This is a genomic window from Massilia sp. AB1 (assembly GCF_018119385.1).
Lineage (GTDB): Bacteria > Pseudomonadota > Gammaproteobacteria > Burkholderiales > Burkholderiaceae_D > Telluria.
Genome location: NZ_JAGKSG010000016.1, coordinates 56,236 through 108,146 on the forward strand (window position 1 = coordinate 56,236; position 51,911 = coordinate 108,146).

At 67.6% G+C, this 51,911-nt stretch carries 34 protein-coding genes (1 of these 34 running past the window's edge); 13 read left to right on the top strand and 21 right to left on the bottom strand.

Going from position 1 to position 51,911, the window contains the following annotated elements:
* Together J8847_RS11575 and J8847_RS11580 are read left to right on the top strand one after the other, a co-directional pair.
* Positions 1-95, top strand: partial view of a class I SAM-dependent methyltransferase gene (locus J8847_RS11575; protein ID WP_211524855.1) — the final stretch only. It extends 766 nt beyond the left edge of the window; 95 of the gene's 861 nt are visible here — the last part of the coding sequence; its start codon lies off the left edge, out of view; the stop codon is at positions 93-95.
* Between the two features lie 63 nt (positions 96-158).
* Positions 159-1,148, top strand: a complete 990-nt coding sequence (locus tag J8847_RS11580; RefSeq protein ID WP_211524856.1) for a hypothetical protein — start codon at positions 159-161, stop codon at positions 1,146-1,148.
* A 12-nt stretch (positions 1,149-1,160) separates the two neighbouring features.
* On the opposite strand, the gene J8847_RS11585 is transcribed toward J8847_RS11580, so the two are convergent.
* The 11 genes from J8847_RS11585 to J8847_RS11635 all read right to left on the bottom strand — a co-directional run bounded on the left by J8847_RS11585 (position 1,161) and on the right by J8847_RS11635 (position 14,552).
* A complete protein-coding gene (locus J8847_RS11585) occupies positions 1,161-1,490 on the bottom strand; it encodes a TfoX/Sxy family protein (protein WP_211524857.1) in 330 nt (109 codons plus the stop codon).
* Between the two features lie 14 nt (positions 1,491-1,504).
* Positions 1,505-3,040, bottom strand: coding sequence for a hypothetical protein (locus tag J8847_RS11590; protein WP_211524858.1), 1,536 nt, complete (start codon positions 3,038-3,040; stop codon positions 1,505-1,507).
* The gene (locus tag J8847_RS11595; RefSeq protein WP_211524859.1) at positions 3,037-5,028 is read right to left on the bottom strand and encodes a DUF4175 family protein; all 1,992 of its coding nucleotides are present in this window, start codon (positions 5,026-5,028) and stop codon (positions 3,037-3,039) included. Before J8847_RS11595 ends, J8847_RS11590 begins: the two co-directional genes overlap by 4 nt.
* Positions 5,012-5,995 carry a BatA domain-containing protein gene (locus J8847_RS11600; RefSeq protein ID WP_211524860.1) on the bottom strand — a complete coding sequence of 328 codons (984 nt, stop codon included), beginning with the start codon at positions 5,993-5,995 and terminating at the stop codon, positions 5,012-5,014. The genes J8847_RS11595 and J8847_RS11600 overlap by 17 nt, the downstream gene beginning before the upstream one ends.
* The gene (locus tag J8847_RS11605) at positions 5,992-6,882 is read right to left on the bottom strand and encodes a DUF58 domain-containing protein (protein WP_211524861.1); all 891 of its coding nucleotides are present in this window, start codon (positions 6,880-6,882) and stop codon (positions 5,992-5,994) included. Before J8847_RS11605 ends, J8847_RS11600 begins: the two co-directional genes overlap by 4 nt.
* Before the next feature lies 1 nt (position 6,883).
* Positions 6,884-7,888, bottom strand: a complete 1,005-nt coding sequence (locus tag J8847_RS11610) for a MoxR family ATPase (protein ID WP_211524862.1) — start codon at positions 7,886-7,888, stop codon at positions 6,884-6,886.
* Positions 7,889-7,891: 3 nt separating this feature from the next.
* Positions 7,892-8,512: a DUF4159 domain-containing protein gene (locus J8847_RS11615; RefSeq protein WP_211524863.1), complete on the bottom strand. Its 621-nt coding sequence runs from the start codon at positions 8,510-8,512 to the stop codon at positions 7,892-7,894.
* Positions 8,513-8,515: 3 nt separating this feature from the next.
* Positions 8,516-9,853 (bottom strand): TldD/PmbA family protein, encoded by a 1,338-nt coding sequence (locus J8847_RS11620; RefSeq protein ID WP_211524864.1) that lies wholly within the window; start codon positions 9,851-9,853, stop codon positions 8,516-8,518.
* Positions 9,854-9,863: 10 nt separating this feature from the next.
* Positions 9,864-11,501, bottom strand: coding sequence for a TldD/PmbA family protein (locus J8847_RS11625; RefSeq protein WP_211524865.1), 1,638 nt, complete (start codon positions 11,499-11,501; stop codon positions 9,864-9,866).
* A 69-nt stretch (positions 11,502-11,570) separates the two neighbouring features.
* The gene (locus J8847_RS11630) at positions 11,571-12,905 is read right to left on the bottom strand and encodes a TldD/PmbA family protein (RefSeq protein WP_211524866.1); all 1,335 of its coding nucleotides are present in this window, start codon (positions 12,903-12,905) and stop codon (positions 11,571-11,573) included.
* A gap of 12 nt (positions 12,906-12,917) precedes the next feature.
* Positions 12,918-14,552 carry a TldD/PmbA family protein gene (locus J8847_RS11635; protein WP_211524867.1) on the bottom strand — a complete coding sequence of 545 codons (1,635 nt, stop codon included), beginning with the start codon at positions 14,550-14,552 and terminating at the stop codon, positions 12,918-12,920.
* 379 nt (positions 14,553-14,931) lie between these two features.
* Between J8847_RS11635 and J8847_RS11640 the strand changes: the two genes are divergently transcribed.
* Both J8847_RS11640 and J8847_RS11645 read left to right on the top strand, forming a co-directional pair.
* Positions 14,932-15,723, top strand: a complete 792-nt coding sequence (locus tag J8847_RS11640; RefSeq protein WP_211524868.1) for a class I SAM-dependent methyltransferase — start codon at positions 14,932-14,934, stop codon at positions 15,721-15,723.
* 115 nt (positions 15,724-15,838) lie between these two features.
* Complete coding sequence (locus J8847_RS11645) at positions 15,839-17,386, top strand: S1C family serine protease (protein WP_211524869.1); 1,548 nt, start codon at positions 15,839-15,841, stop codon at positions 17,384-17,386.
* Positions 17,387-17,498: 112 nt separating this feature from the next.
* On the opposite strand, the gene J8847_RS11650 is transcribed toward J8847_RS11645, so the two are convergent.
* Positions 17,499-19,109 (bottom strand): serine hydrolase, encoded by a 1,611-nt coding sequence (locus J8847_RS11650; RefSeq protein ID WP_211524870.1) that lies wholly within the window; start codon positions 19,107-19,109, stop codon positions 17,499-17,501.
* A 22-nt stretch (positions 19,110-19,131) separates the two neighbouring features.
* Complete coding sequence (locus J8847_RS11655) at positions 19,132-20,988, bottom strand: M1 family metallopeptidase (RefSeq protein WP_211524871.1); 1,857 nt, start codon at positions 20,986-20,988, stop codon at positions 19,132-19,134.
* A 160-nt stretch (positions 20,989-21,148) separates the two neighbouring features.
* Between J8847_RS11655 and J8847_RS11660 the strand changes: the two genes are divergently transcribed.
* A complete protein-coding gene (locus J8847_RS11660; RefSeq protein WP_211524872.1) occupies positions 21,149-21,724 on the top strand; it encodes a TMEM165/GDT1 family protein in 576 nt (191 codons plus the stop codon).
* Positions 21,725-21,727: 3 nt separating this feature from the next.
* On the opposite strand, the gene J8847_RS11665 is transcribed toward J8847_RS11660, so the two are convergent.
* Positions 21,728-23,341, bottom strand: a complete 1,614-nt coding sequence (locus J8847_RS11665) for a CehA/McbA family metallohydrolase (RefSeq protein WP_211524873.1) — start codon at positions 23,339-23,341, stop codon at positions 21,728-21,730.
* A 240-nt stretch (positions 23,342-23,581) separates the two neighbouring features.
* On the opposite strand from J8847_RS11665, the gene J8847_RS11670 reads away from it, so the two are divergent.
* Genes J8847_RS11670 through J8847_RS11680 form a run of 3 tightly spaced genes read left to right on the top strand, consistent with a single transcriptional unit; the run spans position 23,582 to position 29,475 of the window.
* Entirely contained in the window at positions 23,582-25,921 is a 2,340-nt protein-coding gene (locus J8847_RS11670) for a GH92 family glycosyl hydrolase (protein WP_211524874.1), read from the top strand.
* 6 nt (positions 25,922-25,927) lie between these two features.
* On the top strand, positions 25,928-28,231 hold the full coding sequence (locus J8847_RS11675; RefSeq protein ID WP_229512738.1) for a GH92 family glycosyl hydrolase: 2,304 nt from the start codon (positions 25,928-25,930) through the stop codon (positions 28,229-28,231).
* 23 nt (positions 28,232-28,254) lie between these two features.
* On the top strand, positions 28,255-29,475 hold the full coding sequence (locus J8847_RS11680) for an AGE family epimerase/isomerase (protein ID WP_211524875.1): 1,221 nt from the start codon (positions 28,255-28,257) through the stop codon (positions 29,473-29,475).
* A gap of 116 nt (positions 29,476-29,591) precedes the next feature.
* On the opposite strand, the gene J8847_RS11685 is transcribed toward J8847_RS11680, so the two are convergent.
* The 3 genes from J8847_RS11685 to J8847_RS11695 all read right to left on the bottom strand — a co-directional run bounded on the left by J8847_RS11685 (position 29,592) and on the right by J8847_RS11695 (position 40,910).
* The gene (locus J8847_RS11685; protein WP_211524876.1) at positions 29,592-30,452 is read right to left on the bottom strand and encodes an outer envelope protein; all 861 of its coding nucleotides are present in this window, start codon (positions 30,450-30,452) and stop codon (positions 29,592-29,594) included.
* A 1-nt stretch (position 30,453) separates the two neighbouring features.
* On the bottom strand, positions 30,454-38,838 hold the full coding sequence (locus J8847_RS11690) for a GH36-type glycosyl hydrolase domain-containing protein (protein ID WP_373999890.1): 8,385 nt from the start codon (positions 38,836-38,838) through the stop codon (positions 30,454-30,456).
* Positions 38,839-38,954: 116 nt separating this feature from the next.
* Entirely contained in the window at positions 38,955-40,910 is a 1,956-nt protein-coding gene (locus J8847_RS11695; protein WP_211524877.1) for an aminotransferase class V-fold PLP-dependent enzyme, read from the bottom strand.
* 150 nt (positions 40,911-41,060) lie between these two features.
* Between J8847_RS11695 and J8847_RS11700 the strand changes: the two genes are divergently transcribed.
* From J8847_RS11700 to J8847_RS11710, 3 genes are all read left to right on the top strand, one after another.
* Entirely contained in the window at positions 41,061-41,546 is a 486-nt protein-coding gene (locus J8847_RS11700; protein ID WP_211524878.1) for an Lrp/AsnC family transcriptional regulator, read from the top strand.
* Positions 41,547-41,711: 165 nt separating this feature from the next.
* Positions 41,712-42,839 (top strand): branched-chain amino acid ABC transporter substrate-binding protein, encoded by a 1,128-nt coding sequence (locus J8847_RS11705; protein ID WP_211524879.1) that lies wholly within the window; start codon positions 41,712-41,714, stop codon positions 42,837-42,839.
* A gap of 16 nt (positions 42,840-42,855) precedes the next feature.
* Positions 42,856-44,661, top strand: coding sequence for a DUF885 family protein (locus tag J8847_RS11710; protein ID WP_211524880.1), 1,806 nt, complete (start codon positions 42,856-42,858; stop codon positions 44,659-44,661).
* A gap of 152 nt (positions 44,662-44,813) precedes the next feature.
* On the opposite strand, the gene J8847_RS11715 is transcribed toward J8847_RS11710, so the two are convergent.
* From J8847_RS11715 to J8847_RS11730, 4 genes are read right to left on the bottom strand one after another with little or no spacing between them, the layout of a single operon-like run.
* Positions 44,814-46,505, bottom strand: a complete 1,692-nt coding sequence (locus J8847_RS11715) for a M14 family zinc carboxypeptidase (RefSeq protein WP_211524881.1) — start codon at positions 46,503-46,505, stop codon at positions 44,814-44,816.
* Positions 46,506-46,516: 11 nt separating this feature from the next.
* Complete coding sequence (locus J8847_RS11720) at positions 46,517-48,031, bottom strand: sensor histidine kinase (protein WP_211524882.1); 1,515 nt, start codon at positions 48,029-48,031, stop codon at positions 46,517-46,519.
* Positions 48,031-48,969 (bottom strand): hypothetical protein, encoded by a 939-nt coding sequence (locus J8847_RS11725; protein ID WP_211524883.1) that lies wholly within the window; start codon positions 48,967-48,969, stop codon positions 48,031-48,033. Before J8847_RS11725 ends, J8847_RS11720 begins: the two co-directional genes overlap by 1 nt.
* Before the next feature lie 7 nt (positions 48,970-48,976).
* Positions 48,977-49,630, bottom strand: coding sequence for a response regulator transcription factor (locus tag J8847_RS11730; protein ID WP_211524884.1), 654 nt, complete (start codon positions 49,628-49,630; stop codon positions 48,977-48,979).
* A gap of 299 nt (positions 49,631-49,929) precedes the next feature.
* Between J8847_RS11730 and J8847_RS11735 the strand changes: the two genes are divergently transcribed.
* Positions 49,930-50,592 (top strand): energy transducer TonB, encoded by a 663-nt coding sequence (locus tag J8847_RS11735; RefSeq protein ID WP_211524885.1) that lies wholly within the window; start codon positions 49,930-49,932, stop codon positions 50,590-50,592.
* Between the two features lie 116 nt (positions 50,593-50,708).
* Positions 50,709-51,911 (top strand): M28 family peptidase (locus J8847_RS11740; RefSeq protein WP_211524886.1); only part of this gene is annotated, 1,203 nt, incomplete at its 3' end.

The window sequence follows — 51,911 nt, forward strand, 5'->3', positions numbered from 1 at the left end:
GCCTGCTGGACACCACGTGTGCTGCGGAGCGGCCGATCGAAGGCGAGTACATCGCCCTGGCGTCCCGGGCAGCTATGCAGGAGAGATATGTTTAGTTTTTCTCGCTCGAGAATGCTAAATTCGCGCTCTTGACCGATCCATAGTGGTAGAAACTACGCATGAAGCCGTTCCTCGTGAATTTCAAACACCTCGTTGTTTCGCTGGCGATGTTCGCTCCGTTGCAATCCTGGGCCGGCGATGTCCATCAAGAGATCCCGGCCTTGGGCGTCAGGCCTGCCTATAGCGATCTCAAATGCAAGGACATCATCATCGGCGCGAGCATGGCAAGTAAAGAACCTGCTTATGTCGGCGTGGTCGAAGCGGCAGTGCGTGAAGGAGGCGATTCCGCAAACGCCCTCTTCAACACGATGCCCGAGGAATTCTTATGGTGGATCAGGATGACCGGTTCCATCGACATCTATACTGTCGGGATGGCGGTCCACGAAACCAGCCATACGCTGAACACAAGGCTGACCAACTGCAATCGGGGGCGTGCGAGCTTTTATTTCGAAGGCGTCCGCTGGAATACCGAATATCGCTCCACCGGCAGTCCTCCCTACGCCACTGCCGCGTCCTACGTTCCCGACGAGCTGAAAATGTCTCCGCTTAGCCGATACCAGAATTATTTTGTGAGGCTCGGCACGAACCCGGCAAACGATTTTCGTGCGCTACTGGACGAGTTCAATGCCTACGTTGAAGGAGCAAGGACGGAAGTGAACGCCATCGGTTCGCCCCTGTATAAGCGCTCGGTGCAGTTCGACGCATTCGACGGCAATCTGGGCGGGACAGCCGAATTCATGCTGTACACGCTCGCTTACCTCAAGAAGGTCAGGATCGAGCATTCGGACGCCTGGGAGGCCATCCGCAACAGCCCGCTCCTTCTTGCTCATATCCAGCGCATGTGGTCCGGTGCGGAGATGCTCTTCGATCGGTGGAAATCGACCGGCGATAAAAAATATATCGTCTCCAGGAGCATCCTGCACAGCGCCTATCAAGCGGCCTATATTGCGGAGCTGGATCACCTGGGCATACGACATCGGCCGCTTTCCCCCCTCGGGCAAACCTTGACGCGCGCCGGGGACCTGGCTGGCCAGCCGCCTGCCATGTAGCAGGCTCCCTGTTCAGCGCTTGACCGGTTTCTTCTCTTTCGGCGGCGGCATCAGCGCCGCCGTTTCCAGGATCAGGCGCCGCAGTGCGTCAGGATCGTCGAGCAGCTCGTCGGCGATCGGGAAGTCTTTCGCCTGCGGATAGGGCGGCCCCTTGGGCAGGTTGGGCGCCAGCGTCTCGACGGCTTGGGAAGGCTTGATGAACAGGCTGTTATCGCAGGCGAAAGCCACGACCTTCCCGTCCAGGTAGAGCGCGAACTCCCCGAACAGCTTCTTGCAGGTGAGCCGGTCGCCCAGGCCGGCCTGTTCGATGACGTAATCGACGAAATGACGTTCGGTTGCCATTGAATTTGTTCCTCTTAACGGCGCTCGCGCCACCACAGCGCCAGCATGGCCAGGACGAAGACCAGCGCGAAAGGCCAGGCCGGCAGCGCGCGTGTCGGTCCCTCTCCCGCCGCAGCCGGCGTGCGCGCCGCGTAACGCAGCGTCGCGTCGCGCCGCTGGGCCGCCTGCCACTGCGGCCAGTCGGCCGGCGCGTACACGTAGATCGCGTGGGAGCCGGCCTTCTTGTCCACGACCCGCAGCCAGCCAGTCTTCTGCGGCCACACGGCCACGCAGGACGCATCCGCACGGTCGGCACGGCGCTGCCACGCCAGCGTCTGTTTCAGGTCCGGGATGGCCACTTCGCCGCTAACGCCGCGCGCGCACACTTCCAGGCGCTGGCCAGGCAGCGGCATCTCGCCGGGAGCCAGCCACTCGGTCTGCTGCTTCAATGCGATGCCGAGGCTGTCCAGCACACCCTGCCACCACAGCGCCAGCGCGCGCGGCTCGCCGATCGCATGGCGGTGCCACTCGGTCACGCCCAGCCAGGCGATGCGGCCCTTTTGCCAGTCGCGCGTCCACACGACGCCGTCCGAGCCGGTCCATGGTCCTGCCGCGCGTGCGCCAGGCGCCAGCGGCGCCACCGGCAGCTCGAGCGGCGCCCCGATCTTGCGCCCGGCCGGCTGCGCCTGCAAGGGCAGCTGCAAGCTGCGCAACCAGACGCCCGGATCATTCGCATTCCCACCCAGGACCAGCAGCGGCATGCCCTGGCCTACTTTCGCCAGCAATGCCGCGCGTTCCCCTGCGCCGGCGCGCTCGAACCAGGCGGCGTCGATCACCATCAGGTTCGGCGCCGCCATCTCCTCGCGCGGCGTTTCGGTGCGGGTTACGGCGCGGCTGAGCATGACTTGCCAGTCCAGCAGCGCGCCGCTGCCCACCAGCAGCTCGTTCAGCGCGCGCAGGTCGAACGAGGGCGCGCCGAAGCGGCCCTGTACCTGCAGGATGGCCGGATCGTGCACGATGAAGGGAACCGGGCCCTCGGCGATGAGCTTATCCTTCGCATCGAGCAGGCGCGCCTTGAGCACCACCGGCTCGGCTACCGGCGGCAGCCATTCGGCGGACAGGTCGCCGTTGCCCTTGCCTTGCGCGAGCACCTGGCCATTTTCGGCCAGCAGTTCCAGGCGCGCCTCGCCCTTGTCCTCGCGCTGGACCCTGAGGGTGAACATGCGTCCCAGGGCGACTTCGCGCGGGAAGTCCAGGCGCAGGCTGCCGCCGCGCGGCATGTCCCAGGCGAGCGGTCGCGCCGGCAGGTCGTTCCACTGCGCGGCGCGCAGGCCGTCGCCCTTGAGGGTGAGCGCGCGGATGCCTTCCATCGAAGACGGAAGCGCCTTCGGATCGAGCGCCAGGGTGCGCCCGCCTTCGCCGGGAACGCGCAGGTCGGCGGCGAACAGGCCCAGCGCGCCGGCGGCGATGGCCACCAGCACCGCATCCAGCCACTTGCGGCGCCACAGGTAAAGACCAGCGCTCGCCACGCCGGCAAGGGCGACGGCCGCGATCAGGGGCTGGTTGTTCATGGCTTGCTCCTTTCGTGGATACCCTCGCGCCAGCCGCGCACGAAGGGCGTCTCGACGCTCGGACGGGCCTGCAGCAGCACCTGGCCCTGCCCCGCGCCGGCACGCAGCCAGGCGCGCAGCACCGGGCGGCAGCTCGTGCAGCCGTCGGCCACGTCCTGGATCGCGCGCTGGGCCGACAGGCGTTGTTCGTCCTCCATCAGGCGCGCGCGCACCCAGTCGTGCGCGGTGCGGGTCCACAAGGCCGGCAAGGGGCCGTCGTTCGACAGAGACTGCACCAGGGCGCGCACTTCGTCCGGCACCGGCTGGTCCGGACCGCCCTGCTCGCGGCGGTAGCTGGCCGTGCCATCCATGTCGCCGGTCATGCGCTTCTCTTCCTTGATCGGCGGCGGCGTGAAGGCGGTCTTGTGCAGGTAGACGCGCTCGGCCTGCTGCAGCTCCTTGATCGCCTCCAGCGCCTTGTGCTCTGGCGGCAGCGCGGTCTTGGGCGCGATGGCGCGCAGGGCCTTTTCGGCGTCCCACATGGCGGACAAGGCGCGGCGCAGGACCTTCTTGGTTTCCTCGTCGTAGAGGGTGGCGTTCTCGGATTCGTCGTGGGCGTGGCCGAACTGGTGCAGGATGTCCTGCTTCTCTTCACCGTCGTGGTCGCCGTGCTCCTCGCCGCCCTCGTCGTCGGCGAACAGCGAGGATTCCTCGCCCAGGAACTGGCCGTAGCGGCGGCGCAGCATGCCCTGGTCGCCCGCGATCTTCTGGCTGCGGTCGCGCACGGCTTCTTCGCTCATCTTCGTGCTGCGCATATCGGCCACCAGCTGCTCGGTGTCGATGATGATCTGGCGCTGGCTGCGCAGGCTCTGCGGCTTGACCAGCATCGGCATCGCCGCGCTCTCTTCCTCGGCTTCGCCCGGCGGCGCCGGCAGGCGCAGGGTGTAGGTCGGCGATTGCACGGTGTGCGGGCGCGAGGCGTTGTCCGTGGCGCGCACGAAGAAGTACAGCTCGTCGCCCGGCTCCATGCCCAGCTCCGCCAGGGACCATTGCTTGGACCAGTTGCGCTGTTTCGGATCGCTGGAGGACGGCAGCGGCATTTCACGGTCGGTGAAGCGCACGTTCTCGCCGCTGCCGCGCGCCAGGGTCATGTGCAGGGTCGCGCGCTTGATCACATAGTCGTCGCGGATCTTGACGCCCATTCCCGCCGTGGCGGCGTTCTCGGGCAGCTCGACCACCATCTGGCTGGGCGCCGTGATCGTGATCTCGGGCGGCTGGTCCGGAATCACGCGCAGCGTATAGCGCTGGCCGCGCCAGCGCCACAGCACCGATTCGGTGGCCAGCCATTGCACGCAGTCCTTGCCGGGCTTGAGTACCTGACCATTACCCAGTTCGATGCTGTCGGTGTTGGAGGCGCCATCCTTCAGGCACCAGGCTACCAGCGTCTGCTCCGGGACCTGCAAGTCGCGCGGCGCCCATGCCGAGGCGGCCACGCCCGTGTAGGCCGGCGGAGCCAGGCGCACGGTGAGCGGCGACAGCGGCGCGGCCAGCGCGGCGGACACAGGCTGCAGCGGCTGGCCGGCGGCCGGCTGCTTGCCTTGTCCGGCGAACCACAGCATCCCGGCCAGCACGGCGCTGGTCAGGAGGATGGGCATACCGGCGGAAATGCGGCCCTTGGCGATGCCGCGCAGCTGGGGCGCGGTGACGCTCGCGTCCAGGCGGTCCAGCAGGCGCTGGCGCTGCAGGCGCGCGACGGGAGTCTCGGCATGGACCAGCAATGCCGAGCTGTCCTCCATCTCCGGCACGGCGCCGTCCAGCCAGGCGTCCCATTCGTGGTTGACGCGGCGGCGCAGCTTAGCCCAGTCCCAGGCGCACCAGCCGGCCCAGGCGAGCAGCCCCGGCCCGGACGGCACGGCCAGCCATGGCAAGGCTCCGCCCACCCACAGCGGCAGGCGGCGCAGCTGGGCGGCGCGCCAGACGCGCCGGACGATCTCAGCGCCTTCTTGCATGCGTCAATAACCTTTCCAGTACAAACAGGGCCACCAGGGCGGCCAGCAGCATGTCGCGCAGGGCGCCGCTCGGTTCGGGCGCACGCGCATCCTTCGAGGCGGCGAACACGCGCGACGGCATCGTGTAGTGGCGCGGACCGATGTGCACCTGCTGCCAGTGTTCGATCAGGGCCCGCGCGGCGTCCGGATCGCGCGGCGGCCAGGACTTCGACAGCCACAGGCGGCCGCGCGCGCTGTCCGCGTGCAGCACGCCGCCGGCTTCACGCGCCTTGCTCATTTCGGGGAAGGCGGCGGGGTCGAGCACCCACCAGAGCGGCGCGCGCATCGCGGCCGGCGGCGCGCCGGTCCGGTCCCAGACGATCAGTTCGGTCCTGGCGCCCGGCGCCGCATCGACGATCACCCGTTCCGGGCCGTCGAGCGCGGCGAACAGGCGGCGCCACTCCTGCAGGCGCTCGCTGTCGATATAGACGTGGCGTTCGGTCTTTGCCGGCGGTTTGGCCAAGGTGTGCAGCTCGACGGTGCGGCCGAAGGCCGGCAGCGTGGCCGGCATCGGGATGTCGCCCAGCACCAGCAGGCGCGCGTCCGGCTTCCATTCGCGCTCGTGGGTGCGGACCCAGGCGATGGCTTGCGCCGCCGGCATGGCGACGCGCTCGGCCTGGGCCAGTCCCGCCTGCGCGGCCTGGCGCTCGGCCCAGGCCGGGTCGGTACCTTCGGCGATGACGACGGTGTCGCCGCGCCATGGGAACACCGGGTCGGCCAGCCAGGCCACCAGGGCGGCCAGCAGCAGGCAGCGCACCAGCAGCAGGAGCGGATCGCTGAAGCGCCACACGCGGGTCTGGCGCGGCTCGGCGCGCGGCAGGAAGCGTGCGGTCGCCAGCGGCTCCGCCTTGTGCTGCTCTCGCTTCTTGCGGTGCCACCAGATCGGCAAGGCGAGCGTGGCGAGGCCCAGCCACCAGAGGCCGTTCATGGACGTCCTCCCGGCCGGCGCAGCCAGCGCCGCAATACCTCGACCGGCGCCTGCTCGATGGCAGCCTGGGTCAACGGCATGTCGTTCTTGCGGCAGGCGGCCGTGACCGCGGCGAAGTGTTCCTCGCGGTTGCGGCGGTAGCCGTCCTTCAGGTCGGCGCCGAAACGGAACACGCCCGCGTCCTGTTCAGGGTCGCGGTAAGCCAGCGCCGGCGAAAAACTGACGTCGGTCTCGGCCTGGGTCTGCAGGCACAGCACGCGCACGTCGTGGCGCATCTGGCGCAGCCGGGTCAGCGCCTGCGAGAGCGGCGAGGGCCAGTCGAGCAGGTCGCTGGCGGCAAAGATGGCGCTCGGCGCGCGTGCGAAGTGCAGGCTGGCGCGCAGGGTGTCGGCATCCGGCAGCTCGCCCCTGGGTTCGACGCGCTGCAGCTGGGCCAGCACGCGCTGGAGCTGGCGCGGCCCGCGCGAGGCCGGGGTGAACTGCACCCTGCCCTCGCCCAGCACCACCAGGCCGAAGGCGTCGCCCTGGCGCTGGGCGATGGCGGCCACGCAGCCGAGCAGCATGCGCGCGTAATGCAGCTTGTCGAGTTTTTCCACGCTGCGGCTGGGCTCCGCCATCGAGGCCGACGCATCCAGCACCAGCCAGACGGCGACATGGCTGTCGCGTTCCGCTTCGCGCACGAAGTAGCGGTCGGCGCGCGCCAGCAGTTTCCAGTCGACGCGCCGCCACTCGTCCCCAGGCGCGTAGGCCCGGTATTCCGAGAACTCGACACCCGCACCGCGCTCGCGGCCGGCATGAATGCCGTGCCCGAGCCCGGCCAGCACGTGCCGGATCACGAGGTCGAGGTTCTGCGTGTGCGCGATCAGCGCGGTATTCGCCAGCGACAACTTAGTCGACCTTGATCTCGTTGCGCAGGGACTGGAGGATGTCGGCGATGGCGATGCCGTCGGCCTCGGCTTCGAAGTTGCGCAGCACGCGGTGCGCCAGCACAGGCAGCAGCATGGCCTGGATGTCGTCGCGCGTGACCGCCAGGCGGCCCTGCATCAGGGCGCGCGCCTTGGAGGCCAGCACCAGCGCCTGGCCGGCGCGCGGACCGGCGCCCCAGCCGATGTGCTGCTTGACCGCGGCGACCGTGGTCTCGCTCGGGCGCGTCGCGCGCACCAGGCGGGTGGCGTAGCGCAGCAGGTGGTCGCCGATCTCGATGTCGCGCACCAGCTGCTGCAGGCGCAGCAGCGTTTGCACGTCCATCGCCGGCTCGGCGTCGTCCAGTCCCGCGTGGGTGGTGCGCGAGACCATCAGCACTTCTTCGTCCTCGGTCGGGTAGACCACGTCGATGCGCAGCAGGAAGCGGTCCAGCTGGGCTTCCGGCAGCGGATAGGTGCCGGCCTGTTCGATCGGGTTCTGCGTGGCCAGCACGAAGAAGGGGCGCGGCAGCTTGTGGGTCTGGCCGGCGAAGGTGACGGCGCGTTCCTGCATCGCTTCCAGCAGCGCCGACTGGGTCTTGGGCGGGGCGCGGTTGATCTCGTCCGCCAGCAGCACCTGGGTGAACACCGGCCCCTGCTGGAAGCGGAACACGCGCTGGCGCGTGCTGGTGTCTTCTTCCAGGATCTCGGTGCCCACGATATCCGAGGGCATCAGGTCCGGCGTGAACTGCACGCGGCGGAATTCCATGTCGGTCGCCTGCGCGAGCGACTTCACCAGGAGGGTCTTGCCCAGGCCCGGCACGCCTTCCACCAGCGCGTGGCCGCCGGCCAGCAGGCAGGTCAGCAGCAGCTCGACCACGTCGTTCTGGCCGATGATCACGCGCGCCATGCTGGCGCGCAGCGCGCCTATCTTCGCCGTCAGGTCGGCGATTTCCCGTTCATCCCACGCTACCGCATCACGTTCAGCCACCGCTCACGCTCCCAACGCATATTGAATAATATTCACCGCAAAACGGGTATTGTCGACCGCCAGGAAACGCTTGTTGCGGAAGTCGTAATCCCATTCGCAGCCATAGTCCTTGTTCGAGTACAGCACCCGGATGCGGCCGCCGAACTCGATGGCCTTCAGGTACTCGTGCACCAGGTCGTCGCCCCAGCCATTCAGCTCGCCGCCCGTGGTCGGCGGGCCGTCGAACTTGAAGAAGCACGAATACAGCTTGTGCGTATTCGGGATCTTCTTCAGCGCGCTCGCCCCGAAGATCTTGACCATCTCGGCCTCGAAGGACTTGGCGAACAGCCCGTCGATGTCGTGGTTGCAGTCGTCGACGAAGACGAAGCCGCCGCCGCGCACGTAGCGCTCGAAATTGCGCCGCTCCGCAGGGGTGAACTGGACCAGCTTGTGGCCGGCCAGGTAGCAGAACGGCGCCTGCAGCATTTTCGGATCGGCGAGCGCCACCATGCGCTCGACCGGATCCACCCGCAAGGTGGTGTACTCGACGAGCGAGTTCAGCACGTTACTGGGCATGCGGATATCCACGTCCCAATCGCCCGACTCATACATCAGGCGCGTGAAGTAGAAATCGTAAGACGCCATTGATTAGACTGCGTCGGACAGCGAGGTGAAGTTGAAGTCGCGGACCTTCATCGGCGGCAGCACCATCTGGAACGGCACTTCGTCGCCGCCGATGATCTGCGGCTTGCCCAGTTCCTCGATGTTGTTGAGGATGGTGACCGGGCTCTCGTTGAAGCGGAAGTTCTTCACCGGGTGCTTGATCTTGCCGTTCTCGACGTAGAAGGTGCCGTCGCGGGTCAGGCCGGTGATGAGCAGCGACTGCGGGTCCACCATGCGGATGTACCAGGTGCGGGTGACCACGATGCCCTTCTTGGTGCCTTCGATCAGCTCTTCCAGCGACTTGGTGCCGCCGGCCATGATCATGTTGCCGTGACTGGCGGTCGCCTGCTTGCCGGTCTTCTTGGCCCAGTAAGGCGAATAGCCGAGCGAGGCCACGCGGCCGTCCTTGATCAGGTCCGTGCGCTGGCGCGCGATCATGGTCTGGTTGTCCCACGGGGCCACCGGCACGTCCGGGTTCCACGGGTCGGCCCAGATGTTGACCTGCTGGTCGAACAGCTTCTCGCCCAGGCGGTTGCCGCCGCCCTTCTTGGCCAGGAAGCTGCGGCCTTCGTCGGCCGCGCGGGCGCCGAAGGAGCTGAACATATTGCCCAGGATTTCGGAGGTGGCGGCCGGTTCCAGGATCACGGTGTAGCGGCCCGGCTCCAGCGCCTTGGCGTCGACCGAGCGCAGCGCCTTCTCGATCGCCACGTTGGCCGCTTCGCTTGCGTTGAAGCGGCGTGCATCCACGGCCGAGCGGGTCACCCAGCCCGAACCGCGGCCGTCTTCGGTGCGCGCGGTGCAGGTGAAGGACAGGTCGGTGAATTCCTGGAAACCGAACACGCCGTTCGAGTTGGCGATGCAGGCGAAGCGGGTGCTGTCGGTGAAGAAGCCGGCGGTGACCAGCTTCTTGGCGCGCGCCTGGCCGATGCTGGCGGCGGCGACTTCGGCGCGGTAGTCCGGGTCGATGGCGGAGGTAGCAGGCACGAAGGTCTGGGTGCCGCGGTATTCCTGCTTGCCGACGGCCGGCACGAACTCCGGATTCTCCGGCGCCAGGCGCGCCAGTTCCTCGGCGCGGCGCACGGCCTTTTCCAGCGACTTGTCGTCGAATTCATTGATGACGGCGGTGCCGGTGCGCTTGCCGAAGGCGACGCGCACGGCCAGCTCCATGTCCTCGGTGAGGCCCGCGGTCGACACGCTGTTGCGCGCGAAGCGGATGTTGCCGGTGCGGTTGCCTTCGATCGACACCGTGCATTCGTCGGCCTTCGAGAAGCCGATCACGCGGTCGGCGATGCGTTTTGCTTGTTCTTGATTCAGGGATTTCATCCTGGTCTCCTCATCCGATCTTGCGTGCGGTGTTGATCACATTGATGCCGTTGAAGCGCGTGGTGCTCGAGCCGTGCGACACGGCGCTGACCTGGCTCGGCTGGCCTTTGCCGTCGAAGAACGAGCCGCCCATGCGCCAGTCGCGTTCGTCGCAAATGGCGCTGCAGGCGTTCCAGAACTCCTGGGTGTTCGACTGGTAGGCCACGTCTTCCAGCGGGCCGGTGATCTTGCCGTTCTTGATTTCGTAGAACAGCGTGCCGCCGAACTGGAAGTTGTAGCGCTGCTGGTCGATCGAGTAGGAGCCGCGGCCGAGAATGTAGACGCCCTTCTTGACGTCCTTGATCATCTCGTCCGGGGTCAGGCGCGCCTTGCCCGGTTCCAGCGACACGTTCGGCATGCGCTGGAACTGGATGGTGCTCCAGCTGTCCGCGTAGGAGCAGCCGTGCGATTCCTTCTCGCCGATGATGTGGGCCTGGTCGCGCGTGGCCTGGTAGTTCACCAGCACGCCGTTGCGGATGATGTCCCACTTCTTGGTCTTGACGCCTTCGTCGTCGTAGGCCACGTAGCCGAGCGAGCCCGGGGTGGTCTTGTCGGCGACGAAGTTGACGCGCTCGTGGCCGTACTTGAATTTCCTGGTCTCCCACTTGTCCAGCGTGGCGAAGCTGGTGCCGGCGTAGTTGGCTTCGTAGCCGAGCACGCGGTCCAGTTCCGTCGGATGGCCGACGTTTTCGTGGATGGTCAGGAACAGGTGTTCGGGCGACAGCACCAGGTCGTACTTGCCCGGCTCGACCGACTTGGCGCCGAGCTTCTCGCGCGCCTGCTTGCCGGACAGGCGTGCGTCCTCGACGATGTCGTAGGAACCGGTGTAGAGCGTGGTCACGCCGCCGGCGGCCTGCACCTTGTGCTCGGGGCGGGCGTCGAAGTACTCGTAGCCCATCGACACCGGCGCGCCGAGGCCGGCGCGCGAGCGGAACTTGCCGCTGGCCTTGTCGACCGCGGTGGCGGTGATCGGAGCCCACAGGCGGTGGATGTCCTGGTCGATGTAGGAGCCGTCGGTGGAGGCGAAGTACTTCTGCTGGTTGATCTGGAACAGCGACGCGGTCATGAAGCTCGCGCCCGCGTCCATGCCGGCCTTGTTAGCGGCGATTAGCATCTCGGCCTTTTCCTTGACCGGGACCAGGCGCCAGTCCTTCTTGACCGGCGTGGCCCAGGCCACTTCGCCGACGCCCTTGACCGGGGCCAGGCGCACCGGCTCGGTCTGCAGCTTGGCGTTGGCCTTGGCGATGGCGACCGCCTGGCGCGCGGCCTCGGCCACGCCGTCCGGGGTCATGTTGTTGGTCGAGGCAAAACCGTAGGCGCCGTTGGCGACCACGCGCACGCCGACGCCGCTGGACTCGGTGTTGCTGATGTTCTCGACGTTCAGGTCGCGCGTGATGATGAATTGGTTCAGGTAGCGGCCGATGCGCACGTCGCAGTAGGAAGCGCCGGCCTTGGTGGCGGCGTTCAGGGCGACGTCGGCCAGGGCCTTCTTCGCCGCGGCGGCCATCGGGTTCAGGAGCTCGTCGGCGGCGATGGCGTTGCCGAAGACGGGGACGAGCATGGCGCCTGCAGTGCCGGCGCCGACTTTGAGGAAGGTACGACGTTCCATTCAATTCTTCCGTTTGCTTATGCACGTCATCCCGGCGAAGGCCGGGATGACGTTGTTTTATGTTGCGGGTTAAACGGCGTCCGATAGCGACGTGAAGTTGAAGTCCCGAATCTTCATCGCCGGAATCAGCATCGAATAATTCGCCTCATCCCCACCGATCACCACCGGCTTGCCGATCTCCTCGATGTTGTTCAGCATCGTCACCGGGCTCTCGTTGAAGCGGAAGTTCTTCACCGGGTGCTTGATCTTGCCGTTCTCCACATAGAAGGTGCCGTCGCGGGTCAGGCCGGTCAGCAGCACCGACTGCGGGTCCACCATGCGGATGTACCAGGTGCGGGTCACCAGGATGCCCTTCTTGGTGCTGGCGATCAGCTCCGCCGTCGACTTGTCGGTGCCGGCCATGATGATGTTGCCGGCCGTGCCCACGGCGCGCTGGCCCTTCTTCTTGGCCCAGAATTGCGAGTAGTTGAGCGCGTTGATGCGCCCGTCCTTCACCAGATGGATGCGCTCGCGCGGCAGCATGTCGTTGTCCCACGGCAGGACCGGGACGTCCTTGTCCCAGGGGTCGGACCAGATGTTGACCTGCTGGTCGAACAGCTTGTCGCCCAGGCGGTTGGCGCCGCCCGGCTTGGACAGGAAGCTGCGGCCCTCGTCGGCGTTGCGGGCATTGAAGCCGTTCAGCATGAAGCCGATCAGGTCGCTGGTGGCGGCCGGCTCCATGATCACGGTGTAGCGGCCCGGCTCCAGCGCCTTGGCCTCGACCGAGCGCAGCGCCTTCTCGATCGCCACTTCGGCCGCTTCGCGCGGGTCGAACTTGGCGACGTCGCGCGCCGAGCGCTTCACCCAGCCCGAACCGCGGCCGTCTTCGGTGCGCACGGTGCAGGTGAAGTCCAGCGAGGTGGCGACCTGGTGGCCGAACACGCCGTTGGAGTTGGCCACGGTTTCGAAGGACGAACGGTCGGTGAAGAAGCCGGCGGCCACCAGCCCCTTCTTGCGGCAGGCCTCCATCGCGTAGGCGGCGGCCTGGGCGCGGTATTCCGGATCGATCGCGGAGGTAGCGGGCACGAAGGTCTCGGAGCCCTTGTAGCCGGTCTTGGCGATCGCCGGCATGAACTCCGGGTTTTCCGGCGCCAGGCGCGCCAGGTCCTCGGCGCGGCGCACGGCGCGCTCCAGCGATTTGTCGTCGAACTCGTTGATGGTGGCGGTGCCCTGGCGCTTGCCGAAGGCGACCTGCACCTGCACGCGGGTGTCGTCGGCCAGGCCGGCGGTCGAGACGGCATTGCGCGCGAACCGGATGTTGCCGATGCGGTTGCCTTCGACGCTGACGATGCACTCATCGGCCTTGGACAGCGACAGCACGCGGTCCGTGATGCGCTTGGTTTGTTCCTGGGTCAAGATGCTCATGGGTCCCGTCCTTTAGCCGATCTTGCGAGCGGTGTTGATCACGTTGATGCCGTTGAAGCGCGTGGTCGAGGAACCATGCGAGACGATCGAGATCTGCGGCGGCTGGCCCTTGCCGTCGAAGAAGGAACCGCCCATGCGCCAGTCGCGCTCGTCGCAGATGGCGCTGCAGGCGCTCCAGAATTCCTGGGTGTTGGCCTGGTAGGCCACGTCTTCCAGCATCTGGCCGATCTTGCCGTCCTTGATTTCGTAGAACAGCTGGCCGCCGAACTGGAAGTTATAGCGCTGCTGGTCGATCGAGAACGAACCGTCGCCGACGATGTAGACGCCCTTCTTGATGTCCTTGACCATCTCGTCCGGAGTCAGCTTCTTCTTGCCGGCCGCCAGCGAGACGTTCGGCATGCGCTGGAACTGCACCGAGTTCCAGCTGTCGGCGTAGGAGCAGCCGTGCGATTCCTTCTCGCCGATGATGTGGGCCTGGTCGCGGGTGGCCTGATAGTTGACCAGGATGCCGTCCTTGATGATGTCCCACTGCTTGGTCTTGACGCCTTCGTCGTCGTAGCCCACGCAGCCCAGCGAACCCGGGGTGATCTTGTCGGCGTACAGGTTGACGATCGGCGCGCCGTACTTGAAGCTCTTGGTCTGCCACTTGTCCAGGGTGGCGAAGCTGGTGCCGGCGTAGTTCGCCTCGTAGCCCAGCACGCGGTCCAGTTCCGTCGGGTGGCCGACGTTTTCGTGGATGGTCAGCCACAGGTGTTCCGGCGACAGCATCAGGTCGTACTTGCCCGGCACCACCGACTTGGCGGTCAGCTTGCGCTTGGCGTCGCGGCCCGCGGCCTTGGCGTCCTCGATGATGTCATAGGATTCGGTGTACAGGGTGGCGACGCCGCCGGCGGCCTTGATCTTGTGCTCGGGACGCGCGTCCAGGTATTCGTAGCCCTTGCCGACCGGGGAGCTCAGGCCCGAGCGCGAGCGGAACTTGCCGGTGGCCTTGTCCACGGCGGTGGCCTGGAACGGGGCCCACAGGCGGTGCACATCCTGGTCGATGTAGGAGCCGTCGGTCGAGGCGAAGAACTTCTGCTGGTTCACCTGGAACAGCATCGACTGCATGAAGTTCGCGCCGTTGTCCATGCCGGCCTTGTTCGCGGCGATGAGCAGGTCGGCCTTTTCCTTGATCGGCACCGCGCGCCAGTCCTTCTTGATCGGGGTGGCCCAGGAGACGTCGCCCACGCCCTTGACCGGTGCGAGACGCACCGGTTCGGACTGCAGCTTGGCGTTGGCCTTGGCAATCGCCACCGCCTGGCGCGCCGCGTTGGCGATACCGTCGCTGGACATGTCGGAGGTCGCGGCGAAGCCGTAGGCGCCGTTGCAGATCACGCGCACGCCCACGCCGGCCGATTCGGTGTTGGCCACGTTCTCGACGTTCAGGTCGCGGGTCACGATGAACTGGTTCAGGTAGCGGCCAATGCGCACGTCGCAGTAGCTGGCGCCGGCCTTGGTGGCGGCGTTCAGGGCGACGTCGGCGAGCGCCTTCTTGGCGGCGACGGGCATGGTGCTGAGCAGTTCTTCAGCGGCGATCGCGCGGCCGAACGGGATCAGCGTCGAACCGAGCGCCAGGCTGCTTAAATTGAGAAAAGTACGACGTTCCATAGGGTCTCCTGGGTATCCTATTTCGGGCAGCGGTTCCGCCGGCACAGCACGGCGCCGCTCTTGTATGTACAGCGCTTCTGGGAACTTCGTCGTCTCCGGATGGGGTGACGGCAAACTTCTCAACCATAGACTAAAGTTTTTGGTTAGGCAATCTTTATGCCATCCATACGGGCTATCCAAAGTGGCTGATTCCACAACACCCGCAAACGCGTGTCCGAATGTCCGGACACTGTCCGCCTGTCCGCCCCGGACAGGCGCGGACACTTCGACATATGTATAAATACCAAGCTTGACTGTCCGGCCACACTGCCGGATCATCAGCCCGGCGGCAGCGGCGTCCCGCCCTGCCATCGACAATCACCATGGAGACTTCGCACCGATGAAACGACTGATCCTGGCCGCCATGCTGGCCACCGGACTGGCCGGCGCCGCGCAGGCGGACGACGCCCTGAAGGCCGCCATCGCCGGCGAACACCGCAGCGCCGCCAACAAGGCGCGCGACGTGTACCGCCATCCCTACGAGACCCTGACTTTCTTCGGCATCAGGCCGAACATGACCGTGGTGGAACTGGCGCCGTCGGGCGGCTGGTACACCGAGATCCTGGCGCCCTACCTGCGCGACAAGGGCAAGCTGATCGGCGCGGGCGAAGCGATCCAGCCGGACAAGCGCTACGGCACCACCTTCAAGAAGAAGCTGGATTCCAATCCGGCCGTCTTCGACAAGGTCGTCCCGTCCGTGTTCGAGCCGCCGGCCACCTACCAGATCGCGGCGCCCAACAGCGTCGACATGGTCCTCACCTTCCGCAACCTGCACAACTGGGTCGGCAACGGCGAAGACGCCCTGCGCACCACCTTCAAGGAAATCCACAAGGTGCTCAAGCCGGGCGGCGTGCTGGGCGTGGTCGACCACCGCCTGCCGGCTTCGATGACGCAGGACGCCAAGGCCTCGAGCGGCTACGTGCACGAAGCCTGGGTGATCAAGATGGTGGAAAGCGCGGGCTTCAAGCTGGCCGGCAAGTCCGAGGTCAACGCCAATCCGAAGGACACCGCCAACCACGAAAAAGGCGTGTGGACCCTGCCGCCGGTGCTGGCCAACAAGGACAAGGACCGCGAGAAGTACATGGCGATCGGCGAGAGCGACCGCATGACGCTCAAGTTCGTCAAGCAGTGACGTGCCGGGGAGGACGGCCTCCGTCCTCCCTCCTGTGGACTTCCGCGTATTTCCAATTGCGGCGCGGGTGTATATTCTTCCGGTTGAGCACCTACTACCGCAACCGAAGGAATTCATGAAAATCTACCGCTTTGCCGCCCTGGCGCTTGCCGCATCGAGCCTGGCCCATGCCCAGGACAGCACCCCGCAGACCACGCCCGTCCCTCCCGCCGCCACGACCCAGACCGCCGCCCCGGCGCTGCCGGCCATCGAGGCCTCGGTGGTCAAGATCTTCTCGACCGTGCGCCGTCCGGACCCGTACAAGCCCTGGACCAAGGCCTCGCCGAACGACATCACCGGCTCGGGCGTGATCATCGAGGGCAAGCGCATCCTGACCAATGCCCACGTGGTGAGCTATGCGAGCCAGGTCGAGGTGCAGGCCAGCCAGTCGGGCGACAAGGTGGCGGCCAAGGTGATCGCGATCGCGCGCGGGCTGGACCTGGCGGTGCTGGAGCTGGAAGACCCGAGCTTCTTCGACAGGCGTCCGCCGGTCACCCGCGCCGCGGTGCTGCCGGACGTGCGCGAGCAGGTGTTCGCCTACGGCTACCCGGTGGGCGGCAATTCGCTGTCGACCACCAAGGGCATCGTCTCGCGGGTGGAGTTCGTGCCCTACAGCTCCTTCAGCTCTGGCCTGCGCATCCAGATCGACGCGCCCATCAATCCGGGCAACAGCGGCGGCCCGGTGATCGCGGGCGACAAGATGATCGGCCTGGCCTTCTCGATGGCGGCGGGCGCCCAGAACATCGGCTACGTGATCCCGAACGAAGAGATCGAACTGTTCCTGCGCGACGTGGCCGACGGCAAGTACGACGGCAAGCCGCTGCTGCACGACAGCATCCAGACCCTGGAAAACCCGGCCCTGCGCGCCTTCCTCAAGCTCGACAAGTCGGTCGAAGGCGCGGTGGTGCACAAGCCCTACCGCACGGACGCGTCCTGGCCGCTGAAAGAGTGGGATGTGATCACCCACATCGGCGAGTACCCGGTCGACAACCAGGCCATGGTGAAGCTGGGTTCCAACCTGCGCGTGCGCTTCCAGTACCGCATCCAGCAGGTGGCGAAGAACGGCAAGGTGCCGATGACCATCGTCCGCAACGGCAAGACCATGAAGGTGGACGTGCCGGCGACCGGCCCGCGTCCGCTCCTGATCCCGGATCTAAATGGCGGCTATCCGTCGTATTTCGTCTACGGCCCGATGGCGTTCACCCGCGCCAGCGCGGAGTTCCTGAGCTTCATCGGCACCAATGCGGGGGCGATGCACGGGTATGCCTTCAACGCCAGCCCCCTGATCACGCGCCGCGGCGATTCGCCGGATGCGCAGCGCGAGGAGCTGGTGGTGATCAGCTCGCCCTTCTTCCCGCACAAGCTGGTCAGCGGCTATTCGAACCGCTTCGGGTCGGTGGTGGAGTCGATCAACGGCAAGCCGGTGCGCAGCCTGAGCCACCTGGTGGCGCTGCTGCGTGACCTGAAGGACGAGCAGATCGTGCTGCGCTTCGACCAGCGCTATGGCGAGACCATGATCTTGCCGCGCAAGGCGACCTTGGATGCGACCGAGGCGATCCTGTCGGATAACGGGATCAGGGCGCAGGGGTCGGAGGATATGATGAAGGTGTGGGACGGGAAGTGAGTTAACGCTGCTCAGCGAAAGTCAACTTGGGTCCCGGCCTTCGCCGGGACGACGTGCATACTGTGTTGGCCTTAAGACCGTCATCCCGGCGGAGGCCGGGATCCAAGTTTGCTCAATCCGCCGACTTCTTCTCTTTCACCGGCGTAAACAGCAAATCCTGGAAGTCATAGCTGAAGTCCGTTTCCGTGGAAATCGGCTTCATGCGCATCCGCTCGATCGACCCGTCATGATCGAGCGAGAACGTCACATACGCATCCGCATTGAAGTTCCGCTCCTTCCAGCGCACGACGAAGGTATCGTGCTGGAAGTGCTCCAGTTCCCCCATCAGGTCCGGCGTGCGCGAGAACACCATCACCTGCTTGCCGCCCACCTTCTTGATGGTCGCCTTGCCATACCAGGCGTCCTCGTACTCGCCCTCGTACGACGCCAGCGGCAGCGACGGCTTGCTCTTGGCCGCGCGGGTCGCCGACTCCTTCTTGACGCGCTCCATTTCCTTGGCGTGCATCTCCTTGTCCATGTCGGCGAAGCGGCCGATCCAGTCGGTCGGGACCACGTCCAGGTACTGGTCCATCAGGCGGTACTGCAGCGCGCTGAGCGAGGGGCCGCTCTCGGCGTTGGTGAAGATCGCGATGCCCAGCTTCGCTTCCGGCACCAGCAGCACGCGCGAATAGAAGCCCTGCAGCGCGCCGCCGTGCATCGCCACCAGCTTGCCCTGGTAGTCGCGCAGCTGGAAGCCCAGGCCGTAGGCGAAGAAGTTCGGCTTGGTCGCCGCCAGCGGAGGACGCGGCTGGCCGATCTTCATCGGGGTCTGCGCCGTCCACATCTCGCGCGCCTGCTTCTCGGACCACAGTCGTGTTTCCTTGCCGTCCGCGTCCTTGCCCACGCGGCCCTCGTCCAGCAGCACGTTCATCCAGCGCGCGATGTCCTCGGCGTTGGTGTTGATGCCCACCGCGCCGATCGCGTTCGCCACCGGCATCGGCTTGACCACCGAGATCTTGCCGTTGATCTTGCTGTGCGGCGCCGACACGTTGGCGATGTTCGCATGCTCGTCCAGGCTGGTGGTGGTCGTGTTCATGCCTGCTGGCTTGAGAATCCACTCGCGCATGGTCTCACCCCAGGACTTCCCGGATTTCATGGCGATGATCTTGCCGGCCACGATGTACAGCAGGTTATCGTAGGCGTAGCTGTTGCGGAAGCTGGTCGCCGGCTTGATGTAGCGGAGATTGTGGATGATCTCGTCGGTGCTGAAGGTGGTGGTCGGCCACCACATCAGGTCGCCCGCGCCCAGGCCCAGGCCGCTGCGGTGGGTCAGCAGGTCGCGCACGGTCATCTCGGCCGTGACGTAGGGGTCGTACATGCGGAAGTCCGGCAGGTGCTTGATGACCGGATCGTCCCAGGACAGCTTACCCTGGTCGACCAGCATCGCCAGGCCGGCGGCGGTGAAGGCCTTGGAGTTCGAGGCGATCTCGAACAGGGTCTTGCCGTCCACCGGGGTCGGATCGCCCAGCTTGCGCACGCCGAAGCCCTGCGCGGCCAGCACCTTGCCGTCCTTGACGACGGCGATGGCGATGCCCGGCACGTCGAATTCCTTCATCACGCGCTTGACGTCGGCTTCCAGGTTGTACGCCGGCGCCTCGGCTGCGGCAACGGCGGCCGGAGCCTGCGCGAACGCCGCGCCGGTGGTGGAGAATGCGATCAGGATCGCGGCTGCGAGTCGGTTCATTGCTTGCACTATCGTCTTCCTTTTATTTCTTGTTCATCTGCTTGTCGACGCTCGATTGCGTCTCCGGGTGGTAACGCTCGCGCGCGGCCTTGTAGACACGCTCGGCCCAGGCGCGGTCGTCCGCCTTGGCGCGCAGCGCGCCGTACAGCGGCACCACGAACTTCTGGCGGCCCACGCTCATCAGGAAGGCTTCCAGGTTCGGGCGGATGCCGTGGTAGCCGGCATGCACCGAGGCGCGGTAGAAGCGGAAGGCCACTTCGTTGTTGCCGGTCTTGGCCAGGCCGAAGGCCTTATCCAGTTCCTCCAGCTGCTTCGCATCCGCCTTGTTGTCGATGTCGTTCAGGAACTTCATCCACTCGGCGGCGTTCCAGTTCTTCGTGTCCAGCTGGGCGGTCTTGACCTCGCCCTTGAGCCAGCCCTCGGTGGTGGCGTTCAGCTTGGCCAGGCGGGCCGACACCGCGCGCTGGGCGCTGGCCGGGATGCCCGGGCCATACAGCCACTCGTCCAGCTCCGCATCGCTCATGACCTTCGGGTTCTTCGACAGCAGGTTGGCGCGCAGGTAGGCCACGAACTGCTCGGTGGTCACGCTCTGGAAGGCGTGCTGGTCGAACCAGCCGCGCAGGAAGGGATCGAAGGCGGCGCGGCCGGCGCGCTGCTCCAGGGTGCGCAGGAACCAGGCGCCCTTCGGATAGGCCAGCTCTTCGTCGGTGTAGTGCTCGGACGAGGTGTCCGGATCGCGGGTGACCAACGCCTGCTTCGCCAATGGCAGGGTCTTCAGGTGCTCGAGGGCCTCTTCCTGCTCCAGCTGCAGGTTCATGGTGGCCACGTCTTCGCCGTAAATCTTTTCCAGGATGCGGGTGGTCACGTAGGTGGTGAAGCCTTCGTTGAGCCACCAGTGCTTCCACGAGGCGTTGGTCACCAGGTTGCCCGACCAGCTGTGCGCCAGCTCGTGGGCGATCAGGTCGACCAGGCTGCGGTCGCCCGCGATCATGGTCGGGGTCAGGAAGGTCAGGCGCGGGTTTTCCATGCCGCCGATCGGGAAGGACGGCGGCAGCACCAGCATGTCGTAACGTCCCCAGCGATAGGGGCCGTACAGCGATTCAGCCGCGGCCACCATCTTCTCGGTGTCGGCCAGCTCGTACTCGGCGGCCTTGATGCGCTTCGGTTCGGCGTACACGCCGGTGCGCGGCCCCAGGCTGCGCACATCGAGTTCGCCGATGCCGATCGCCAGCAGGTAGGAAGGAATCGGCTGCGGCATCCTGAATTTCCAGCCGCCCTTGCCATTCGCTTTTGGGTCATTCTCCGCGCTCATCACCACGCGCAGGCCGCTAGGGGCCTGGATGCGGGCGGTGTAGGTGAAGCGCACCGCCGGCGTATCCTGGATCGGCACCCAGGAACGCGCGTTGATCGACTGCGACTGGCTGAACATGAAGGGACGCTTGCCCGACATGGTCTGGGCCGGCGTCAGCCACTGCAGGGCGGTGGCGGTCGGCGCGGTGCGGTAGTAAATGCGCACCTTCTTCGGCTGGCCCGGCAGGGCGATATGCAGCGCCTGGCCCTTCTCCTGGTCCAGCTTGTCGAGCGTATAAGGCACGCTGCGCCAGGCGCCGCCCGCGTCCTGCGCCTCGATCTTCGAGATCGCCAGCTCGCGCGTGTCGAGATCGAGGGTGGTGGCCGACTTGTCCAGCCAGTCGAGGGTCAGCTCGGCGTGACCGTCCAGGGTCTTGCGGGTGAAATCGGCCTTCAGGTCCATGTGCAGGGCACTGGTCTTGACCTGGTCGTATTTGGCGTAGCTCAGGGGGTCGAGCGCGAATGCGCAGGCGGTCCAGGCACCCAGGATCAGGGTGGCGGCGGCGCGCGGCAGGAAGCGTGTCTTCATGGTCTCTCGCAGGGATGGCAGCCGAGGCAGGGCTGCGGGCGCGAGCAGAATAGCACGCGCTATCCTGCAGCGAAAGCGCGGCAAATCGCCCGTATGTACGCCGTGCGGAGGTCCGACTCTGCTATGATCGCGCCTTTCGCCTCACCCGCTTTTCCGCTTCATGGACGCCTTCCTCGTTTCGACCGGCATCGTGGCGCTCGCCGAGATCGGCGACAAGACCCAGCTGCTGGCTTTCCTCCTCGCCGCCCGTTTCCGCCGTCCCCTGCCGATCGTGTTCGGCATCTTCGTGGCCACCATCTTCAACCACGCCTTCGCCGCCGCCGTGGGCGCGCTGGTCAGCGAGCTGCTCGGCCCGAACACGATGCGCTGGGTGCTGGGCCTGTCCTTCCTGGGCATGGCGGCCTGGATCCTGGTGCCGGACGAGATCGACGACGAGGAAACCAGCCTGGCGCGCCACGGCGTCTTCCTCACCACCCTGATCGCCTTCTTCGTGGCCGAGATGGGCGACAAGACCCAGGTCGCCACCGTGGCGCTGGCGGCGCGCTACGAATCGATGGCCGCCGTCGTCGCCGGCACCACCTTCGGCATGATGCTGGCGAACGTGCCGGCCGTGTACTTCGGCGAACGCATCGCCAACCGGGTGCCGGTGAAGCTGGTGCACGGCATCGCCGCCGTCATCTTCGCGGTGCTCGGCATCGCCACCTTGCTGGGCGCGGGCGAAGGCCTGGGCTTCTGAGCATCATTCCTGCGTCACCCACACGGGCGCCGACCACAGCACCTTGCCGTCGTCCTGGGTGATCCGGGCGTAATAGAAATGCTCGCCCGGCGCGGGGATGAAGCTGGTGGTCGCCTTATCCGATAATTGGGTCACCTGGCCCTTGCGTCCCGGGACCCCTTCCATGATCGCCACCGCCGCCACCTGCTTGCCGGTGCTGCTGGCGAAATTCGCCACCAGCTCGAGCGGCCCCCGGTTGCGGAAGCGCTCCCCCATCATCCGGCCGTTCGCGCTTAGGACCAGCTGCGAACCCTTGTCCATGGTGGCGAACACGCGCCGCGCCTTCAAGGCGTCGATGAAGCTGTCCCGGGTCAGCGCGGCGCCGGCGGGAACCAGGATGCCGGTGCGGTTGGTGTAGGACGCGCCCCAGTTGGCGCAATGGTTGTCCTGGTTGGTGCTGAAGGCCACGTGATAGCCCGCCTCCAGCAGGCGGTTGCAGGCCGCCTCGAAGTGGCTGCGGCGGGTTTCGGACTCCGACAGGCTGGTCGAGAAGGCGGTGCTGTTCACCACCTCGCACAGCGCCATGACTTCGTCGCCATCCGGCGTGTAGGCCAGCGGGACCCCGTTCACCATGAACTGCCCGGTCTGGGCCGGATGATTGAACTGCCCCACCCAGCCGCGCTCGCGCATCAAGGTATACAGGGCCGCGTAATCGCCGCGCGGCGTGCGCGTATCCGCCATCAGCTCGCCCCTGGCGTTGGTCTCCCAGCCCAGCAGCTCGCGGCTGTTGAAGATGTTGAGGTGGCCGCCGTTGTTGATGACGCCCCACTCCATGCCGTACAGCGCCAGGAAGCCCGGATGTGCCTGCGTGTAGGCGTCCGCGCTGGCCAGGCCGGCCTGGTACAAGGCCCGCGCCTTGCCGGCATCGGCGTCGGGCGCGCTGCCGTCGGAACCGTCGTACATGTGGTTGTGCTCCGAGGCGAGCAGGATGTCCAGTCCCTGCTTGTGCGCGAACGCGAAAGCCGCATCCGGGCCGTATGGCGAGCTGAGTGGCGGCTGTGCGCCCTTGCAGGCCGTGACTTCGGCGCCGCCGTCGCTGTGCTTGGTCTGGCTGTGCAGGTTGCCCAGGTAGACGGTGTAGGGCAGCGTACCGGGCGCCGGGGCGGCAGCGGGCGAGGAAGTCGCGCCAGGCAGCGGCTGGAAGCGCGGCATCCGTGGCTGTGAGGGTTTACCGACCGCGATCTCCCAGTCCTGGCTGACCGCCTCGTGGCCGTCGCCGCGCAGCACGGCATGCAGCTTCACCTGGTAGATGCCAGGCGGCGCGGGCGAGCGGCCGATCCGCCCCGACCAGGGCACCGCCACGCTGACGCTGGATGCGGCCAGGGTCGCCCGGCCGCGCCAGCGCAGCGCTGTCCGGCCGCCGGGACGCACCAGCTCCACGCGCCAGTCGACGATCCCGGGGCGGTCGAGGCCGGGATAGTCGAAGCTCAGCGTGAATGTGCGCTGCTGCGCCGCCCCCGCATGGAAGTGCGCGTACAGGGTGGCTTCGAATTCCTTGTGTTCAGCCGGGGCGGCAGTGGCCAGGCCGCAGCTCAACAACAAGGCGCTAAGGGAGAGGGAAATAAGTGAGGTTTTCATGATGCAATTTTTGCAATTGCATCGATTTCGGCCTTGCGCCGGGATACCTGAAAATTGTATTTTTATCTACAAACTATGCGTGCGCTCAAGTTGCCATTCGATTAACTTAACGGAGGATGTTTAGTAAAACACATGCTAAACACAGGGGGAAACGCGCCTGTTTAGTTGCCTGAGAGTCAAACCCGGCCATAATCCGCTGACACAGTCCGGCCCACCGGGCGACACATGTATGGAGACAGCATGACAGTTCGTTTCAAGCACGAATCCCTCTCCCTGACTTTGCTGGCGGCGCTGGCGTTCTCCACCCTGCCTGCACAGGCCGCCACATCAGGTTCGCCTGCGAGCGCCGTCAATGTCTTCATCGGCACCGGCGGCGACGGCCACACCTTCCCGGGCGCCAGCCGGCCTTTCGGCATGGTGCAGCTCAGTCCCGACACCCAGGTGCGCCACTTCCGCCAGAGCTATCCCTGGGCGTCCGGCTACCGCCATGACGATACGTCCATCCTCGGCTTCTCGCACACCCACTTCTCCGGCAGCGGCCACTCGGACCTGGGCGACGTGCTCCTGATGCCCTACAGCGGCGAGACCAAGCTGGAGCCGGGCTATCCCGAGCGTCCCTTCTCCGGCTACCGCTCGCGCTTCTCGCACCAGGAGGAGAAGGCCGAACCGGGCTATTACGCCGTGCGCCTGAAGGACAACGAGGTCGACGTCGAGCTCACCGCCAGCGAGCGCGTGGGCCTGCACCGCTACCGATTCCACAAGGATGCGCAGGCCAAGGTGATCCTCGACCTGCGCTCCAGCATCTACGACTACGGCAGCAAGAACCTGTGGTCGCGCCTGCGCGTACGCGACGCCACCACGCTCACCGGCATGCGCGAGACGCGCGGCTGGGCGCCAGGCCGCCAGCTCTACTTCGCCGTCAAGTTCTCGCGCCCGATGAGCGCGCGCCAGCTGCACAACCGCGAGGAAGCCGTCGAATACCGCGGTTTCGCGGCGCCGGGCAAGACGCCCCAGGACAAGGTGCTGGTCGAGGGCAAGGCCCTGGTCGCGGCGCTGGAATTCGGCGCGCCGCAGGACGGCACGCTGATGGTGAAGGTCGCGGTCTCGCCGGTGAGCGAAGACAATGCGCTGGCCAACCTGGAAGAGATGCCGGGCTGGGACTTCGAGGCCGAGCGCGCCCGCGCCGGCGCCGCCTGGAACGAGGCGCTGTCGGCGGTGAAGGCGGATGCGGGCGAGCCGATGCGCACCATGTTCTACACCAGCCTGTATCACAGCATGCTGGCGCCCTCGCTGTTCATGGACCGCGACGGCCGCTACCGCGGGCCGGACAACCAGGTGCACCAAGCGAAGAACTTCCGCTTCCACTCGACCTTCTCGCTGTGGGACACCTACCGCGCCCTGCACCCGCTGCTGACCCTTGTCGCGCCGGAGCGCCGCAATGCCGACTTCGTCAATTCGCTCATCGCCGCCCAGCAGCACAGCCCCTACGGCATCCTGCCGGTGTGGTCCTTCCACGGCCTGGAGACCTGGTGCATGATCGGCTACCACGCGGTGCCGGTGATCGCCGACGCCTACATGAAGGGCATCCGCGGCTTCGATCCCGACCAGGCGCTGAAGGCGATGACGGCCAGCGCCGAATACGGCCCCTACGGCGGCCTGGAACACTACATGAAGCTGGGCTACGTGCCGATCGACCGCGAACCGGAAGCCGCGTCCAAGACCGTGGAATACGCCTTCGACGACTGGACCATCGCGCGCATGGCCGAGAAGATGGGCAGGAAGGACGTCGCCGCCCGCTACTACCAGCGCGCCCAGAACTACCGCAACGTGTTCGACAAGGAGACGGGCTTCATCCGCGCCCGCAAGTCCACCGGCGAATTCCGCACCCCCTTCAACCCGGTGCAGTCGAACTTCGGCAGCGATTACACCGAGGGCAGCGCCTGGCAGTATTCCTGGTATATGCCGCACGATAACGCGGGCCTGATCGCCATGCTGGGCGGGGACACGGCCCTGGTGTCCAAGCTGGACCAGGTCTTCGACGCCAAGGTCGAAGACAACGTCTATGCCCACATGGAAGACATCTCGGGCCTGATCGGCCACTACGCCCACGGCAACGAGCCATCGCACCACGTGGCCTACCTCTACAACTTCGCCGGCGCCCCCTGGCGCACCCAGGAACGCCTGACCCACATCATGGCGACCCAGTACGCCAACCGCCCGGATGGCCTGTCGGGCAACGACGACCTGGGCCAGATGTCGGCCTGGTTCGCCTTCACCGCGCTCGGCTTCTACCCGGTGGCGCCGGCCTCCAACGAATACGTGATCGGCCGTCCCTTCCTCGACAAGGCGGTGCTGAACCTGCCGAACGGGAAGCGCTTCACGGTGCGCGCCGAGCAGCTGAGCGAGGCCAATCGCTACGTCGGCCGCGTCACCCTGAACGGCAAGCCGCTGGCCAGGACCTTCCTGCGCCACGAAGACATCGTCGCCGGCGGCGAACTGGTATTCACGATGCAGGCCATCCCGAACAAGGACTGGGGCAAGGAACCCAGCGCCCGTCCCTACACCCAAACCCGCTACTGACAACACATGATGAACACGAACACGATCATCCGCTGCGCCGCCACCCTGCTGGCCGCCAGCGCATTCAGCGCCACCGCCCAGGTGGTCCAGAAAGTGAGCGACCCGGTCGAATGGGTCAATCCCCTGATGGGCACCGCCAGCAAGCCCGAACTCTCGAACGGCAACACCTATCCGGCGATCGCCGTCCCCTGGGGCATGAACTTCTGGACGCCGCAGACCGGCAAGATGGGCAACGGCTGGGCCTACACCTACGACGCCGACAAGATCCGCGGCTTCAAGCAGACCCACCAGCCTTCCCCGTGGATGAACGACTACGGCCAGTTCGCCGTCATGCCGGTGACGGGCGCCAAGCGCTTCGACCAGGACAAGCGCGCCAGCTGGTTCTCGCACAAGTCGGAAACCGCCAAGCCCTATTACTACAGCGTCTACCTGGCCGACGCCGACGTCACCACCGAGATCGCGCCGACCGAGCGCGCGGCCCAGTTCCGCTTCACCTTCCCCAAGTCCGATGCCAGCTATGTCGTGGTCGACGCCTTCGACAAGGGCTCCTACGTGAAGGTCCTCCCTGGCCAACGCAAGGTGATCGGCTACAGTACCAAGCACGCGCGCGGTCCGCTGCCGAAGAACTTCCGCAACTATTTCGTGATCGAGTTCGACCAGCCCTTCGCCTCCACCGATACCTGGCAGGGCGACAAGCTCCTCGAGGGCAAGCTGGAAACCGAAGGCGATCATAGCGGCGCCTTGCTCGGCTTCAAGACCGCCAAGGGCCAGAAGGTCCACATGCGCGTCGCTTCCTCGTTCATCAGCTTCGAGCAGGCGGAACTGAACCTGAAGCGCGAACTGGGCCAGGACGACTTCGACGCCACCCGCGCCAAGGGCAAGGCCGCCTGGAACAAGGTGCTCGGCCAGCTCCAGGTGGAAGGCGGCACGGTCGACCAGACCCGCACCTTCTATTCGAGCCTGTACCGCACGGTGCTGTTCCCGAACAAGATGTACGAGATCGATGCGGCCGGCAAGCCGGTGCACTGGAGCCCGTATAACGGCCAGGTCCTGCCCGGCCGCCTGTTCGCCGGCACCGGCTTCTGGGATACCTTCCGCGCCCTCTACCCCTTCCTGAACCTGGTCTACCCCTCGATCAACAGCGAGATGCAGGAAGGCCTGGCCAACGCCTACAAGGAAGGCGGCTGGCTGCCGGAGTGGTCCAGCCCGGGCTACGCCGACATCATGGTCGGCAACAACTCGGCCTCGGTGGTGGCGGACGCCTGGATCAAGGGCGTGCGCGGCCAGGACATCGAAACCCTGTGGCAGGCGCTCAAGCACGGCGCCAACAACGAAGGCCCGATGACGGCCGTGGGCCGCGCCGGCGTGAAGTACTACAACGAGCTGGGTTACGTGCCGTATGACGTGGGCATCAACGAGAACGCCGCGCGCACCCTGGAATACGCCTACGACGACTTCACCATCTACCAGCTCGGCAAGGCGCTGGGCAAGCCGAAGTCGGAGATCGAGATCTACGCCCAGCGCAGCCTGAACTACAAGAAGCTGTTCGATCCGGAGACCGGCCTGATGCGCGGCCGCAAGCGCGACGGCAGCTTCCAGACACCGTTCAACCCGTTCAAGTGGGGCGACGCCTTCACCGAGGGGAACAGCTGGCACTACTCGTGGTCCGTGTTCCACGACGTGGCCGGGCTGGCGGACCTGATGGGCGGGCGCAAGGCCTTCGTCGACAAGCTCGACATGGTGTTCTCGCTGCCGCCGGTCTACGACGAAAGCTATTACGGTTCGGTGATCCACGAGATCCGCGAGATGCAGATCGCGAACATGGGCCAGTACGCGCACGGCAACCAGCCGATCCAGCACATGACCTACCTGTACAACTACGCGGGCGCGCCGTGGAAGTCCCAGCACTGGATCCGCGAGACCATGGACCGCATGTACGCGCCCACGCCGGACGGCTACTGCGGCGACGAGGACAACGGCCAGACCTCGGCCTGGTACGTGTTCTCGGCGCTGGGCTTCTATCCGGTCACGCCGGGCGTGAACCAGTACGTGGTGGGCACGCCGCTGTTCAAGAAGGCCACCGTCAAGCTCGAGAACGGCCGCAGCTTCACGGTCAGCGCCAAGGGCGACGGCCGCTACGTGGACGCCCTGCGTGTCAACGGCCGCGCCGTCGAGCGAAACTGGCTGGGCCATGAAGAGCTGATGGGCGGCGCCAAGCTGGATTTCAGCATGTCCGCCAAGCCGAACATGAAGCGCGGCACCCGCGAGCAGGATGCGCCCTACTCGCTGTCGCGCGAATCTCAGCAATAAATTCGCAACGCCAAGAGGACAGGATGCCCGACTTCTTTTCGCCCGACACGCTGACGCGGCACGTGGCCGACACGATGTCGTTCTACTATCCGCGCTGCGTCGATCCGAGCGGCGGCTTCTATCACTACTTCCTTGACACGGGGACGGTGTACGACCGCGGCACGCGCCACCTGGTGTCCAGCACCCGCTTCGTGTTCGTGTTCGCGAACGCCTGGCGCCAGTTCGGCAAGGACGAGTACCTGGACATGGTGCGCCACGGGATCGACTTCCTGCGCCATGCGCACCGCAATCCGGACACCGGCGGCTACGCCTGGCAGCTGCGCTGGGAGAATGGACAGGCCCGGGTACTGGACGGCGACAACCACTGCTACGGCCTGGCCTTCGTGCTGCTGGCCTACTCGCATGCCCTGATGGCCGGCGTGGAGGAAGCGCGGGCATGGATCGCCGAGACCCTGGCCCTGATGGAAGAGCGCTTCTGGGAAGAAGAGCACGGCCTGTACGCCGACCAGGCCAGCGCCGACTGGTCGCGGCTGGACAGCTATCGCGGCCAGAACGCCAACATGCACGCCTGCGAAGCCTTACTGGCGGCTTACCGCGCTACCGGCGAGCTACCCTACCTGCATCGTGCCGAGACCCTGGCCACCAACATCACCCAGCGCCAGGCCGGCCGCGCGGGCGGCATGATCTGGGAGCACTACAAGCAGGACTGGCAGGTCGACTGGGAATTCAACCTGCACGACAAGGCCAACCTGTTCCGGCCCTGGGGTTACCAGCCGGGGCACTTCACGGAATGGAGCAAGCTGCTGCTGCAGCTCGAGGCGCATGGCGAACAGCTGGCGGGATCACGGGACTGGCTGCTGCCGGCCGCCCAGGACCTGTACGCCACGGCGCTGCGCTATGCCTGGGCCAAGGAGCACGGCGGCCTGCACTACGGCTTTGCGCCGGACGGCACGGTGTGCGATTCGGATAAATACTTCTGGGTGCAGGCAGAGACCCTGGCGGCGGCCGCGCTGCTGGGCGCACGCACCGGGGCGGAACGCTACTGGCTCGACTACGAAAGGCTGTGGAACTACTGCTGGGAGCATTTCGTCGACCACGAGCACGGGGCCTGGTACCGCATCCTGACGCGCGAGAACGTCAAGTATTCGAACGAGAAGAGCCCGGCCGGGAAGGTGGATTACCACACGATGGGGGCATGCTACGACATCCTTCCGGCGCTGGCGCGCCGCCGTAGCGGAAATTAAGAAGTCAGCCACCGTCGCCCCGGCGGAGGCCGGGGCCCAAGTTCAGCGTCTCGACAGCTCTTGCAAACTTAGGTTCCGGCCTGCGCCGGAACGACGTTCATGCCTTAACTAAACGTTCAGAAGTGATATTCGGCCCGCACCATCGGCGTGCTGGCGCGCTGCCCACGCCCCCCGGTGGTCACACGCGAATTCCCGAACTTGTTGTTCCAGAACTGATACTCCACCCCGATACGGAAGCGGTTCTTCTTCTGCCCGTAGCGCGCGCCGATGTCGTACATCAGCTGCATGTCGATGTTGGTCTCCGCGCTGGTCGGGTTGCCCACTTCGTCCAGCCCTTTGGCCGCGATGAAGTTCGCATAGCCCTCGAACGACCAGCCCTCGGCCACCGGAATACCCCAGCTGGCGCTCAGCATCGGATGGTTGTCGTAGGTGTAGCGCCGTCCCGCCACGCCGGAGATCGGCGGGAAGGCGCCGCTCGGCGCATTGCTTTCGTGGATCAGGAGCAGGCTGGTGTTGAGGAAGCCCGGCACGTCCCACATCAGGGTCGGGCCCAGCACCAGCATGCGCTTGCGCGAGTTGTAGCCCACGTCTTCCTTGTGGTTCAGGTCGAAGCCGCCCGTCAGGCCCAGGCCCTTGACCGGGCCGAAGCGCAGCTCGCGGCCGCTGAGGGCGCCGATATCCAGGGTGTGGCGGTACAGCAGGTAGGCTTCTTCCGCGCCCGAGCTGTCGGTCAGCGACTTCGGATCCTTGCTGTCGGACTTGAGCAGGTCCAGGTTGAAGTAGTTGCTGCCGTACTTGTAGCCGCTGGCGTGGGTCAGCGCGAGCACGTGCTTGTTGATGTGCTCCGGGTTGAAGGGCTCGGCGAAGCGGGTGCCGTAGCGCCAGCTGACCGCGTTGTCGCTCCAGTCGAGCGCATTCGCCGCGCCGGCGGCGAGCATCAGGGCGGCGCAACAGGCGCCGCGGATGGTCTTGGTCATGTCATTGTCCTTTTGTCGTGTTTGCGGCGGCCAGGCGCACTTCGATCCGGTGCAGGCGCGCGTCGTCGGCCAGCATGATACTTGGTTCGGGCAGCGGCTCGCCATCCAGCGTCATTCCTTCCTCTCCGTCACGGCTCACCACGATCTCGTAGATCGTCCTGCGGTAGCGGTAGCGCAGCCGGAATCCCGGCATGCCGGGCGCCAGGCGCGGCGCCAGCAGCAGGCGCTGTCCCACGCGCTCCAGGCCCAGCAGCGACTCCACGATCAGCAGCCAGGCCCACGCCGCCGCGCCAGTGTAGCAGCCGCCGATGGCGCGTCCGGCATCCGGCTCTATCGTGCGCACGCCGTCGGTCAGGAAATACGGGGGCGCCGCGTAGCGGGCGCAGTCGGCTGCCGTGGCCGTGCGCGCCGTCGGGTCGAGCGTACGCGCCGCCTGCCAGGCGCGCGCCGCGTCATCCATCCGGGCGAAGCCGATGCCGGACCAGGCGGCGGCCCGGTGATCCTGCCCGGGCCAGGCATCCAGTCCCTCCGCCCAGTGGCGGTCGTAGGGCGGTTCGGAGCGCAGGGCCAGTCCGCCCAGCAGCCGCTCCCCCGCCGCTTCCATGGCCTGTGTAGCCTGCGCCGCGCCGGCCTGCAGCGCCCAGGCCTGGCTCGCCAGGTCGATGCGGCAGAGGCCATTGGCGCTGGAACCCAGCACGCCGCCGTCGGCAAGATAAGCCCAGCGATACCACTGGCCGTCCCAGCCATGCTCTTCCAACTGGGCCGAGAGCGCCAGCGCCGCGCCACGGCAGGTGGTGGCGAAGCCGAAGTCGCCGCGACGGTCCGCCACTTCGGCGAAGCGCTGCAGAACCACGCCCATGAAGAAGCCCAGCTGCACGCTCTCGGTGCGGCTGCCGGGACCGTGCGCTTCCTCGTGCAGGCGGGCGCCGGCCAGGGGCAGGCCGCGCGCGCCGAACTGCAGGCAGCCGCGCAGGCCATGCACGCAATGCTGGTACAGGTCTTCCACCGCCGCCACGCGCGAGGCGCCGCTCTCCCCCGCCTCGACCGGGTTCTCGCCCAGCACCGACTGGTCGCCCGTCACTGCCAGGTAGCGCGCCAGGGCGAAAGGCAGCCACAGGAAATCCTCGGCCGCGGGCGGCGGTCCCGCCTCGACCTCGCGCGCGGCGCGCAGCAGCTGATCGCGCAGCAGTTCGGGGCGGGCGTGCAAGGCGGCCAGCGCGGATTGCAGCCGGATGGCGAAGGCCGGCGCACCCATGGTGCAATTGATGGCCTGGTAGAGCAGCCAGCCGTTGGCAAGCAGGTCGAGCTTGGGCTCGGCCGAGGCCAGCTCGACGCAGCCGAGCGTGTCTTCCCACCAGCGGCGCAGCTGTTCCCAGGCGGCTGACGCGCCTTGTGCACCGCCGTGGCGCTGGACCATGCGGCTGGCGTCCAGGCTGCCGGGGCCGGTGACGCCGAGCACGAACACCAGTTCGCACTCTTCGCCCGGCTGCAAGGGCACGGCCACCTGCAGAGCGCCGCAAGGCTCCAGTCCCGCGCCGGTGCTGCCGGACAGGCCGGCGCGCCCCATTGCCGCCGGGCGCGCCAGGTTCCCGGACTGGCCAAGGAATTCGAGACGGTCGGCACTGACGGCGACGTGCTCGGCGTCCGCATGGAAGAAGGCCACCTTGTCGCCGAAGCCGGCGCCAAAGGCATTGCGCGCGAACAGGGCGCCGCTGGCGAGGTCGGCGCCGGTCACGATCTGCAGGCCGGGCGCCGACGCCGGGTCGTCCAGCACCCACTCCACATACCCGGTCGCGCTCAGGCGGCGCGGCGCGCTGCTGTCGTTACGCAGGCGCAGCACCGCATACTTGAGCGGCACATCCAGCGCCGCGAAGCAGCGCAGTTCGGAGCGGATGCCGTGCGCGCGATGCTCGAACACGCTGTAGCCAAAGCCATGGCGGACCAGGTAGGGCTCACCGGACCCAGCCGGCCATGGGGTGGGAGACCAGAACACGCCGCTGTCCTCGTCGCGTACATAGAACGCCTCTTCCGCCGTCACGCGCGCGCCGTGGTGACCGCACCATGTGCTGGCGTCGCCGCGTTCCGAGACCACGCTGCCGAAATCGATGTTGGCCAGCAGGTTGACCCAGGGTACGGGAGGCGCCGGCGCATCGGCGGCGATCCTCACCACGTATTCCCGGCCATCCTGGGTGAAGCCGCCGATACCGTTGCCGTGCACGAGTGCCGGGGCCTGGAACGCGGGCGTGTCCGCCGTCCATGCGTGCGCCTCCGGCGCCGGCTCGAGCAGCGGCGGCAGCGTGCCGCGGGGGCGCGCCGCGCGGCGCAGCTGGTCGTGCAGGCCGCCACGTTCTTCCAGCAGTACGGCGCTGGCGATGGAGCGCAGCAGGATGCGGTCTTCCTGCGGCACCTCGGGCAGCAGGTGCACATGCACGCCGCCCGGCTGCTCGAAGGAGGATGGGTCGAGCACCGGCGCGGCCAGGTGCATCACCTGCTCGCGCGCCGCGGCGCTGTCGCACAGCACCAGCAGGTCGACCGCCAGGCCGCGGCTGCGCCAGTAGGCGTGCGCCTGCAGGGTCTGGCGCACCAGGTCGGATTCCGGTCCCTGGCCGGCCTGCAGCAGCAGTACCGGCAGGTTCCCGCCGATCCCGTAGGGCGCCAGGTCGGCGCGGCCGCGCACGTTGCGGGCGATGACGGCGGCGTCGGTGCGCAGCGCCGGCACCGGGCGCAGCAGGCAGCCGGCCAGGCGGGTGTACAGCTGGGCGTCGGCCTCGCTCACTTCCATGCGGCGCAGGAAGGCCTGGCCATGGGTCCACGCCGCTTCCACCGCGTGGTCGACGGCGTGGCCGGACTGGAAGCGCTGCGCCAGCTCGCGCGCCGCCGCCAGGCCGCCGGCCGCGCCCAGCACCAGGTCCACCGTCGCTTCCTGGCCGGGCGCCAGGGCCAGGCTGCGGCGCATCGCCAGCAGCGGCTGGTCCGGTTCCGGATCGATACCACCGAGCTCACCGCCGGCCAGCACCGCTTGCGGCGCCAGCAGGTCGTGGCCGTGCCGGATAAAACGCGCGCGGCCGGTCTCGAAGCTGGCGTCGCCGGAGATGCCACGCACCGTCATCAGGTGCAGCACGACCGGCGCGTCCGGTGCGCTCACGCACATCAGCGCTCCGGCCTGCTCCTCCAGCCAGGTTGCCACGCCGCTGCGCCTCCCCGCTTCGGCAGGCGGCGCCGCCAGTTCGACACAGCTGGTCAGCTCCAGGATGCGCGGCGCCTGGCCGCGGTTGGCGATGCGGATGCGGCGCAGTTCCACATCCTCGTCGGGCGCCACCACCACGTCGGTCACCATGTCGATGCCGTGGTCGTGGCGGCGGAAGCTGGCGCGCCCCTCGGCGAACACGGCTTCGATCCGTTCCGGCTGCGCCAGCGTAGGCTGCAGGGTGTTCGACCATAGCTGGCCGCTTTCCGTGTCGCGCACGTAGCAGGCCATGCCGGTACTGCCCTCGCGCGTCAGCAGGCGGTCTTCCCAGCGGGTCCTGGTGGCGCCGTCGCTGGACACCACCGCGTGCAGGCTGCCGTTCGAGAGCAGCTGGACTTCGGGCAGCGCCGTATCGCCTTGCGCGATGACACGGGCGTAGGCGCGCGCAGGCGGAAGCTCGTCCTGCGGAAGGCCGGCGCCGTAGCGCACGGGCGCCGCCGCGCCGGAGGCAGGCAAGGGTTCCTGCAGCAGGCCGCTGGCGGCGCGCAGTTCGGGATCGGCCAGGAAGCGGCGCTGCATCGGCGCTTCCAGCAGCGCCTGCGCCAGCGCCAGCATGCCCATGGCCTGGTGCCGCGCCAGCCATGCGCGCACCACCACCTTGCGCTCGCCCTGGGGTAGGCGCGAGGACGCGTAGTCGGCCGCCTCGTAGTAGCCGTGCTCGCCCAGCAATCCCTCGGCCGTCATCCGCTCCAGGTTGGCCAGGCTGAGCGCCGGGGCCACGGGCAGCGCCAGCAGGGCCGCATAGGGGGCGGCCACCAGCTCGTCCGGCGCGCGCCGCTGCAGCGCCGCGGCGGGAATGCCGAAGCGCCTGACCAGGTAGCGCGCGGAACCGTCGACCGCATTGCAGCCGGATTCCGAGAAGCCCCAGGGCACATCGTGCCGCTGCGCATGCGCGGCCTGGGCGCGCACCAGGCCGCGCGCCGCGCCGTCGAGCAGGGTATCGCGCCAGGACGGCATCAGCACCTGGGGCGCCAGGTAGTCCGACAATGCGCCGCAGCGCGACAGCAGCAGCGCGCCGGCTTCCTCGATGCGCACCGGCCGGCCGAGCGACTGCCAGTGCTCCTGTCCCAGCTGTCCCTGGGCCACCGCCGCGTAACTGGCCATGCGCGCTTCCGATGCCAGCAGGTCGCAGCTGTCGCTGTCGAGGCGCTCGTCGCGCACGTGGTAGCCCGCCGCCAGCAGGCCGGCCGTGCTGTCGACCAAGGCGCGGAAATCCATCTTCGCCAGCTCGCGCGCCTGCTCCGCCAGCTCCCTGGCGCGCGCCAGGCGGCGCCGCGCGCAGTCGCGGCCCTCGGCCACGTGACGCGCCAGGGCGGCGTTCGATCCCGGCGGTTCGAAGGCGGCCAGCTCGCGCAGGGTCGGGATGCGCGTCAGGTCGGCGCCGATCACGTATTCCTGGGCCGTGCGCATCCATGGCGCCAGGGCCAGCACTTCGTCGAGCTGGGCCTCGCATTGGGCTGCCAGGCGCACGGCCCAGTTGCGCAGGCCGGCCGGCGCGTCCTCCGGCAGCGACTGGCTGAGCCGGCGGGCTTCGGCCGCTACCGCGCGCAGGCAGTCCGCCAGGCCCGGCAAGGTGTCGGTGGCCCGGCAGCGGTCCGGCTCGAGGGTGCGGGCGACGGCGGCCACCGCGCTGCGGACGGATGGCGGCGCGTCGGCTGCGCAATCCTCGACCACGCGCAGCGCCGCCCGGATGCCGTCCAGCTGCGCGGCGCCGGCGACGGGGCGGTCCGGCAGCTCGTCCAGGCCGGCCGCCAGGATGCGCAGCGCCAGCAGCAGGCTGCCGCTGTCGGCGGTGGAGACGAAGGCCGGCTCCACGGGCGCCAGGGTGGCGCCGTCGTACCACGCGAACAAATGCCCGCGCCAGCTCTCCAGCAGCTCCATCGAGGCGAGGATGGACTGGGTGCGCGCCAGCAGCTTGCCGGCCGTGAGGAAGCCGAAATCGTGCGCGGCCAGGCCTGCCAGCAGCGACAGGCCCATGCCGGCGGGCGAGACGCGCGCATCCACGGCGGGCTGCGGATGCTCGAGCACCGCTTCCGGCGCCAGGCGCTTGGCGCCGGGATGGTCTTCGAAGAAGCTCCAGCTGCGCCGCGCCAGCGCCTTGAGGAAGACGGTTTCGGCGCCGCTGAAGCGCGGCGCGCGCTGGCGCGAGGGCTGGCTGAGCCACCATGCCAGGGTGGGCGACAGGAACCAGACCAGCAGCAGCGGCGCGGCCGAGAACAGGGCGTAGGGATTGGCGAAGGTCAGCAGCACCGCCGTGCCCACCGCGAGCGCGGGCGCGAACCACATGCTGCGCCAGTTGTTGACGATGGCGGCGCTCGGCCGCGCCAGGAAGGCCGGGCGCGACTCCAGCAGCCGGCGGCGCGACACCTTGCGGCGCCACAAGGCCTTGGCGGCGGCGTCCATCTGGCAGTAGGCGGCATGCGGCAGGAAGGCGACCGACAAGGCGGCGCGCACCAGCGGCACGCGGGCGCCGCGCGCCCAGCCGTCCAGGTGCTGGCGCCAGGGCGCGTCGTGCGGACGGTCGGCCAGCGCCACCAGGCTGCCCGCCAGGGCCGGCAGGAAGAACACCGCCAGCACGGCCATGCTCCAGAACACCGGCGCGGCCAGCAGCGACCAGCACAGGATCAGCAAGACCAGCAGCGCGGGCTCGGCCAGGCTGTCGCGCAGGCGGTCGAACAGGCGCCAGCGCGCATCAGGCTGGACCAGGGAGGCTGCCCGGCTCCCCAGGCGGCCGGCGATCTGCCAGTACGCCCTACCCGCGCGGTGGCGGCGCAGTGCGTGCTCGCCATAGCTGGCGGGATGCAGGACGCCGAGCCGCAGGTCGTGCACGCTGCCGCAGCGCAGGCGGTCTTCTTCCGGCAAGCCGGGCGCGAAACGTTCTTCGTCGCGGCTGTCGCCGCAGGCGCGCTGCCAGGCGTCGACATCATAGATCGCGGCCCAGCCCAGGCCCGCGTCGTCGCCGGCGCCGCAGCCCGCCCCGTGCGCGGCCCAGGTGCCGGCGCCGTCTCCCCACAGGCGCTCGTAGCGGGTTGCGCCCTGCTCCGGCGGCGCGGCGCGCAGGCTGGGACGCAGCAGGCCGTGGCCTTCGAGTACGCGGCCGTCCTTGCCCAGCACCGGCTGGTTCAGCGGATGCGCCATCGCCGCCACCAGGCCGCGCGCGGCGTCGATCGGCAGGCCGGTCGCGGCATCGATGGCGATCACGTAGCGCACTTCAGCGAGAGCCTGCAGCGCGCCGGCCGCAAGGACGAAATGCTCGCGTGCCGCTCCGCACAGGTAGGCATTCAGGTCCGCCAGCTGGCCCAGGCGCCGCTGGCGCCCGATCCAGGCATGTTCGCTGGCGCTCCAGGTGCGCGCCCGCACCAGCAGCAGGAAGGGTTCGATCCTGGCGGTCGCCGCATCCGGCTCGCCATGCTCGTCGTAGGTTTCGACCACCTGCTCGTGGCCGTATGCCGCATTCAGCGCCTCGATGCCCCTGCGCGCCTGTTCCAGCAGGGCGGCGTCTTCCGGCATCTGCTCGCTGCCGGCATCCGGCAAGTCGGCCAGCAGGCAGAAACGCAGGCGCGGGTCGCGGTTGCCGAGGTAGCGCACCTCCAGGTCGCGGCACAGCGCGACCACCTGTTCCTGGTCGCGCAGCGCGGCCGACACGGCGACAATGGTTTGGGCGCCCTTCGGGATGCCGGCGCCGAAGTCCATGCGCGGCGTCGCGGGCGGCGATGCGATCCAGCCGTTCATCATGCGCACCAGTGCGCGCGCCAGTTCGCTGGCGCCCACCAAGGCCAGCAGGCCGATCACCACCAGCAGCGCGATGCCGGCGCCGTCCTGCCGCGCATGCACCACGAGCGCCGCCGCGAACAGCAGGCTGAAGGAGCAGACGGCGCCGATGCGCAGCCCCAGGCTGCGGCGTCCCAGCCGGCGCATCGGGCTTGCGCCGCCGCGCAGGCGCTCTTCCAGCTGCGCGCGGCCCGCTCCCGCCAGGTAGAAGCCGACGTGGCGGGTGCGCCGGTCCAGCCCTCCCTCGCCCGGCGCCAGGTGCACGCCGGCCAGCGCCAGCGCTTCCTGCGCCACCTCGGTCTCGCTGTGTCCCGTGGCCTGGGCCAGGCGCTCGACGGCGTGCCGGTACAGGTCGCGCGTGGGCCCGTCCATGCGGCCATAGCCGCCGTCCGGATCGCCGCGCAGCACCTGCTCGACCGCGCCGATGTCCTCGGCGAAGGCGCGCCAGTCGACCCCGCCCGCCAGGCGCAGGCTGTCCAGGCTGTTGGCGGCGGAAACGGCGTCGTCGGCCTGTTCGCTGTGTTCGAGCTGGATCTGCTGGGCGATGCTGCCGCCCTCGTCCTGCAGGCGCGCATCGACCCAGTCGAGCGCCTGCGCCAGCAGCGCGCCCTGCCCTTGCAGGCGGCGCGCCAGCTCGGCCACGAAGCTGCTGCCCAGCGGCTGCACCCCGCGCGCCATGTCGGCCACCAGCAGGATCAGGTCGCCCGGGCGCTGTTCGCTGGTGTCGACCATGCGCGCGGCCCAGCCGGCCGCCTTGTCGCGCTCCAGGCAGGCGCGCGCGGCGCGCTGGGCCAGGCGGCGCAGGTTGTCGATCAGCGCCATGCGCAGCAGGCAGGGCAAGGCGTCCAGTTCGGCCAGCGCCAGCGGCGCGCCTTCCTGGTAGGCGGAGAGGAAGCGCGACAGCTGGTCCGGCTCCACCTTGCCGTCGCCATGCGCAACCGCCTCCAGCACCAGCCGCCAGGCGCGCGGCTCGCCGTCCGCTTCTCCTCCGGCTTTCAGGCGCGGCAGCGGACGCACGCCGTGCAGCAGCTGGCCGCGCGCCAGGCGCACCTGGGCGTCGATCAGGTGGTATTGGCCGAGCAGGCGGCTGCCGGCGGGCGGCAATTCGATGCCCGCGTGGGCGGCGCGGTCGAGCGCATCGCAGGCCTGGGCAATGGCCGCAGCGTTCTCGTCCAGCAGGGAAAGCAGGTCGGAGGCGGAAGCAGGGGCGGCCGGCTGGTGGCTCCCGGCGAGCTGGCGGCCGTGCACGGCCAGCTGGGCCGCGCTGAGGGGCGCGGCACGCAAGGGTATGTCATCGCCCTGACCGTGGCCAGGACGCGCAGGCGGCTCGTCGGCCATCGGATTGTTCTCCAGTTTCGACAGGGACACACAGGCGCGCACCGCCGGAGGCGCACTGCCTCCACCATGCTAGAAGAATGGCATGGCGGATACTGTGCGGTGCCGAACAAAGGCGCTGGAGAGGCCGCCCTTGTTGCCCGGATGAGTCAGTGCGCAAGGGCGACGCCGCCGGCCAGGCACCAGGTGTGGGAGCGTCCGAGGCGGCGCAGCAGGCGGGCCGCGCGCAGGCTGCGGGCGCCGCTGCGGCAGACGAACAACAGCGGACGGGTGTCGCCGGCCAGGAAGTGGCTTGCATGTTCGGCCAGGCGCGCCAGCGGCAGGTTCTGAGCCGGCCGGCCATGCAGGCGCGCTTCGCCGGCGCCATGCTCGCGCAGGTCGCGCACATCGACGACCAGCGCGTCCGGATGCTGCTCCAGCCAGTCCATTGCGGCTGCGCTGTCGAGCTCCATGCCCTCCTCGCCCAGCGGGGCGGACGCCGCCAGGGCGACCGGGCGCTCGCTGTCGGCGCGGCAGCACAGGGCTCCCTGCGCCAGTTCGGGCCAGACCTCGCGGCCGCCGGCGAACACGAAGCGCGGGGCGTCCCGCGTGCCGAACAGGTAGACGTCGCCGCCGCCATGCTCCACACGCGTCAGGAGCGCGCCGCCGAATTCGATGGAGGCGGAAGCCGCCGGCCAGCCGGCTGCGCCGCCGAATGCACGGCCCAGGGCTGCGGCGCCCGCGTCATCCATGCCGGTATGCAGGGCCGCCAGCAGGCGGTAGCCGCCCGCGCGCAGCATGTGCGCGGTGCGCGCGGCCTGGGCGGCCGGCGGATCGATCGCGATGCAGGAACGGGCGGCGGCGTCGAACAGCAGCCAGCCTGTCTTGCCTTCGGCGTCGAGCTGGGCCAGACCCACGCCCCCCAGCAGCGGCGACGGCGCCAGCACGGACATGGCCAGGGCGCGGCCGCAGCGGGCGATCCGGGCGCAGGCGCGGTCGATGGTGGCCTCGTCCACCAGCGGGCCGAAGGACATGCGCACCGCCGACGCGCTGCGTTCCACCGGCAGGCCCATCGCATCCAGCACATAGCTGGGCGCGGCCTTGGCCGCCGAGCAAGCCGAGCCCGCGCTGACGCGCACCCCGGCGGCATCGAAGATCTCGAGCAGGTCCGAGCTGCTGGCGCCCGGCACCGAGAAGTTGAGGGTGGTGGGCAGCGCATGGTCCAGCGGCGCGTTGAAGGCGATGTCCGGGAAGGCCGCGCGCAGCGCCTGCACCAGGCGCGCGCGGCAGGCCAGCAGTTCTTCATGGCTGCGGAAGGTGTCGCCCCTTTCCAGCGCGGCCAGGACGGCGCCGAAGGCCGCGATGCCGGCCATGTTCTCGGTGCCGGAACGCTGGCCCTCTTCCTGCCCGCCGCCGCACATCAGCGGCGTGTAGGGTGCGCCCTCGCGTACGTAGAGCATGCCGATGCCCTTGGGCGCGTACAGCTTGTGGCCGGAGAACGGCGCGTAATCGATGCGGGTGCCGGCCAGCGCCAGCGCCAGCTTGCCCAGGGCCTGCACGCAGTCGACCATCCACAGCGCCGGACTGGCGGTCTCGATCAGCACCGACTCGATCGCGGCCAGGTCGGACACCACGCCGGTCTCGTTGTTGGCGGCCATGGTGCAGACCAGGGCGGCGCGCGGCGCCAGCTCGCGCAGCACGTCCAGCCGGTGGCGGCCGTCGGCGTCGACCGGCAGCGCGCGCAGCTCCAGGCCCGTGCCCAGCAGCCGGTTCCAGTGCGCCAGGCTTTCCGGCACGGCCTTGTGCTCGGTGGCGCCGTAGAGCAGCAGATCGCCGCAGGCCTCGCCGCGCGCACGGCGTTCGCGCACGGCGCACAGGGCCGACAACACCGCGGTCTGGATGCCTTCGGTGGCGCCGCTGTTGAACATGACCCTGCCCGCAGGCGCACCGATCACGCGGCGCGCCGCCGCCCGCGCCGCTTCGCGCAATGCGCGTGCGCGCAGGCCGGAAGCATGGCTGCTGCTCGGGTTGCCGAAGCACTCGCCCATCGCTGCGGTGGCGGCCTCGATGGCGGCCGGGAGGACGGGAGACGTTGCATTGGCGTCAAGGTAGATTTCAATGTTCATGAATAGGTGACAAAAAAACAAAAAGTAGTCGCATATCGTCTTATTGTTAAGTAATATATGCTACGGATTTCAAGAGGTAGGGACGTCCTAAATTCACTGGTTTATGGTCGAAATGAAGCATAATCATTCTCATAATCAATAAATCGACACATGAATTCTCTCGACAAGTTTGACTGCGCGATTCTTGCGGCATTGCAAGCGGACGCCACGCTCTCCATTTCCGGTCTCAGCGAGAAGGTCGGCCTGTCCAGCACCCCCTGCTGGAAACGGGTCAAACGCCTCGAGGAAGAGGGATATATCGAAAGCCGGGTCAGCATCGTCAACCGCAACAAGGTGGGCCTGCCGGTGACGGTGTTCGTCAGCGTGCGCACGCCAGAACACGACGAAAAATGGCTGGCGCGCTTCGCCTCCGCCGTGGAGGCCCTGCCCGAAGTGCTGGAATTCCACCGCATGAGCGGCGACGTCGACTACCTGCTCAAGGTGGTCACGACCGACATCGCCGGCTACGACCGCTTCTACAAGAAGCTGATCAAGACCGCGCGCCTGACCGGCGTGTCCTCGGCCTTCTCGATGGAGCAGATCAAGTGCACCACGGCGCTGCCGCTGGAGCTCATCTCGCACGGGCTGCCTGCCTGAAGCTGGCTTAACTGCTCACCGGAGTGCCTGGCAAAGCCCATGGCAAGGCGCACCGTCGAAGACGGTACGCTAGTACGGCGAGACGGCGCAACGCCGCCATGGGTTTTGTTGGGCGCTCCGAATCATGCGATGATGGCGTCCGTTGCAACTACGGAGACCAAGGGAATGCCATCCAAAATGAATATGGCGCCGCTGGCGCTGGCGGCGCTGCTCGCCGTCCATGCCAACGCCGCCGAACAGGTCGTCAAAATCGGCGTGAGCGGTCCGCTGTCCGGATCGAACGCCTTCGCCGGCAAGGACAACGAGAACGGCGTGCGCCTCGCCGTCGAAGAACTCAACGCACAGAAGCTCCAGGTCGGCGGCAACACCCTGCGCTTCGAGCTGCAGTCCGAAGACGACCAGGGCGATCCCAAGCAGGGCGTGACCGTGGCGCAGAAATTCGCCGACGCCGGCGTCAAGTTCGTGCTGGGCCCGTACAACTCGGGCGTGGCGATTCCCGCTTCGCGCGTCTACAACGACAACGGCATCCTGATGTCGACCGTCGGCACCAATCCCAAGATCACCCAGGCCGGCTACCCCACCGTGTTCCGCATGGTCGCCAGCGACACCCAGGTGGGCGGCTCGATGGCGTCCTACGCGGCCAAGGAACTCAAGGTCAAGAACATCGGCGTGATCGACGACCGCACCGCCTTCGGCCAGGGCGTGGCGATGGAATTCAAGCGCCAGGCGCAAGCCGCCGGCGTGAAGATCGCGGGCCACGAGTTCACCACGGACAAGGCGAGCGACTTCGCCGCCATCCTCACCTCCCTCAAGGCCAAGCGCGTGGACGCCGTGTTCTACGGCGGCTATGCGCCGCAGGCCGCGCCGATGGCGCGCCAGATGAAGCAGCTCGGCCTGAACGTGCCGCTGCTGGGCGGCGACACCCTGTGCAGCCCGGAGATGGCGAAGCTCGGCGGCGCGGCCGTGGGCGAGAACGTGCGCTGCGCCCAGGCCGGCGCGATCCTCGCCAAGCAGGCCGGCGGCCCGGCCTTCCTGGCGGCCTACAAGCAGCGCTTCAAGCGCGACCCGGACGTGTACGCGCCCACCTTCTACGACCAGACCAAGTTCATCGCCCAGGCGATCAAGAGCGCCAATTCGCTGGACCCGGCGAAGGTCGGCCAGGCGATGCACAGCATCAGCTACCAGGGCGTGGTCGGCACCTACGGCTACGACCCCAAGGGCAACCTGAAGAAGACCGCGGTCACCGTGTACACCTTCAAGAACGGCGCCCTGAGCCCGCTGGCCAGCTACTAATAACAAGGACCCATCCATGAAACACATCTTCAAGCTCGGCGCACTCGCCGCGGCCGCCGTGCTGGCCTGCGCCCCGCTGTCCCCGGCTGCTGCCGCCCCTGCCGCGAAAGCGGAACGCGTCGACACCCAGCCCGGGAAGACGATCAATAAGCTGGCCGACGAGTACTACGACGCAGTGGCGCGCTTCGAGCCGGTGTATGCGAGCGAAGGCGGTGACAACCGCTTCATCGACCAGCTCGGCCTGTCGATCGCGCCGAAGAACCGCGAGCGCCAGTTCGCGCTGTACCGCGACTACCTCAAGCGCCTGCAGGCGATCCCGCGCGACAAGCTCAATAGCCGCGACCAGACCAGCTACGACATCCTCAAGTTCGAGCTCGACACCGCGCTGCGCCTGGCGCAGTACCCGGAGCACCTGCTGCCGGTCGACCAGATGGTCAGCATGCCGGTGATTCTGGCGAACTACGCCAGCGGCCAGGGCGCGCAGCCGCTGTCCACCGTCAAGGACTACAAGGCCTACCTGAACCGCCTGACCCAGCTCACGCCCTGGATCGACCAGGCGATCGTCAACATGCGCGCGGGGATCAAGGCCGGCATCGTGCATCCGCGCGAGCCGATGCAGTCGCTGCTGCCGCAGCTGCGCCAGCTGCTGGCCGCCACGCCGGAAGCGAGCATCTTCTACACGCCGATCAAGAACATGCCGTCCACGTTCTCCGCCAGCGACAAGCGCAGCGTGAGCGAGGGCTACCGCAAGATCATCAGCGGCAAGCTGAATCCGGCGCTGAACCGCCTGGCCAGCTTCGTCGAGAAGGAATACCTGCCGGCGACCCGCAGCACCGCGGGCTGGGGCGCGCTGCCGGACGGCGCGGCCTGGTACCAGGCGCGCGTGGCGGCCATGACCACGACCGACCTCAAGCCGGAACAGATCCACGAGATCGGTCAGAAGGAAGTGGCGCGCATCCAGGGCGAGTACGCCCAGATCGGCCCCAAGATGGGCTACAACGGCCCGGCCGCCGGCCTGCCGAAGTGGGTGTCGGAGCAGCCGAAGTTCAAGCCCTTCACCTCGGACCAGCAGGTGATCGAGGTGTTCCGCGAGCTGGACGCCAAGGTGCGTACCAAGCTGCCGGCGCTGTTCACCCTGAGACCGAAGTCGCCGCTGGACCTGCGCCTGGAACCGGAACTGTCGCGCGCGACCGCCTCGGACCACTACACCCCGCCGGCGGTGGACGGTTCGCGTCCGGGCGTGTTCTGGTCGGTGGTGAACGATCCGAAGGACTACGGCAGCACCGGCATGGTCACCCTGTACCTGCATGAGGGCCAGCCGGGCCACCACTTCCACATCGCGCTGGTGCAGGAGCTGGGCCTGCCGAACTTCCGCAAGTTCGGCGGCAACAACGCCTTCACCGAAGGCTGGGCGCTGTACGCGGAGACCCTGGGCAAGGAGATGGGGCTGTTCGACAAGCCGGAGGATTACTTCGGTCACCTGAACGACGAGATGCTGCGTGCGGCGCGCCTGGTGGTGGACACCGGCATCCACTCCAAGGGCTGGAGCCGCGAGCAGGCCATCAAGTACTTCCAGGAGACGCTGGGTTACTCGGAACACGAAGCGCGCGCGCAGATCGAGCGCTACATGGTGTGGCCGGGCCAGGCGCTGGGGTACAAGATCGGTTCGCTCAAGATCATCGAACTGCGCAAGCGTGCGGAGGCGGCGCTGGGTGGCAAGTTCAGCCTGCCGAAGTTCCATGAGATCGTGCTGGGCGAAGGGACGCTGCCGCTGGCGGTGCTCGAAGCCAAGGTCGATAAGTGGATCACTGAGTCGAAGTAAAAGCGATCGTAGTCCGCACCCTATGAACGTCGTCCCCGCGAAGGCGGGGAGTCATTGCCGCCAGTGGCGGGAATGACGGTTTTAAGGATGCTGGTGCTGACAGCGCTTGCGCTGTTCAAATAAAAAAACCGGGGCACGCCCCGGTTTTTCTTTTACCGCTCGATCATGAAGACCGGATAACGCCGCCACTCCGGTTCGCGGTACCGTTCGCAGTTCGCGAAAATGAAGTCCAGCACCGCCTCCTGGTTGGCCAGCAGCGCCGGATTGGCCGCCTTCCACGCGCTGAACTTCTCGGCAAGCAGGGGCTCGGCGCGCAGCAGTTCTTCCGCGTGATCCTCGAACACGTAGTCCGAATACGCTTCCTTCTTCTCCAGCACGCTGTTGAAGAAGCCCCAGCGGAAGAAGCTGTCGTGGGCCAGCGGCTCCAGGGTCTCGACCGCATAACGGGCCTGGTCCTGGTCCAGCGGTACGATGTAGTCGCCCGCGCGCAGCTGTACTTGCCCCTGGCGCTTCTCCAGCACCACCTCGTCGTGGAACATGTGTCCCTCGTAGGCGTTAGGGCGCGAAGCCACCGACACGATGTGGTAATAGCCGACATCCTGCACGCGGTCCGCTTCCACGCGCTCCATGCGCACGCCGTTCCACTGCAGGCGCTCGATCGCCTCGCGCCACTGCTGCGGCACCACGTAGGCGCGCGGCGCGGTCACCGTCACGTCGGCCGGGAAGCGGTTGTACCAGGCGATGTCGCGCTCCCACGGGCTGCTACGGTCGTACCACAGGCGGGTGTACTCGCCCAGCACGCTCTTCTTGTACTTGGCCTCGTAGCCCTTGAAGCGGAAGGTAGCGGGATTGGCCTCGTCCATCACCCAGCGCACCGGCCACTCGGCGCGCGAACGGCCTTCTTCCTTGGCCGCGCGGCGCAGCTGCTGGATGCGGTCCGCATGCCGGACCGTGAAGTCGAGCGCGGTCTCCACCAGCGCGCGCATCGAGTCGTAGCGGTCCTTGAAAGGCTTGAGCATGTGCGTCTCGGGCATGAAGCCGATCGTGTGGTGCAGGGCCGCGTAACCGGTCGAGAAGCGCGCCGTCTCGAGGAAGTCGGCAATGCCGTGGTCCGGGCTGTCCTTGACCGGGTTCACGTAGGGGCAGGTCGGCCAGCCGCGCTGCTCCATGTCGGCGTACATTGCCGGCAGCATCTCGTCGCGCAGGAAGTCGCCCAGTCCGCCGCCCAGCTTGTCGGTCTGGGTGTGGATCAAGGTCATGGTGTAGCTGTAGTCGGCGCCGTTGGAGGTGTGAGTGTCGACCATCACGTCCGGATCCCAGGCCGTGAAGAGCTGGTTGAACACCTGGGCCGTGAGCGTGTCGCACTTGACGAAGTCGCGGTTCAGGTCCAGGTGGCGGCTGTTGCCGCGGAAGCCGAACTGCTCGGGGCCGTCCTGGTTCACGCGCGAGGTGTCGGCGCGATTCAGGCTGCCGTCCACGTTGTACAGCGGGACGAACAGGAACACGGTCTTGCCCAGCGCGGCCAGGCGCTCGGGCTGCAGGCAGAAATCGCGCACCAGGGCCATGCAGGCGTCCACGCCTTCCGGCTCGCCCGGGTGGATGCCGTTGTTGTTGAAGAAGACCGGACGGCTGCTCCGCTTGATGGTCTCGCGGTCGAACACGCCGTCGCTGCTCACCACGCCGGCGTGGATCGGCACGCCGGCATCGGACACGCCCACCTTGTCGAAGCGCAGCACGTCCGGATAGGCGCGCGCGAGTTCCTCGTACCAGGCGATGCAGTCGGCCCAGGTGGTGGTCTGGTTCAGGTTGCCCTTTTCGTAAGGGGTCTTCAGTTCGTTGGACATGGTATGTTCAATCAGGATGTTAAGGACTGCGCCAGGGTCACCGGCGCCTCCAGGGGCAGGGAAATCGCGACGTCGGTGCCCTCGCCCGGCGCCGAACGCACCTCGAACACGCCCTGCAGCGCGTACACGCGCTCGCGCATGCCGATGATGCCGATGCCTTCGGAGGCGCTGGCGACGTCGAAGCCGTGGCCGTCGTCGACCACGCGGATGCGCAGCTTGCCCTTGGCTTCGTCCAGCAGCAGGCTGACGTGGGCCGAGCGCGCGCCCGAATGCTTCATCACGTTGGACAGCGCTTCCTGCACGATGCGATAGGCCGAGATCGCGAGCTCGTTCGGCAGGCGCGCGAAGTCGCCTTCGCTGTGCAGGTCGAAGCGGCAGCCGGAGGTGGAATCGTAGTGGCGCACCATCTCTTCCACCGCGCCGTGCAGGCCGAGCATGTCCAGCACTTCAGGGCGCAGGCGGCGCACCAGGCGGCGGCCGTTGGCGTACAGGTCGAGCGCGAGCTTGGTGATGGCTTCGGACTTGCGCTTGATCTCGTCCACTTCCTGCCCCTGCGGCGCTTTGGCGGCCAGCGCGCCGATGGCCTGGGCCTCCAGGCGCGCGGCGATCAGGGACGCGTTCAGTTCGTCGTGAATCTCGACCGCGATGCTCTTGCGCTCGTCCTCGATGATGGAGTTGACTTTCTGGATCAGCTTGCGCTTGTCGGCGTCGGCGCGCACCGCCTCGTTGCGCGAGGCCAGCAGGTCGCGGGTGCGCTCGGCCACCTTGTTCTCGAGGTCGCGCTTGGATTCGTCCAGCGCCAGCGACATGTCGCCGATCGAGGACTGCAGTTCGCCGACCTCGCCGCCGGTGGTCACCGGCAGGTTGACCCGGTAGTTGCCGCCGCGGATGGAGCGCAGCGCGCCGATCGCTTCGCGCAGCGGCACCGTGAGCGAGCGCGCCAGCACCCAGGCCAGCACGCCGGAGGCGGCCAGGGCCAGCGCGGCGATGGTCAGCTCGACGCGGAAGCGCGCCGCCTGCTTGTCCATCATGTTCGCCGGCGACATGGTCACCCGCACCCAGCCCACCACCTCGGTGGTCAGGGTCGGCGGACGCGACACGCTCGAGGCCGAGACGTGCGGCGTGCCGTTGTCGGTGAACAGGTTGATCCACACCACCTGCTTGCGGATCGGCGCCTCGTAGTAATGGGGCTGGGCGTCGCGCGCGGCTTCCGAGACCACGCGCACCGCGGCGCGGCCGCTGGCGTCGATCACGTCGATGCGGTAGATGCTGATGTCGGACTGCACCAGGCCGTTGATGGTCAGGCGCAGGTCGGACAGGTTGCCCGAGATGACGTTGTATTCGCTGGTTTCGGCCAGCGCGCGCGACAGGATGCGGCCGCGCTCGGCCAGTTCTTCCGCCACCTGGGCGCGGTGCGCGTACCAGGAGTACCAGACGAAGGAGGTGAACAGGAACACCACCGGCAGCATGGTGATGAAGGCCATGCGCCGGCCGATGCCCCAGCCGCGCCAGAATCGCAGCTTCATCACTGGCCCGCCGTGGTGGATGCGGCCTTCTGCAGCGTGCCGGGCGCGGGACGGGCGAACTGGCGCGCGGCCTCGGTCACGCGCAGGTCGAGCGACCTGGCCACGCCCTCGTTGATCACGGTGCGGAAGTAGCGCGGGAACTGCGGCGGCGCCAGCTCGCCGGTAATCACGAAGGCGGCGGCGATTTCCGCCACCTGGGTGTTGATGTCCTCGATTTCCGAATAGGTGCTGGCCAGCGCCCCGACCTTGACCATGTCGGCGGAGAAGCCGATCACGCCCTGCTTGCGGCGGTAGGTCGAGAGCAGGATGTTGCGCACGCTCTCGGTGTTGTAGACCGCGCTGTCGGGCATCGCCAGCAGCGCTTCGGCGCGCGTCATGCGGTTGAGCGTGTGGTTGATGTCGTCGCCCGGCTCGAAATGCTGGATCTCGACTTCGCCGTCGAGCACCGGGCGCAGGAAGGCGGTTTCGGGACTGAGCATCGCGCCGATGCGCGGCTGGCGCCCGTACAGCAAGGTGGCCAGGCGCAGCTGGTCGGCGGGCGCCGGCTCGGCGTAGACGGCGGTGAGCGACATGGCGCGGTTGCGCGCGAGGCGCGAGGTGATCGCATGCCATACCTGGCTCGAGGTATAGGCCGAGATCACCACGCAGTCGCAGCGTCGCGCCACGGCGTCGCGCAGCGCGGTCGGGCCGATCGTCACGTACAGCATGCGGCGGCTCTGGGCCAGCTCGGTGCGGAAGGCGGCGAAAGTGGGAACCAGGCGCTTGTACAGGTCTTCGGCGATGCGGCGCGTGACCTCGGTGTCGTCGCCGGTGACGATCTGGAAGCGGAAGCCCGTGGTTTCAGGTTCGCGGTACTGTTCGGCAAGGGCCGGGGTGCAGGCAATTGCCAAGGCCAGCGCGCCGAGCGCCAGCCTCGCCTGCCGCAGGAAGCGCTTCATCCTGCGCTTACGGTTCGATCAGGCCGTGCTTGACGGCCAGCAAGGTGATGCTGGCCTGGCGGTGCACGCCCAGCTTTTCCTTGATCGACTGGCTGATGTTGCTGATCGTCTTGGTCGACAGGTCGAGCTTTTCGGCGATCTCGGCGTTGGTCATGCCCTCGGCCATCAGCTTGAAGATCTCCAGCCCGCGCTCGTCGAGCTGGGACTGGGGCGTCACCTCGCCGCGCACCGCCATGCTGGCCAGGCGCGCCGCGATCTGCGGCAGGAAGTACAGCTTGCCTTCGCGCGCATAGCGCACTGCGGTGGCAAGGTCGGCCGGATCGCAATCCTTGGTAACAAAAGCGTGGGCACCAATCCGGTAGGTTTCCTTGATCAAACTATCTTGATCAAACTGGCTGAGGAAAACAATTTTTGCCTGCGGGTCATTCTTGAGAATGGTCTGCGCCGCATCCAGGCCCGTCAGTTCGGTACCGAAACGCATGTCGAGCACGGCCACGTCGGGCTTCTCGGCGGCGTACAGCGCGGTGGCTTCATTCGGGGTCTTGGCCTGTCCCACCACTTGCATCCCTGCCGCTTCGAGCGACATGGCAAAGCCCGTCATGACGATCGGATGATCGTCGGCAAGCATGACACGGATGGGTTTGCTGTTCTGTGTTGCCATCTTCTCTCCGGGCTATCGCAGCCGCTGACATCTACCTACCAAACAGTGGCATCCCAGCTTACCAGCATGCGGAAGAACCAATGTGACAAATGGATTATTCCATACAACGCCCCGGCGCGCGAGTGGCCTCATCTGTATAGACGAGGATGAGCAACAGTCTGCCGTCGCACATTCAGTAACAATATTGCCATCTAATCGCTTTACATTCTGCTATGACCTAGCATATAGTGATTCCAACGAATCGCAGTTTTGTTTTCCCAGCAGGTAACATAGCGCTTCAATAAGAAAGGAGAACGGCCATGCACTTCTCTCAACTGAACGATGGAACGGGCGGCAAGGCGGGACGGGTCGCCCTGGTTGCAGGACTGCACGTGCTGGTGGCGATGGGTGTCATGCACACGATGAACTCCAAGACCTTCAAGCTGCCGGACCTGGTCGAGGACCGGCTGGTGTGGATCAAGCCGGACATTCCACCGCCGCCTCCGCCGCCGAACCCGCCCACGCCGAAGGCCAAAGTGGCGCCGCCGGAGATCGTGGTGCCCAAGCCCGAGGTGACGCCGGTCGAGCCGCCGCCGGAACCGACCGTGAGCGCCACGACGGAAGCACAGCCGCAGCCGCTTGAACCAATGCAGTCGGCCCCGAGCGAAGCGCCGCCGGCCCAGCCCTCCACCAACAGTGGCCAGATGCGCAGCGCGGTGCTGGCCGACGCCAACGGCTGCGCCAAGCCCGACTACCCGGCGCGCGCCGCCCGCAACGGCGAATCCGGCACCGTGACCCTGGCCCTGATGGTCGGCGCCGACGGCCGGGTCAAGGACGCACGCATCCAGAGTTCGAGCGGCTCGCGCGACCTCGACCGCGCCGCCCTCAATGCGCTGTCGCTGTGCCAGTTCAAGCCGGCCATGAACAACGGCGTCGCCGAAGCCGGATGGGCGCAGTTGGCCTACGCCTGGGTGCTCGAATAGCAGAACCGTTTTTTCCCCTCTTTGCCCGCCCCTCCTCCCAGCCCGGCGGGCTTTTTTTCGTCCATGAACAGGTCAAAGAACCTGCGGGAGCACAACAACAATAAGGAGAGAGAAGCATGGAAGCCGCTGTTCCACCCATACCTTTGCCGAGGACCGTTCCGCTTGCGGGCCTCGCGTCCAGTCTTGCCGCCTGCCTGGCGCTGGCCATCCTGGGCTGGCTTGCCCTGGCCCCCTCGCCGGTCCCGGCGCCGGTCCTGCTCGAACCGGCGCGCTGGCAGGCGCGCGCCATGGAGCACGTGGCCGCGCTGAGCGTGGCGCCGCGTCCGATCGCCACCGAGGCCAATGCCGAAGCGCGCGGCTATATCCTGGAACAGCTGCGCGCCATGGGCTTCGCACCCGAGGTGCAGCGCGCCACGGTGCGCCGCTCGGTCGTCTCCTTCGGCGTCCACACCAGCATCGGCGTGGTGAACAACATCGTCGTGCGCATTCCCGGACACCGGCAGGACCGGCTGCGCCGCCCCGCCCTGCTGCTCGCCACGCATTACGACAGCGGCACGGCCACCCTTGGCGCGGCGCGCGCGGCGGCCCCGGTGGCGGCGCTGCTGGAAACCGCGCGGGCGCTGCGGCGCGAGGCAGCGGGCACCAACGCGAGCGCCAACGACATCGTCCTGCTGTTCGCCGACGGCGAGCATGTCGGAGGTCTCGGCACCAAGGGCTTCGTAGAGCAGCATCCGCTGGCCAGGCGAATCGGCCTGGCCCTGCGCTTCGACAGCGCGGGCAGCGGCGGGCCGCTGCGCCTGTTCGCGGCCAGCGGCGCCGGCAAGGATGCGCTGCGCGGCTGGGCGCGCGCCGCGCCCGACGTGGGCGGCACCTCGCTGGCGGCGGAACTGATGCCGCCCATGCCCCAGCATCCCGACATCGGGCCGCTGGCGGAACTGGATGCGCCGGTGCTGCTGTTCGCGAATACGGAGCAGCGCTTCGACGGCGAGCGCGCCAACGACACCCTGGAGCGGCTGGAGCGCGCCAGCTTGCTGCACATGGGCGACGTCATGCTGCGCCTGGCGCGCGAGTTCGGCGAGGCGCCGCTGGCGCGCGGCAGGCACGCCACGCATGCCTGGTTCTCGCTGCCCGGTGTGGGGCCGGTGCACCACTCGCCCGACCTCGGCTGGGGCGTGGCGCGGGTGTCGCTCCTGCTGCTGCTCGGCGCTTGCGTGCTGTCCTTCCGCCGCAGCGGTGCGATCCCGGCGGTGCAGGGACTGTTCGGCGCCGCGCTGCTGCTGGTGGCGGCGCGCACCGCCATCTGGTGGCAGCGCGAGGCG

What these genes read in the sequence shown, in the direction of transcription:
- J8847_RS11630 (WP_211524866.1), bottom strand. Translation starts at nt 12,905, where the DNA reads ATGAGCATCTTGACCCAGGAACAAACCAAGCGCATCACGGACCGCGTG.
- J8847_RS11715 (WP_211524881.1), bottom strand. Translation starts at nt 46,505, where the DNA reads ATGTCCAACGAACTGAAGACCCCTTACGAAAAGGGCAACCTGAACCAG.
- J8847_RS11695 (WP_211524877.1), bottom strand. Translation starts at nt 40,910, where the DNA reads ATGAACATTGAAATCTACCTTGACGCCAATGCAACGTCTCCCGTCCTC.
- J8847_RS11730 (WP_211524884.1), bottom strand. Translation starts at nt 49,630, where the DNA reads ATGGCAACACAGAACAGCAAACCCATCCGTGTCATGCTTGCCGACGAT.
- J8847_RS11660 (WP_211524872.1), top strand. Translation starts at nt 21,149, where the DNA reads ATGGACGCCTTCCTCGTTTCGACCGGCATCGTGGCGCTCGCCGAGATC.
- J8847_RS11625 (WP_211524865.1), bottom strand. Translation starts at nt 11,501, where the DNA reads ATGGAACGTCGTACCTTCCTCAAAGTCGGCGCCGGCACTGCAGGCGCC.
- J8847_RS11665 (WP_211524873.1), bottom strand. Translation starts at nt 23,341, where the DNA reads ATGAAAACCTCACTTATTTCCCTCTCCCTTAGCGCCTTGTTGTTGAGC.
- J8847_RS11620 (WP_211524864.1), bottom strand. Translation starts at nt 9,853, where the DNA reads ATGAAATCCCTGAATCAAGAACAAGCAAAACGCATCGCCGACCGCGTG.
- J8847_RS11685 (WP_211524876.1), bottom strand. Translation starts at nt 30,452, where the DNA reads ATGACCAAGACCATCCGCGGCGCCTGTTGCGCCGCCCTGATGCTCGCC.
- J8847_RS11700 (WP_211524878.1), top strand. Translation starts at nt 41,061, where the DNA reads ATGAATTCTCTCGACAAGTTTGACTGCGCGATTCTTGCGGCATTGCAA.
- J8847_RS11600 (WP_211524860.1), bottom strand. Translation starts at nt 5,995, where the DNA reads ATGAACGGCCTCTGGTGGCTGGGCCTCGCCACGCTCGCCTTGCCGATC.
- J8847_RS11735 (WP_211524885.1), top strand. Translation starts at nt 49,930, where the DNA reads ATGCACTTCTCTCAACTGAACGATGGAACGGGCGGCAAGGCGGGACGG.
- J8847_RS11675 (WP_229512738.1), top strand. Translation starts at nt 25,928, where the DNA reads ATGATGAACACGAACACGATCATCCGCTGCGCCGCCACCCTGCTGGCC.
- J8847_RS11640 (WP_211524868.1), top strand. Translation starts at nt 14,932, where the DNA reads ATGAAACGACTGATCCTGGCCGCCATGCTGGCCACCGGACTGGCCGGC.
- J8847_RS11645 (WP_211524869.1), top strand. Translation starts at nt 15,839, where the DNA reads ATGAAAATCTACCGCTTTGCCGCCCTGGCGCTTGCCGCATCGAGCCTG.
- J8847_RS11680 (WP_211524875.1), top strand. Translation starts at nt 28,255, where the DNA reads ATGCCCGACTTCTTTTCGCCCGACACGCTGACGCGGCACGTGGCCGAC.
- J8847_RS11710 (WP_211524880.1), top strand. Translation starts at nt 42,856, where the DNA reads ATGAAACACATCTTCAAGCTCGGCGCACTCGCCGCGGCCGCCGTGCTG.
- J8847_RS11585 (WP_211524857.1), bottom strand. Translation starts at nt 1,490, where the DNA reads ATGGCAACCGAACGTCATTTCGTCGATTACGTCATCGAACAGGCCGGC.
- J8847_RS11650 (WP_211524870.1), bottom strand. Translation starts at nt 19,109, where the DNA reads ATGAACCGACTCGCAGCCGCGATCCTGATCGCATTCTCCACCACCGGC.
- J8847_RS11615 (WP_211524863.1), bottom strand. Translation starts at nt 8,512, where the DNA reads ATGGCGTCTTACGATTTCTACTTCACGCGCCTGATGTATGAGTCGGGC.
- J8847_RS11595 (WP_211524859.1), bottom strand. Translation starts at nt 5,028, where the DNA reads ATGCAAGAAGGCGCTGAGATCGTCCGGCGCGTCTGGCGCGCCGCCCAG.
- J8847_RS11670 (WP_211524874.1), top strand. Translation starts at nt 23,582, where the DNA reads ATGACAGTTCGTTTCAAGCACGAATCCCTCTCCCTGACTTTGCTGGCG.
- J8847_RS11655 (WP_211524871.1), bottom strand. Translation starts at nt 20,988, where the DNA reads ATGAAGACACGCTTCCTGCCGCGCGCCGCCGCCACCCTGATCCTGGGT.
- J8847_RS11725 (WP_211524883.1), bottom strand. Translation starts at nt 48,969, where the DNA reads ATGAAGCGCTTCCTGCGGCAGGCGAGGCTGGCGCTCGGCGCGCTGGCC.
- J8847_RS11705 (WP_211524879.1), top strand. Translation starts at nt 41,712, where the DNA reads ATGCCATCCAAAATGAATATGGCGCCGCTGGCGCTGGCGGCGCTGCTC.
- J8847_RS11580 (WP_211524856.1), top strand. Translation starts at nt 159, where the DNA reads ATGAAGCCGTTCCTCGTGAATTTCAAACACCTCGTTGTTTCGCTGGCG.
- J8847_RS11590 (WP_211524858.1), bottom strand. Translation starts at nt 3,040, where the DNA reads ATGAACAACCAGCCCCTGATCGCGGCCGTCGCCCTTGCCGGCGTGGCG.
- J8847_RS11635 (WP_211524867.1), bottom strand. Translation starts at nt 14,552, where the DNA reads ATGGAACGTCGTACTTTTCTCAATTTAAGCAGCCTGGCGCTCGGTTCG.
- J8847_RS11720 (WP_211524882.1), bottom strand. Translation starts at nt 48,031, where the DNA reads ATGAAGCTGCGATTCTGGCGCGGCTGGGGCATCGGCCGGCGCATGGCC.